This window comes from Microvirga sp. 3-52, from assembly GCF_018383585.1.
Lineage (GTDB): Bacteria > Pseudomonadota > Alphaproteobacteria > Rhizobiales > Beijerinckiaceae > Microvirga.
Genome location: NZ_JAHAMK010000008.1, coordinates 1 through 57671 on the forward strand (window position 1 = coordinate 1; position 57671 = coordinate 57671).

The following is a 57671-nucleotide window of genomic DNA, read 5'->3' on the forward strand; positions in this document are numbered from 1 at the left end:
AGGGCACCAGCTTGCCGCCTCCGGGCGGGCGGCCTTGGCGGGCCGGCGCCGGCGAACCCGTGTCCCGCGTTCGCCGCACCAGCTTGATGGCGAAGCTCTCGCTGACGTCAAAGTGCTGAGCGGCCGCCCGGCAGGAATGGCCCGCCTCGACAAAGTCGGCGACCCGCACCCGAAGATCGAGAGAATAGCAGTGACCCATGATCCACCTCCCGGTCCAGAGAGTGAATCACAGATCGCACCAAGCCAAAACCACGGGATTCGGATTTCCTGTCCGGTGCTCTAGGGAAGGCCCATAGACGGAGCAGGGATTCTCGCTAGAGTGAAGCAGAACCGTATTGCAAACGGTCGTAGCTTTGACCAGGGGAACACAATGTCCGTCAAATTGTCACGTCGCGAGTTGGCCAAGTTCGGCCTTGGACTTGGTGCTGCAGCCGCTTTAAGCCGCAGTGCCTTCGCTCAGGCTCCCGCCTTCTTCAGGATCGGCACCGGGGGCACGGCCGGAACCTATTATCCGGTGGGCGGCCTCATTGCGAATGCAGTCTCGAACCCACCGCAACTGGTTCTGACGGCTCAGGCCTCGAACGGCTCGGTCGCCAACGTCAATTCCATCGTCTCGGGCGCCCTCGAGTCGGGGTTCACCCAGGCCGACGTTGCCTACTGGGCCTATACGGGAACGGGACTCTTCGAGGGAAAAGGCAAGATCGAGGATCTGCGTCTTCTCGCCAACCTCTATCCGGAGAGCATTCATCTGGTGGCCGCGAAGTCCGCCAACATCAAGTCCGTCGCGGACCTCAAGGGCAAGCGCGTGTCCCTCGACGAGCCGGGCTCCGGTACCCTCGTGGATGCGCGGATCATCCTCTCGGGCTGGGGCCTGAAGGAATCGGACGTGAAAGCTGACTTCCTGAAGCCGAACCAGGCGGCCGAGCGCATGCGCGACGGCGGGTTGGACGCCTTCTTCTTCGTCGGCGGCTATCCGACCAGCGCCATCACGGAGCTTGCCGCGACGGGCGGAGGTGTCGATCTCGTGCCGCTCGCGGGCCCCGAGGCGGATGCGATCCGCAAGCAATACAGCTTCTTCTCGGCCGACGAAATCCCGGCCGGCACCTACAAGGATGTGGGCGCTGTGAAGACCCTGGCCGTGGGCGCCCAGTGGGTGACTTCCGCCAAGGTCCCGGAGGCGGTCGTCTATGAGGTCGTCAAAGGCCTGTGGAGCGACAAGACCCGTGCGGCCCTCGACGCCGGCCACGCCAAGGGCAAGCTCATCCGCAAGGAAAGCGCGTTGGCGGGGGCGGGCATTCCTGTGCATCCGGGCGCCGAGCGCTTCTATAAGGAAGCCGGTCTGTCCAAGGGCTGATCCAATCGACCATCCGGTTCGACCTCCCGCGGCAGAAGCCGCGGGAGGTCCTTTGCTTGTAACGAGAGCCCGCCATGTCTTCACCCGATGCCCATGTGATCATCGAGAATCGCAGTCTCGAGGAAAAATTCGATCCCGAGATGCGGTTCCGCCCGCTTCCTCCGACGACCGCCTGGCTCGTCGCGGGCCTGCTGCTGACACTCTCGTTCTTCCACTACTACACGGCCGGCTTCGGATTGCTGCGGGAGGCCACCCATCGCGGCATCCACATGGCCTTTGTGTTGGGCCTCATCTTCCTCGTCTTCTCGGCCTTCAAAAGCGGTCAGGAGCGGATCGCGCCATCGTCCTGGTGGCGGCCGGGCAGCATTTCCCTGATCGACTGGGTCCTGGCCGTCGCGGCCGCGGTCTCCAGCCTCTATGTGCCATGGATCTTCAGCGAGCTCGCCTTCCGGGTCGGCAACCCGTCGTCGACGGACGTGCTCATGGGAACGATCCTGATCGTGGTGCTGCTCGAGGCAACGCGTCGCTCCGTGGGCTGGCCGCTTCCGGTCATCGCCATCGGGGTGATGCTCTATGCCTATTTCGGCCCTTCCATGCCGGGCATTCTCCAGCATCCCGGCGCTTCCTGGTCGAACATCGTCAATCATCTCTATCTCACGAGCCAGGGCATCTATGGCATCGCTCTGGGAGTTGTTGCCACTTACGTCTTCCACTACGTGCTCTTCGGCGTGCTCGCGACCCGGGTCGGTCTCGGCAAGCTGTTCATCGATCTCGCCACCTGCGTGGCGGGTCGCTATGCGGGCGGGCCGGCAAAGGTCTCGATCTTCGGCTCGGCCCTGTTCGGCATGATCTCGGGTTCCTCCATCGCCAACACGGTCACGGTCGGCTCCCTCACGATCCCGGCGATGATCCGCGTCGGCTATCAGCGCCATTTCGCGGCGGCCGTGGAATCGGCCGCGTCGACCGGCGGACAGATCACCCCGCCGATCATGGGCGCTGCCGCCTTCCTCATGGTCGAGTTCCTCAACGTCTCCTATCAGACGGTGATCCTGGCCGCGATCGTGCCGGCGTGCATGCACTTCTTCGGCGTATTCATGCAGGTCCATCTGGAGGCCAAGCGCGCCGGGTTGAAGGGCTTGCCTGCCGAGGAGCTGCCCAACGCCCGCAAGGTCATTCGCGAGGGATGGCAGACGATCATGCCGCTCGCTGTGCTGCTGATCGTGCTGTTCTCCGGCTTCACGCCTTACCTCGCGGCCTTCTGGGGCATCACGGCCTGCTTGGTGGTGGGGGCCTCACGCGCGCCGGCGATCACCCTCGGTTTCCTGGCTGCCGTCGTGGCGGCCGTGGCCACGGGCATGCTCACGCAACTGGTCTTCGTCGCGCCGCTCCTCGGGCTGGTGCTGGCGCTTCTGATCACCACGTTCCTCAGGAGCGACGCGGGCAAGGCGCTCGTGCTCGACCTCGTCGATGCCTTCGTGGTCGGTGCCAAATACGCTATCGGGGTGGGTGCGGCCGCTGCAACGGTCGGCATCATCGTGGGCATCGTCACGCTCACCGGCGTCGGCTTCAAGATCTCCTTCATCGTCACGTCGTTTGCCGCTCAACTGGCGCAAGGGTTCATGGATTTCGTGCCGGCAGGCCTCTCCGACATGAAGGCCATGACGCTGTTCTTCACCCTGCTGATGACGGCCGTCGTCTGCATCCTGCTGGGATGCGGCGTTCCGACGACGGCGAACTACATCATCATGGTGACCGTCGCGGCGCCGGCCTTGGGGCTTCTCGGGGTCCAGCCGCTCGTCGCGCATTTCTTCGTGTTCTATTACGGGGTGCTCGCCGACATCACGCCGCCCGTGGCGTTAGCCGCCTATGCGGGCGCCAGCATGGCGGGGGCCGATCCATTCAGGACCGGAAACACGGCCTTCCGGCTGGGCTTGGGCAAGGCGCTCGTGCCGTTCGTCTTCGTGTACGGCCCGGCCATGCTCATCGTCACGCCGGAATTCACCTTGCCGAGCTTCCTTTTCGTCACGGCGGGAGCCGTGATCGGCATCATGTTCCTGTCGGCGGCCTTTGCCGGGTACGGGCTGACGCCGATGCGGGCCTGGGAGCGCTGGCTCATCGGGCTCGCGTCCCTGCCGATCATCGCGCCCGATGCACAGACCACTCTGATCGGATTGGCGATGGCGAGCCCCGTAGTCGTGTCGCAGCTCTTCAAGGCCCGCACGGCCATGGTGCCGAAGCCCGCCTCGGGTGTCGGCATGACAACCTGAACCATTCTGCTGCCCTCCCGTTGTTCTTTGCTGGATTGACGTCAACGGGAGAGCCTTATGGTCGACTACAGGAAGCTTTTGGATGCATTCGTCGGAGCCATTGGCCGTCCTGATCAGCAGAACCCCGGTCAAGCCAGCCAGGGCGGCGTGAAGCAGCAGGTCGAGAAGAGCGTGACCCAGGTCACGGGCCAGTCTCCCGATCAACTTCTGCAGAAAGCCAAGGAATTTGCCCTTCGCAATCCCGGCCTCACCCAAACAGCTCTGGTCGGCCTGGCAGGCCTTCTGTTCAAGGGGCGCAAGAAGGGCAAGCTGACCGGCAATCTGGTCAAGCTCGGAGGCTTGGCGGTCATCGGCGGGCTGGCCTACAAGGCCTATCAGAACCAGCAGACAGCCAGGGGACCGCAGGCAGGCGGGGCCGATTCGTCCGGGGCTCCGGCCTCCGGTCCCGATGAGGCCGTCGCCCAATCTGCCCTGAGCCTGCCGGAAACGTCGCGCTTCCATCCGGTTTCGCAGACCGAGGACGATGCGCTCCTCTTTCTCCGCACCATGGTGGCGGCTGCTGCAGCCGACGGGCATATCGATGCGGCCGAGCGCTCGCGCATCGTCAACGGGCTGACCGAAGCAGGCATCGATCCTGAAGCGAGCCGCTGGCTGGAAACCGAAATGGCTTCGCCCGCCGATGTGGAGGAGCTGGCCGCCAACGTCAACGATCCGGACAAGGCCGCGCAGGTCTATGCGGCTGCGCGCATCGCCATCGATCCCGACACGATCCAGGAACGCGAGTTCCTGCATCAGCTGGCCGAGGCGCTCGATCTCGATCCGGCGATGCGCGCGCAGATCGACGATACCGCCGGTGGCCTGAGCTGACGGGCTGGCTCACATGACCTCTGGGTCCGCTCCGGACGATGCGCTGCTCAAGGAATCGAGCATCGGATCCAAGAGCCGATTTGCTTCCGGGATCGCCTCTCTAAGACAACGCGGTTGGTCGAAGGACGATCTCGTTCACGTCCACTTCTGCGGGCTGGCTGATCGCGAAGGCTATCGCCTGCGCCACGGACAGAGACGGCATGGCGATCTGATGCTGTTCGCGGACCGCCGCCGCAGCATCCGGATCGGTGACGCTGGCGGGGCAGGTCGGTTTCCGTCGGACCGGGTGAGATGATCGTGCTGCGGATGTTGTAAGCCGTCGCCTCCTGCCGCAGTCCCTCCGAGATGGCTCGCACGGCAAATTTCGTGGCGGAGTAGACGGCCATGGTAGGCCTGACGCGCAAGCCTGCTGTCGAGGCTATGTTGATGATATGTCCTCCATTGTGGCGTCGCATGATCGGAAGAGCCGTGGCAATCCCGTAGAGTACGCCCTTGAGATTGATGTCGATCATCCGCTCCCAATCGTCGACCTTGGTCTGGTCGAGGCGGGACAGGGGCATGAGCCCTGCATTGTTGATCATGACGTCGAGACGCCCGAAGGCGGTCTCGGCTGTTCTTACCAGCGCCTCCACGTCTTGACGCTTCGTCGCATCGACGGCCGCAATTTCAGCCCTGCCTCGCTGGGCCCGGATCTCCGAAGCGATCGCCTCCAGGCGCTCCAAACGCCGTGCTCCCAAGACCACATGGGCTCCGAGGCTCGCCAGATGACGGGCCGTGATTTCGCCGATACCGCTACTGGCGCCCGTGATGACGACCACCTTTTCGGCGACGTTCTGGTTCATCGGCGCAACTCCTCAGAACATGGAAGCAGCCGGGGCCGCGAGAACGGTTCTCAGCGGAGTGGACAGCAACGTGCCGGCACTCTCCTGATGCTCTTCGGGCGCCACCGAGGCAGAATTCAACCGGCCCAAAACGGCGTTTGTTCCAAACCCGATTGCTGCGGCCCGCGCCAGGACTGTCCGGTCAAGGATCGGACCTCGACCGGAGGCTATTCGCTTCGAGGGCCAACCCCGAGGAACCATCTGCCATTATCAAAGAGGCGATAACCGCCCCAGCGGCTTGATGCTCTGGTACTTGATGGTGGTCTGCGTGCCGCCCTTCTCCTCGTAACGCTTCGCCAGAACGAATCCGAGCTCGGTCGAGTAGAGGTCCGTGTGTTCGGATGTGGCCCTGCCGTCCGTGTTGAGGAAGCGGTTGCGCACCACCAGGACGTTGTAGGAGCAGGAGCCGAGCTGGAGCTGCTCCTGGCCGATGACGGTCAGTTCCAGCGAGATCAGAGCTCCTACCTTGCCCGGCTGGGCCGGTGCATAGGTCAGGGCGCGGCGGGCCTTCGGTTCGAGCGGAAAGACGGTTCGCAGATCCGACACGGGAATGTTGATGCTCCGGGCCGTGTCGTCGAAACGGCTGATCGGGAAAAGTCCCCGGTAGTAGATCACATCCTGCCTTTTCCCGCCGGGATACGAGTTCACCACATGGACGAAGTGATCCGAAGCGGGGCGGACCTCCGCGATCGTTCCCTGACGCTCCAGAACGAAGCCTAGCTTCGCCGTCTGCGCTGTCGGGCAATCGTCGCCGATGGCCGGCGATGAAAGGAGAATCATCGCGGCGAAAGGAAGAGCGTATCGAAACATGGCAGGGCCGCCCGGCGTTACCCGATGGAGAAGAGGTGCGTCGCGAGAAATCCCGCTTGTGGAATTGTATAACAATTTATCCGCTGCAGTGGAAAGCGGATCTTCAATCGACGCCGAGTTGTGCCGCCGCCCACGCTTACCAAAAGGCAGCTTCTTTCGTCAGGGGAGGTTGATCTTACCCCCTGTCCTGGATCAAATACCGCCACTGCATTTACGGATGCCCGAAAGGATATGAAGAATGGCTGAGAGGCCTCACCGTCGCACTCCCGATCAGCTTCGCTCACGGCTCTGGTTCGACAATCCCGACAATCCGGGCATGACCGCGCTCTACCTGGAGCGCTACCTGAATTACGGCCTGACGGGCAAGGAACTGCAGGGCAAGAAGCCGATCATCGGCATCGCGCAGACGGGATCCGACCTGTCCCCCTGCAACCGGCATCACCTCGAGCTCGCCAAGCGCGTGCGTGACGGCATCACGGCCGCGGGCGGCGTGCCCTTCGAGTTCCCGTGCCATCCGATCCAGGAGACGGGCAAGCGCCCCACGGCCTGCCTTGACCGCAATCTCGCTTACCTCTCCCTCGTCGAGGTTCTCTACGGCTATCCGCTCGACGGCGTCGTGCTGCTGACCGGCTGCGACAAGACCATGCCGGCCTGCATCATGGCGGCGGCGACCGTGAACATCCCGGCGATCTCGCTCAATGTCGGGCCGATGCTCAACGGCTGGCACCATGGCGAGCGCACCGGCTCGGGCACCATCGTGTGGAAGGCGCGCGAGCGCCACGCGGCGGGCGACATCGATTACCAGCAATTCATCGACATCGTCGGATCGAGCGCGCCGTCCGTCGGCCACTGCAACACCATGGGTACGGCCTCGACGATGAACGCGCTGGCGGAAGCGCTCGGCATGTCCCTGCCGGGGTCCGCAGCAGTGCCCGCGCCTTACCGCGAGCGCGGACAGATGGCCTATGAGACCGGCCTGCGCATCGTCGACATGGTGTGGGAGGATCTGAAGCCCTCCGACATCATGACCCGTGAGGCGTTCGAGAACGTCATCGTGGCCAATGCGGCCATCGGCGGTTCCACCAACGCGCCGATCCACATCAATGCGATCGCCAAGCATATCGGCGTGCCGCTCGATTGCGACGACTGGGAGCGCATCGGCTTCGAGATCCCGCTTCTCGTGAATGTGCAGCCGGCGGGCGAGTATCTCGGCGAGGAGTATTTCCGTGCCGGCGGTCTGCCGGCCGTGCTCGCCGAGTTGATCGGCGCGGGAAAGATCCATGAGAATGCGCTGACCTGCACCGGCACCACCATCGGTGAGAACTGCAAGGGCAAGTTCACCTGGGATCGCGACGTGATCCGCTCCTACGACAATCCGCTGAAGGAGAAGGCCGGCTTCCTCAACCTGAAAGGAACGCTGTTCGATTCCGCGATCATGAAGACCAGCGTGATCAGCCCGGAATTCCAGGAGCGTTACCTCAACAATCCGGAGGACCCGAATGCGTTCGAGGGACCTGTCGTGGTGTTCGACGGACCGGAGGATTATCACCACCGCATCGACGATCCGTCGCTCAACATCGACGAGCACACGATCCTCATCATGCGCGGTGCGGGCCCGATCGGTTATCCCGGTGCCGCCGAGGTGGTGAACATGCAGCCGCCGGGGGCGCTCATCAAGCGCGGCGTTCTCTCGCTGCCGTGCATCGGCGACGGACGCCAGTCCGGCACGTCGGGCACGCCGTCGATCCTCAACGCTTCGCCGGAGGCGGCCGTGGGCGGCGGGCTGGCCCTGCTGCAGACGGGCGATCGCGTCCGCATCGATCTCAACAAGCGCAGCGCCGACATTCTTCTGCCGCCGGACGAACTGGAGAGGCGGCGCGCCGATCTCGAAGCCAAGGGCGGCTATGCCTATCCGGCGAGCCAGACGCCCTGGCAGGAGATCCAGCGCTCCATGGTGGATCAGCTCTCCGAGGGTATGACCCTGAAGCCGGCGGTGAAGTACCAGAAAGTCGCGCAGACTTTCGGCGTGCCGCGCGACAATCACTGATCTGCAGAATCGGAACGGGGGCTGGCATGAACAGACTTCAAGGAAAGACAGCCCTCGTCACGGCGGCAGGGCAGGGGATCGGACGCGCCATCGCGGAGGCTTTCCTTCGCGAAGGCGCGAAGGTCTGGGCGACGGATCTCGACGTTGCGAAGCTGGAGGGCCTCGAGGGCGCCGAGAAGCGCAGACTCGATGTGCTGTCGAGCGCCGACGTCGAGCAACTCGTCGCCGAGGCCGGATCCTTCGACGTTCTCGTCAATGCAGCGGGTTTCGTGCATCACGGCACGATTCTCGAATGCTCCGACAAGGACTGGGATTTCTCGTTCGACCTGAACGTGAGATCCATGCACCGGACGATTCGTGCCGTGCTGCCGGGCATGCTGGAGAAGGGCCGGGGCTCGATCGTTAACATCGCGTCCGGCGCCTCGTCCGTGCGCGGCATCCCGAACCGCTATGTCTACGGGACGACCAAGGCAGCGGTGATCGGCCTCACCAAGGCGGTCGCGGCCGATTTCATCAAGCGCGGCGTCCGCGCCAACGCCATCTGCCCCGGCACGATTCAATCGCCCTCGCTCGACGAGCGGATCGCGGCGCTTGCCGCGAGTTCCGGTCAGAGCCTGGAGACCGTGCGCCAAGCCTTCGTCGACCGCCAGCCGATGGGCCGGCTCGGCACGGCCGAGGAGGTGGCGGCGCTCGCCGTCTATCTCGCCTCCGACGAGTCCAGCTACACGACGGGCCATATCCACCTCGTCGATGGCGGGTTCGCCCTTTGATGGCGCTTTTCATGCGGTGAGGACCCGCAGGTATCATCCCGGCATACCGCGGGCAATCATTTGCGCCTTGGCGGAATGAATGGGCCGGCCTGAGCGTCAATCACCATCCTGGTATCCAGGACACATCGGATAAAGGAAGAAGGCAGGCTGTATAAGCCTGCCTTTTCAGTTTGCCGTGGCTTTTGATAAGCGGTTATTCTCTGTTCTTGATCGGCTCTACCCCCGCGCGGCTCTGTTGTTGGCGCGCTCTGCTTTGGCAATCCATGCCGCCGCCCCACGGTGCCTCCAATCCATCCGCAATACCAAACTGAAGTCCCGGATGGAGCCGTTATACCGGCTGAGGCTATACAATACGATTCCACGAACAAAATAGAAGTTCACCAAAAACGTCGTCAAAGAGGTTGCTCTTGGGTTGTAGCGAGAGACTACGTGGACATTTTCACCGAGCACTAAATCGATAAGACTTAGCATGACTGACTGTCTCATACTTGTGGTTGTAGTAGCCATTTGAAGCCTCAAGTGAAAGTAGCAACGCCGTCTTCAGGTAGAAAGTGTTTTTCTTCTGCTTTGACTTGTTGAAGTCGCCCTCAATTTCCCACAGGTATTCCCTTGCGGAAATCGGAGGAGCGCAAGCCTTGTCGGAAAAACGCAGGCATCGTACTTTTCGCGGGAAAATGGATACTTTGGACGACGCATGGACAGACTCAACCGGCCCTTGGGACGGCCGTCGAGACGGGCAGGATCATGACGCATGCCTATCCAGAGATGGAAAAGACGCCTCCCAAGGAGGGTGATGGACTCGGCGAAAGATCCGTCGCTCAGGCTGGAGCCATCGTCGATCTGGTGATCAGGTCGAGGCAGTTGGACGAGATGGAGGATATTACAAACTCCTTTATCTCATCTCACAGGTTGAAGCCTCTGACGAAGGACGGTGCGTTCGACAGCACTTTGCGTCTCCACGGCGTACCGGACTTTTGCGGCTTCACGATCTCCTACGGACGTTCAGTAGAAGGGCGTCTCGAAGATGTGTTACCCGATGAGCGGATGGCGTTTGTCATGCCGCCCAAGGGAAGAGGCCGGCTCACCTTGAACCGGCAAGAGTTCGATATGTCCGGCGAGCGCGGCGTAGTGTTTCCCACCGGCCCTCTCAAGACTCTGAACCACAGCGACGATTGCGAGATCTCCGTTCTCCTGATGAACCGGCACAAGGCAGCGGATCACTGCGCGAAGCTGCTGGCCTGCGACCTCGACCGGGATCTCCAATTCGACACGGCGTTCGATCTGAACAGCGCCAATGGGCAAAGCTGGATGAGGCTGTTTCAGTACGCCACCGCGGAACTCGCCAACCCGCATTCCCTGTTCAGAACCATGGCCGCCGCCCGCCAGCAGCTCGAGCAGACGGTGCTGACCGGCTTTCTGCTCAGTCAGACTCACACCTATTCGGACGCGTTGCTGCGGCCGCAATCCGCCGCCGTGCCCTTCTATGTCAGGCGGGCCGAGGCATTCATCGAGGCGCATTTTGCCGAGCCCCTGTCCTTGGCCGAGATCGCCGCGCAGGCCGGCGTGAGCGCCCGAAGTCTGCAGAACGGCTTCCAGAACTTCCGCAACACCACGCCCATGGGGTTTCTGCGATCGCTGCGCCTGAAGCGCGCCTATGAGACCCTGCTGCGGGCGGATCCAGCCTACGCAACCGTGACGGAGATAGCACTCAGCTGCGGCTTCGGACATATGGGCGAGTTTGCCAGTCTCTACAGGCGTACCTTCGGCGAGACGCCCAAGCAAACCTTGGCGAAAGCAGTTTATCGTTGAAGCCGCCATGTCCCAATTCGCTGATTCCAGCAGCCTACCGAGATGCCTTTGGAGAAATCGCAAACCATGCCTCTCTGATGAAGGTGAGAGCCTCATGACCCTGTCTGAAACGTCGGACGCATTCTCCTGGATAACGGCGTCTGCATGACGAGCAACATTTCCATCGGGCGCGAAAAAGGCGAAGAGCCCGATGTTGAAGGCCACCCTTCATTTCCAAACAGCGGCTCCGGCGCAAAGCCTGCCGGTCACGCTGGATCCGTGGTCGATCTTGTGATCAGGTCGACCGAGCTCGACGAGATGGAGGATCTCACAAGTTCGCTGATCTCTCCCAACCGACTGAGACCCCTAACGAAAGAGGTTACTTTCGACGGCGCTTTCCAGGTCCACGGCCTACAGGATTTTTTCACCTTCGCAACCGGCTATGGATGCTCGGTCGGGGTCAATATCCAGCACGAACCGAATGATGAGCGGATGGGCTTCGTCTGGGCTCGCAAAGGAAGCGGCCAGTTCATCATGGACGGTCGCAAGCATGAATTTTCCAGCCAGCGTGGCATCGTGATGTCCGCTGGCCCACCTAGAACTCTGAACTATCGTGATGATTGCGCGACCTCCGCTCTCGTGATGAACAAGAGCAAGATGGCAGAGCATTGCGCAAAGCTGCTGGCTCGCGATCTCGACCAAGATCTCCAGTTCAATACCGGCTTCGATCTGAGCAGCGCCAACGGACAAAGCTGGATGAGGCTGTTTCAGTATGCCACCGCAGAGCTCGCCAACCCGCATTCCCTGTTCCGAACCATGGCCGCCGCCCGCCAGCAGCTGGAGCAGACGGTGCTGACCGGCTTTCTGCTCAGTCAGACCCACACTTACTCGGACGCGCTGCTGCGGCCGCAATCCGCCGCCGTGCCCTTCTACGTCAAGCGTGCCGAGGCCTTCATCGAGGCGCATTTTGCCGAGCCCCTGTCCTTGGCCGAGATCGCAGCGCAGGCCGGCGTGAGCGCCCGAAGCCTGCAGAACGGCTTCCAGAACTTCCGCAACACCACGCCCATGGGATTTCTGCGCGCGCTGCGGCTGCAGCGGGTGCATCGCACGCTGCTGGCAGCCGACCCGGGCACCGCGAGAGTGACCGAGATCGCGCTGGTCTGCGGGTTCAACCATATGGGCGAGTTCGCGTCAGCCTACCGGCGCACCTTCGGCGAGACGCCCCGCGCGACTTTGGCGCGGGCATGATCCCGCTAGAACGTCACCGGGATTCCGAGGGGAGCAGGACTCCGGACATCGCGGCGTTCCCTTCCTCCGCGGCGAGGGAGTATCGGACATGGCATTGAGATCGCTGTGCCGTGATATGCAACACACGGTTGTCGAAGGGAATGGCTCCCGATCATCGTGCGTGCATAAGGGATGTCCAGCGGCAGCTTCTGTGCTCCACTTCGATCATGTCCTATCGCAGGAGCCGCCTCTATTCCCTATCGCGGCCTGGAGTTCCTGAGCGTGGTGAATTGCAACGCTCCAATCGGCACCTGCTCGTCCCGAGCATTTCTCCCGTCATATTGATTATAACGTCATTATATTGCATAAACCGGGAGCGTACGGAATGTCGAGATTCCGTGGGAATCGGTTCCAGAGCGTTGAGGTCCAGACGGCTTTTATATGGAGCGAGGCAAAACAGATCTGCGACTTGGAAGAGGAGCTTCAGCTCCGGTCGTCGACGCCTGCTGCACCGTCCGCAGCATCGTCGAACACGTCTCAAGGCCGACCATGGTCAAGGTGGTATAGCCATGGCAGGCGCATCGAAGCTCGATTCACGCGGAGATCTGCCACCCCCCGCGCAGGAACGGCCCCATGACGCGAATGAGCGAAGTGGGCCCGTCATCGAGCAATCCTATCGCTCTTCGAAGATCGATGAGATTGAGCATGTGGTCAGCTCGCAGATCACTCCCCACAAGCTCGTTCCTTTGAGCCGCGACAGATCTGTCGACAGCGCATTCCATTTGCACGGCGCGAAAAACCTCGCGGTCTTCGACATTCGCTATGGCCGTCGGATCGCCGTTGAGTTCGAGCATTACGAAGCCGGTGATCTTCTGGGCTTCGTCATGGCGAATGAAGGCGCAGGCCGAGTGCTGTTGGACCGCGAGGAGTTCGCAGTTTCGCAGAGTGAAGGCGTGATGATCACTTCAGGACCCCGCGAAACCCTCGAATATGCGGAGGACTGCGAAACGCGCGTCCTGCTGATGAACCACGGCAGAATTGCCGAGTATTGTGCGAAGCTGCTCGGACGGGAGATCGTGAAACCAGTCGATTTCCAGACGCATTTTTCCCTCGAGACCGCGTCCGGACAGAGCTGGCTGCGGCTGACGCAATACGTCGCCTCCGAGCTGCAGGAGCCGCATTCGATGCTGAAGCTTCTCCCGGCAGCCCAGCAACAGCTCGAGCAGACCCTGATCACCTCTCTTCTCCTCGCGCATCGGCACACCTATTCCGATGCATTGCTCAAGCCCCAGTCGCCTGCAGCGCCGTTCTACGTCAAGCGGGCGGAAGCCTTCATGGAGGCCCATTTCAGCGAGCCGCTGTCCCTCGCCGACATCGCCGCGCAGGCCGCGGTGAGCGCCAGAAGCCTGCAGAACGGCTTTCAGAGTTTCCGCGGGATGACGCCTATGGCGTTCCTCCGGTTGGTGCGATTGAGGCGGGCGCAAGAGGCTCTCCTCCGGGCGGATCCCGCCTGCACGACTGTGACGGAAATTGCGATCAGCTGCGGCTTCGGCCACATGGGCGAGTTCGCCAGCCTCTACAGACGCACCTTCGGCGAAACGCCCAAGCAGACCTTGGCAAAAACGGGTTACCGCTGAGGCTCTCCGCGATCCGGCTCGCGGAGAGAAAGCCACGGCAGCCAGGACGCGTGAGAATGTTCTGCCAGCGGAAGGCTGTGCGTGTCGACCGATCCCTCAAGCTTCAACAATGCTCCGTTCTCAGTCCCCCCGGCAATGTCGTCAAGGATCTCCGATCCCTAGCATGGCGCGCGGAGGAACGGCTCCAATGCGCAAGCAGCGTGCACGCACATTGCCGAGGACGCCATTCCGTCACGGCAAGAGAAAAAGCCTATGACTTGTCAAGTTTACTTGGAAAATCTACCGTTTTGAAGTTCTTCAGCAAAATGGCAAGAATAGGCAACAGAGTATCTGGGCATGGTCGACGAAAGTTCTGGGTCCAGGCCAGTCGTTCAAAGCAATGGTGCCGTCGGCTTCTCGTTGCAGTCGCCTCGTCTCGATGAGATCGAGGATCTCTGCAACAGATTCGTCACGCCTCACAGGCTGGCCCGTGCATCTCGGATCCAGGAAGCGGACAGTAAGCTCAGCGTTCATGGTATAAATGACCTGGGGGTCTTCACCATTGCCTATGGCGCCGAACTGACGGCGCAGGTTTATCCTACGGATACGGACGACCGATTGGCATTCGTCATCGCGGAGAGTGGCGCCGGGCATGCAAAGATGGAAGGGCGCGAATACGCGTTCACCGCTGAACAAGCGGTCATTCTCCCTTCCGGCCCGGAATTGTTGATGCACTACCAAGACAGTTGCGAAACGCTCTCGATCCTGCTCAGCCATGGCAGGCTCACGGAGCAATGCGCAAAGTTGCTCGGACACGAGATCGAGCGGCCCCTTGAGTTCAACATACAGACCTCCCTGGAAGGCGCCGCCGGGCAAAGCTGGCGACGCCTCGGTAGCTACGTCGCTGGTGAGTTGAGCGATCCCTTCTCCACGACCCGGCAGGTGCCGACTGTCGCACAGCAGCTCGAGCAGATGGTCAGCACAGCTTTCCTGCTCGGACACTCCCACACCTATTCGGACGCTTTGCTGCGGCCGCAATCCGCCGCCGTGCCCTTCTACGTCAAGCGTGCCGAAGCCTTCATCGAGGCGCACTTTTCCGAGCCCCTGTCCCTGGCCGACATCGCGGCTCATGCCGGCGTGAGCGCCCGGAGCCTGCAGAACGGCTTCCAGAACTTCCGCAACACCACGCCCATGGGGTTTCTGCGGTCGCTGCGCCTGAAGCGGGCGTATGAGACCCTGCTGCTGTCCGACCCAGGCACCGTCACGGTCACCGAGATCGCCTTGCGCTGCGGCTTCGGCCACCTGGGCGAGTTCGCCACCGCCTATAGGCATACCTTCGGCGAAGCGCCACGCCAGACCTTGGCACGGGCGCGAGCCGGATGAGGCTCACGCGGCGCATGTCTTCCGATGGGTTTCGAGCTCGGCTTATTTCGGGCGCCAGGGTGTCTCCGCAACCGGCGTCAAAGGACCCTTGCCGTCGAACCATGAGATCAGGTTGTCGGCCACCAGCTTGCCCATGGCGTTGCGGGTGTGAACCGACGCGGAGGCGATGTGGGGGAGGAGCACCACGTGCTCCAGATCGATCAGTTCCTGCGGGACGCGCGGCTCGTCCTCGTAGACGTCGAGGCCAGCGCTCAGGATCGTGCCCGATTTGAGCGCCTGGATGAGCGCCTGCTCGTCGACGACGGTGCCGCGGGCGACGTTGATCAGAACGCCGGTCGGTCCCAGGGCTTTCAGCACATCCGCATCGATGAGGTGTCTGGTCGAGGCGCCGCCGGGCGTGATGACGATCAGCACGTCGCAAGCCTCTGCGAGGCCGGTCACGGTCGGGTAATAGGCATAGGCCACATCGTCCTGCTGCGTACGCCCGTGATAGGCGATGCTCACATCGAAGCCGGAGAGCCGCCTCGCGATAGCCTTGCCGATGCGCCCCAGCCCGACGATGCCGATCTTTCTCTCGCGCAGGGTCGCCGAAAGGGGAAAGGAAGCCCTCAACCATTGTCCCTCACGCAGGTAGCGGTCGGCCTGCGGGATCTTTCTCAGGGTTGCGAGGAGCAGGCCGAGGGTGAGGTCGGCCACCTCGTCGTCGAGGACGCCGGGCGTGTTGGTGACGACGATGTTGCGCCTGGCGGCTTCCGCCGCATCCACATTGTCATAGCCGACACCGAAGCTCGAAACGATCTCCACATTGGGCAGCCGATCGAGGAGGCTGGCGTCCACGCGGCCGAAGAGCGTGCTGGTCGCCACGCCCCGGATCCGGGGACCGAATTCCTTCAGAAAGGTTTCCTTGTCCGTCTGCTCCCACAGGCGGTGGAGCGTGACGGCCTTGTCGAGCGCTTCGATCACGATCGGCATCATCGGCGCTGTCATCAGGATGTCGGTTCGGCTCATGGCGTTTCCTATTGTCGTTTCGGTTAAAGGGCACAGCGTGTGACGCCGCCTCGGCGAAAGGCTTCGTCGATGATCTTGGCCTGCTCCCGGAGCGTGGCCTTCACGTCCTGCGGCAGGTCGAGCCAATGGCACCCGCGCAAGGCGGCTTCCAGGGCATAGAGCGCGTTGAGGCTCACCTGCCGGGGCAGCATGAATTTCAGCCGCCGGTAGGCCTCGACCGATCCCATGGACCTGAGGTCGCCGATTGTGCGGATCCCCGCATCCTCCAGCCTGCTCTGCGTGACGGGGCCGATCCCGGGCAGGGTGTCGATGGCGGCATCACTCACGAGGACGGCTCCGGCTTTCGATGCTTCACACGCTCACGGTAGAGCAAATAGAGCCCCGATGCGATGACGATGCCAGCCCCGACGAAGGTCCAAGAATCCGGCCAGTCGCCGAAGAGAACGTAGCCCAACACCAGCATCCAGACGATCTGGCTGTAGATGAAGGGCGCCAGGATCGCCGCCGGGGCCCGGGCATGGGCGAGAACCAGAAGCCAGTGGCCGAAGGCTCCGTAGAAGCCCGTCGTCGCAAGGAGAAACCAGACGAGCGGCGAGGAGGGTGTGGTCCACACCCAGGGGAGGACGGGGGTGACGAAGACGATGCCGGCGACGCTCGAATAGAGGGTCGTGGTCGCAATGGAATCGCTCGAGGCCAGCATGCGCGTTACGATGTTGTAGAAGGCGTAGGAGACGGAGCCTGCCAGCGACAGCAGGGCGGCGGGATGCATGGTCCCTGAGCCCGGTCGCGTGATGACGAGTATGCCGATGAAGCCGACGGCGATGGCTGTCATGCGCTGCCAGCCGATGCGTTCTCCCAGAAGGGGGCCAGCAAGCAGTGCTACCAGCAGCGGTGTCGCGAAGATGATCGATTGGGTCTCGACCAGCTGCAGGTATTTCAGGGCGAAGAAATTGCACAGGGTCGAGGCGAAGAGCAGGAACGAGCGGAGGAGCTGCAGCGGAAGCCGGCGCGTCCTGAGCGCTCCCGGCTGGGTCCGGGGATTGATGACGAGGAAGGTCAGAAAAGCGGCCGAGATGTAGCGCGCCCAGACCGTGATCATGGGGTCGACGGAGCTGTTCACCCATTTGGCCGTGGCATCGAGGCACGAAAAGCAGAACAGGGCCGCGCACATGAGAGCGATGCCCACCATCCGGTTCTGGCGCTGCGCGGCGGTTTTGGGAGAGGATATGGGGATGGTGTCGGCCATGCGGGAATGCTAGCCGCTCCGCCGTCCCGATGCGAATGTCCGCCACGCACGAGGGTCGTGCGCGGCACACAGGGGTTGCGATCAGGCGATCGCGGCCAACTCCGGCTCGCTGGCGGCTTCCAGCCCGTCCACCTCGTCATCGGTCTCGAAGCCGGTCTGATCGGCTCCGGTAAGGCCGGCGAGGTTCTTGGCGGCTTTGCGCAGGAGCTTGCGCAGCCGCTTGCGGTCCTTGTTGTCGAAGCCCTGGAGTAGCTCGGCCTCGACCTCTTCCCACAGGGCGTCGATGGCGGCGGCCTTGCGCTTGCCCTCCTTGGTGAGCTTCACGCGCACGACCCGGGCATCCCCGGGCTCCGTGTGACGCTCCACCAGTTTGAGGCTGGAGAGACGTGAGACGGTCTTGGATGCGGTCGGCGGGCGCACGCGCAGGATGGCCGCCAACTCGCCCATGGTCATGGGGCCGGAATTGCTCAGGGCCTGGAGAACCTGCTCCTGGCCGGCGAAGAGGCCGAGTTCCGAGAGCTTGTCGCCCGTGCGGCTTCGATGCAGGCGGGAGGTTTGAACCAGAGCCCATCCGACGCTCTTGATGCCCGGATGCTTGTTGTCGGTATCCATGGTCCCTCGCTGTTCGAAGAGTTTCCACCATACCATGGACGGGACTCATGACGGTACGATGACAAGCCGGCACACTATTAACAGGTGAAACGAACGCGCTCAGGTCTCTCGATCGAGGGCGCTCTCGTGCCAGCGGCGAAGAAGGACGTGATTGAGCGCGGCCAGGACGAGAAAGAGGCCGATGCCGGTCAAGGCCAGAAGCACGAGAGCTGCAAAGAGGCGCGGAATGTTGAGCCGGTACTGGCTCTCGATGATGCGGTAGGCCAGCCCCGAGCCTGCGCCGGCGGATCCTGCCGCCATCTCGGCCACCACGGCACCGATGAGGGAGAGCCCGCCTGCAATCCGCAAGCCCGCCAGGAAGGCCGGGAGAGCTGCCGGACGACGCAGATACCAAAGAGCCTTCAGACGTGCCCGGAGACGCGCCAGCGGGCCTTGCGAGGCGGGGGCGCCGTAAAGCCGGAACAGCTCCATGAGATTCCGGTCCACGGATTGCAGGCCGAGCATCGTGTTCGAGAGAACCGGAAAGAAGGCGACGAGCCAGGCGCAGGCCAGAACCGCCACGTCCTGGGGCATGTAGATCAGGAGCAGGGGGGCGACGGCGATGACCGGCGTGACCTGCAGCACGACGGCGAATGGATAGAGCGAGAACTCGACGATCCTCGACAGGCTCAACAGAACCGCCAGCAGCACACCGCCGAAAACGGCAAGGGCGAGGCCGGAGAGCGTGGTCCGGAGCGTCGTCACAAGCGAGGCCGAGAGCAGCGGCCAGTCGGCCACGAGGGTCTGCGCGATCAGGCTCGGCGCGGGCAGGATGTAGGGCGGGACGCCCTCGATGCGCACGATGGCCTCCCATGCGGCGACGGCCGCCGCGAAGACGACAAGCGGCAGAACGATCTTCAAGGGATTGCCTTGCCGGCGTGCGGGCATGGGAGCGAAGGCCATCACAACCGCTCCTCTGCCGTCTGATTCAGCAGAACCTGCGAGATCTGTCCGCACAGCTCGGCATAGCGCGCGCTGGTGCGAAACTCCTTCGAGCGCGGTCCGGGCGCTTCGCCCCTGATGTCCGCGACGATGCGGCCCGGGCGCGACGACATGACCGCGATGCGGCTCGACAGATAGGCGCTCTCGTAGACCGAATGGGTCACGAACACGATCGTGCAGCGCAGGTCGCCCTGCAGGCGCAACAGGTCGTCGTTGAGACGGAAGCGGGCGATCTCGTCGAGGGCGGCGAAGGGCTCGTCCATGAGAAGCAGCCGGGGCTTGAGCGACAATGCCCGTGCAATCGACACGCGCATCCTCATGCCGCCGGAGAGCTCGCGCGGGTAGGCATTGGCGAAATCGCTCAAGCCGACCAGGGCAAGGCTTTCGGCGATGCGATCCCGCGCATCGGGCCTGGACACGCCGCGCAGGCGCAACGGGAGCCACACATTGTCCGCCACATCGGCCCAGGGCATCAATGTCGGATCCTGGAACACGAAGCCGATCTCGCCGCGATGATCGTGGTCGGTGGAGCCCGGCCAAGTGACGCTTCCTCCCGTCGGCTGCGCGAGGTCCGCGATGAGGCGCAGCACCGTCGACTTGCCGCATCCTGAAGGGCCGAGGAGCGACACGAACTCTCCTGCGAACACATCGAGATCGAAGCCGGCAAGCGCCGTTACGCCGTTGGAGAAGATCTTCGTGATCTCTCTCAAGGAAACGAGCGCGGGCGGAAGCTGCGTCATGGGTGCGGCGATACGAAGAACGCTTCGCTCTCCTCTTACTGCTTCAGGCTCAGCCCGACGCCCTTGTTCACGAACTGGAGCGTATAGGCTTTTCTGTAATCGAGATCCGCCTTGAAGAGGCCGGCTTTCACCATCTTGTCGAAGAAGTCCTTCATGCGCTTGTCGGTCATGGCACCGATGCCAAGACCCGAGGTGTCGCCGGAATCGACGATGCCGTATTCCTTCATCTTGGCATGGGAATAGGCGAGCAGTTCATCCGTCATCTCCGGGTTGTCGCGCTTGATCAGGTCCTTGGCTTTCGTGTTGTCGCCGTAAAGGTAATTGTACCAGCCGATGGTCGAGGCATCGACGAAACGCTGCACGAGATCCGGATTTTTCTCCACCATCTCGCGGCGCGTTTCCACGGTGGTGGAATAGGTGCTGAAACCGTGATCGGCGAGCAGGAACACGTTGGGCCTGAACCCTGCGGCTTTCTCGATGGTCAGCGGTTCGGAGGTGACATAGCCCTGCTGCACCGATGCCTTGTTGGCGATGAAGGGCGCCGGATTGAAGCCGAAGGGCTTCACCTGCTCGTCCTTGAAGCCGTACTCGGCCTTCATCCATTGGAAGAAGGTGGCGACGCCGTCCTTGGACAGAAGTATGTCGTTCGACTTCTTCAGGTCGGCGAAGGTGTCCAGCCCCTGTCCGGGATGGCTGAGGAGCACCTGCGGCTCCTTCTGGAAATGAGCCGCGACCACGATGGTGGGAATGTCCTTCTCCACCGCCGAGAACGCCTGGATCATGCTGCCGCCCATGTAGAAATCGAGCTTGCCGACGGTCATGAGCATGCGGTTGCTGGCCCGCGGGCCTCCCGGCACGATCGTCACCTTGAGGCCGTATTTCTCGTAGGTGCCGTCGGCGACGGCTTGGTAATAGCCGCCATGCTCGCCTTGCGCGATCCAGTTGGTGCCGAAGGTCACCTCCGTCAGCGGCTGCTGCGCCAGGGCGCTTCCGCCCAGACAGGCTGCAAACGCTCCCGCGATCCAGGCGTTCAGCTTCATCGGTACTCACCTTCGGCCAGGCAGGACAAACGGCCTGCGATCCGAGGCACAGCTTCTGCGCGGTTCAGTCGCGCTTGGCAAGATCTTCGTGCCATCCTTGTAAGCGAGGAGGGTCCCATGATCTGCCCTCTCCACGTTGTCGCCGACCTTGGACCAGTGATCCCTGGAACCCCCTTCGAGACGCCGCGTGCAGCGGCTCCTCAGGAGGAGAACGGGATCATAGGGCAGCCTCTCGGGAGGAGGGCCATGGGCTGACGTGGATCGCTGGAGCCTGTTCGGCCCTTCCTCCTCCCCCGTCATCACCGGCCTTGTGCCGGTGATCCCGATTGTGTGGAGCGCCGCGCCTCACCGGATCGTCATGGCCGGGTCAAGCCCGGCCATGACGCGGGGGGTGTGACGAAGGCGGGTGCGGAACAGGGTGAGGAGGGGCGCACCGCTTACCGCTTTCGGCATCGTCGGCCGTTATGGGTTTCCCCACGCCTGCGGCGCGGCCCTTCGGCTCGGGCTCCNCCGCTTACCGCTTTCGGCATCGTCGGCCGTTATGGGTTTCCCCACGCCTGCGGCGCGGCCCTTCGGCTCGGGCTCCGCTACGCGGCCCCGGAATGACGGGTGGAGGGTGTCACGCCCGGCCGGAGAAGGAGAAAGCCCGCAGGGGAAGGGAATCCATGGCGCCGGGGCTGCCGGTGGATCCCCATCGCAGCCTGCAGACGACCGCCAGGGATGACAAGACGCCGGCTGCGGATCATTCCACGAACCATGGATAGGTCCAGGTCTCCGTCAGTGCCTTGTTGCCGGCGCGCAGGAAGGCGCGAAGGTCCGTGGATTGGCCCGGCTCCAGCTTGACGTCGATGGCGGCCCGAAAGCCGTTCGTGTGGTTGTTGGGCATGATGAAGGTATTGGTGATCTGCCCGGCGGAGGTGGAGGGGACGAGTTGCACCTGCTCCGGAGCGCCGAGATAGTAAGGCAGGGTGCCGCCCGCGAAGTCGACGATGAAGCGGCGGTGCCGGGGATCGCTCGGCGCGTTCGATCCGCTGGCGCGGGGAGGCGCCTGGAAGGTGTTGATCACTCTGCCGCCCGGATGCATGGCGCCGATCGCCGATGCGGCCCGCAGACGATAGGACAGGACGACCTCCTGCCCAGGCTCGAAGGCGCGGTTCGGCTGCCAATAGGCCACGACATTGTCATGGGTCTCATCCGGCGTCGGAAGCTCGACCAGTTCGACCCAGCCCTCGCCCCATTGCCCGATGGGCTCGACCCAATAGCCGGGCCGCTGATGATAATGGGCTTCGAGATCCTGATAGTTCTCGAACACCCGATCGCGCTGCATCAGGCCGAAGCCGCGCGGGTTGTTGTCGCTGAAGGACGAGATCGTCTTGGCATTCGGATTGCGCAAGGGACGCCAGATCCACTCGCCCGCTCCCGACTGCATGAGAAGTCCGTCGGAATCGTGGATTTCGAGGCGGTAATCGTCCGTCGGCTTGCGGTCGTTCTCGCCCTCGAAGAACATCGAGGTGAGGGGGGCCACGCCCACATTGGTGATGGTCTGGCGCGGGAACAGCGTCGCCGTGACGTCGAGGGTCGTTTCCTTGGCCGGGTAGATCTCGAACCGATAGGCGCCGGCGACGGACGGACTGTCGAGGAGAGCGTAGATGATGGCCCGCTCTTCGTTGGGCTTGGGCATCTCGACCCAGAATTCACGGAAATGCGGAAACTCCTCCGCTTCGCCGCCTTCCACGTTGATCGCGAGGCCCCGTGCCGAGAGGCCGTATTTCTGCTCCGATCCGAGGAAGCGGAAATAGCTCGCGCCGAGGAAGGCGATAACCTCGTCCAGCACCTTCGGATTGTTCAGAGGATAGTGGAGGCGAAAGCCCGCAAAGCCGAGATTGACGGGCAGCGGCCGCTCGATCTTGTTGCGGCCGTAGTCGAACAGCTCCCGCTGATACGGCACAGGCGTGGGCACCCCGTCGCGGATGATGTTCACCGTCACCGGGCGCTGGTAGAGGAAGCCGAGGTGGAAGAGCTGCATCCGGAACTGCCCGTTGCCGGAGCCGAGCAGGGCCTTGTCGGGGCGGAAGCGGATGTCCCGATAATCGTCGAAGCTGAGCCGGTTGAGAGGCTCGGGCAGCTGTCCCGAAGGGGCCTCGTACGGCACGGTCGCGAGTTCCCGGGCCCGGCGCACCACATCCTCGTAACGGAACGGATTGGGCGTCGGAACGCCGGTCTGCTGCTGAGCCCAGCTCTGCTGGTTGAAGGCGGGCAGCACGGTGGCTGCGAGCAGGCTTTGCAGGAGAATACGGCGGGACAGGTTCGTCATGGCTGCGGAGCGTTCTCGTCAGAAGAGGGAAAATGGCCGGAATACAACGATCTGAATATGGGCCTGCATCCTCTTCCGTGTACCGGTCCCGCTTAATGGAAGCTGAATGGTGATGCCGGCAAGACACAGGTCCCGGCAGGGTTAAAAAAATCTCAGGCAGGGGCTGAAAAACTCTTGTGATGGGGAGCGAATGCGCTTATCTCAGCCTTGCCCAATTTCGCACGTGCCTGTGGTCGTGTGTCGGTTGGTGGGCATCCGGACAAGAGGCCGGACAGCCGCCCGAGAGCGAGCTAGCTCTCGATACCCCTAACCGGCAGCCGGAGGCGAAAACCGGCGCACCTCGTTCTCAACGGGGGACGCGACTTAAAGCAACGACGAACGGGCTTTTTTGGTCTCGTTGGCCCTCCAAAGGTCAACACCGAAGAGGCTTGTTTATCATTGCCAGGCGTGCGGATGGAGTATCCCCATCCAATCCAAGGCAGCATCGTCGGGTGAAGAGCCCATCGCGCCATTCGTGTCTCCATCGCACGAAGCGGGATGTCATCTTCCCTCGCTGACGCCGGACGGCAGGAAGTCCTGATCGTCTGAATTTCAATCCGGAGGCTCCACAAGACCTCCATTGAACCTTTGGTGGGGAGAGCGCCATGACTCAGCGCATCCGTGAATTCCTGCGCAACCGACGTGAGGACGGCCCTTGCGTTGTCGTCGACCTCGAGGTCGTGCGCGACAACTACTCCAAGTTTGCCCGTGCGCTCCCCGACACGCGCGTGTTCTACGCCGTGAAGGCGAACCCGGAACCGCAGGTGCTCAAGCTCCTGGCCGAGCTCGGCTCGTGCTTCGACACGGCATCCGTGGTCGAGATCCAGCTCGCGCTGGATGCCGGCGCGACGCCTGACCGCATCTCCTTCGGCAACACGATCAAGAAGGAGCGCGACATCGTTCGCGCTCTCGAGCTCGGCGTACGCCTTTATGCGGTCGATTGCGAGGCCGAAGTCGAGAAGATCGCCCGCGCAGCCGCGACGGTAGGCATCGACGCGTCCGACGTGAAGGTGTTCTGCCGCATCCTGTGCGACGGCGCCGGCGCTGAGTGGCCGCTCTCCCGCAAGTTCGGCTGCGTGCCCGAGATGGCCGTGGACGTGCTGGAGCATGCCTATCGCCAAGGCCTGGAGGCTTACGGCGTGTCCTTCCACGTGGGCTCGCAGCAGCGCAACACGGAAGCCTGGGATCAGGCTCTCGGTTCCGCTTCGGCGATCTTCCGTGAATGCGCGCATCGCGGCATCCACCTGTCGATGGTCAATCTCGGCGGCGGTTTCCCGACGAAGTACCTGAAGACGGTTCCCATGGTCGAAGCCTACGGCGAGTCGATCTTCCGGGCGCTGTCGAAGCACTTCGGCAACCGCATTCCGGAGACGATCATCGAGCCGGGCCGCGGCATGGTCGGCAACGCCGGCGTCATCGAGACCGAAGTCGTCCTGATCTCGAAGAAGAGCCAGGACGAGGACGAGGTGCGCTGGGTCTATCTCGACATCGGCAAGTTCGGCGGTCTCGCCGAGACGATGGACGAGTCGATCCGCTATCCGATCCGCAGCGAGCGCGACCACGACCGCAAGGTGCCGTGCGTGCTCGCGGGTCCGACCTGCGACTCGGCCGACGTTCTCTACGAGAAGGAGCCTTATCCGCTCCCCGTCTCGCTGGAGATCGGCGACAAGGTGCTGATCGAGGGCACGGGCGCCTACACGACCACCTACTCGGCGGTCGCATTCAACGGCTTCCCGCCGCTCAAGTCCTACGTGATCTGATTCACGTCCCGCCTGCCTCGGGAAACGAGGCAGGCATCAACCCCAACAGAGTTGTCCCGGACGGCCTGTGAGCGATGGTGCTCACAGGTGCGAGGGCTGTCGCTCACCCCACGTGTTTTGGGAGGCCACGGCCATGATCACGATCCGCGAAGAAACCTTCCGCGATGTCGAGGCGCGCGAGGCGCTGCTCGATGCCTGCTTCGGGCCCGCCCGGTTCCAGAAGACCTGCGAACGCCTGCGCGAGGGCAGGATGCCGGCCGACGATTTGTCCCTGGTCATCGACCGGGACGGCGAAATCATCGGAACGGTGCGCCTGTGGCATGTCTCGGCCGGTCCGAACCGTCCTGCTCTGATGCTCGGGCCCATCGCCATCGCCCCGGCCGTGCAGAGCCTCGGCCTCGGCGGCAAGCTCGTGCGCGAGGCGCTGAAGCGCGCGGGCGATCTCGGCCACAAGGCGGTGCTGCTGGTAGGCGATGCGCCCTATTACGAGCGCTTCGGCTTCTCCACGACCAAGACCGATTCTCTCTGGCTTCCGGGTCCCTACGAGCGCAACCGCTTCCTGGCTCTCGAGCTCGAGGCGGGCGCGCTCGACAATGCGCGCGGCCTTGTCTCCGCGACGGGTTCCTTCGAGCAAAAGCCCGATCTCGGCGCTCTCGTTGCGGCTGCCGCGCAGGGTGCGCTGGCGGGCCTTCGCCCGGCGCTCTGACGCCGCCTATCCCTCCGAGGGCCGAAAACGCGCGGCCCTCGGATTGGGCAGCACGAAGGTGACGGCGGCGGCTGCGATCATGTAGGCCACGAAGCCTAAGCAGATCGCTGCAAGACTCACCCCGGCGTCGAACAGAAGCCCGATGGCGCCCGGCGTCGCGGCCGAGGCCACCACCATGATCGCGCCGGCGAGCGCGCGAATCTTGCCCAGATGAGCGGTGCCGAACAACTCGGCCAGGACGGCTGCGATCACCACGTTGGTGCAACCGGACGTGAGGCCGATCAGGCCGAAGAACACGAGTGGCAGAAGCGGTCCGTCGAAGGCCGCAAGGGCAATGGATGCCGCCGTCATGCCGGCCAGATAGAAGTGGCTGAGGCGCACGGCGCCGAAGCGGTCCACGAAACTGCCCGCGCTCATGGCGACCACCACGGACACCAGCGCGAAGAGCGTGATGCTGCTGGCCAGAAGCTCCAGGGACCAGCCCTTCAGGTCGGCGATGAAACGCTGGTGGAAGAAGTATGCCGTCATGATTGCCGGATAGCCGATCATGGTGGGGATGAGCGCGAGGAAGCGCCAGTCGCGCAGGATGTCGTTCCAGCGTGGGCCCGTGCCGTTCACGGCCTTTTTGCGGGTCGAGCCGTCGAGCTCCGGATCCTTCGTCGTGAGAAGGAAGCCGAGCAGCCATCCGATGGCCAGCGCCGCGATGATGACGAGCGCCGCAATGCGCCAGGCGCCGGTCCATTCGAACGCCGCGATCAGCGTGATGGCAAGGGCCGGAAGGGTCGCTTCGCCGGCCGGAAAGCCGAGCGCCGCCACGCCCAGCGCACGGCCGCGCACGCCTTCGTGCAAACGGGCCGTGCTCATCACGCCCGCATGGCTGAGCATCCCCTGGCCGAAAAGGCGCAGGGCGAACAGGCTCAGTCCCAGCACGATGATGTTGGGCGCGAAGGACAAGCCGACGGCGGCGGCCGCCAGGCCGAGCATGGCCGTGGTGGCATAGAGCCGGATATCGACCCGGTCGATGACGCTGCCGACCCAGATCATCAGCAGGCCCGAGGACAGGGTCGCGAGGGAGTAGATCGCCCCGAAGGCGCCGTGCGTGAGGCCGAAGGCCTCGCGGATGTTCGGGCCCGACAGGGAGATGAAGAAGGTCTGGCCGAAGGAGGACAGGAAGGTCAGGGCGAAGCCGAGGCCGATGACGCGCCAATAATGCCTGACAAGTTCGTGAAATTTCATCGGTCGCGGTCGGTTGAGAGACGAAGGAGCCTGCGATCATGCAGCCTTGTTTCACAATGTCGAGGGTGAAACGAGCATGGCAGGTCTGTCGTTGTCATCTTGCCTTCGACATCCGCAGGAAAATCGCCCTCCGGCCCTTGCGAGGAGCCACAGCCATTGACCCCGAGGGCTCCTCAATCCTAGATGCGCCCGGAACCGTTCAAACCGGAGACATCTCGTCCTATTCCAGGATTCCGCAAAGGAGAATTATCGATGACCTCTTGGCCCGTTCATGGTCGCATCACCGGCCCGATCGTGATGATCGGCTTCGGCTCGATCGGCAAAGGCATGCTGCCTCTGATCGAGCGGCATTTCGAGTTCGACAAGAACCGGTTCACGGTCATCGATCCCGTTGATACGGACCGCAGCATGCTCGACGTGCGCGGCGTGACGCTCATCGACAAGGCCCTGACGCCTGACAATTATCGCGAGATCCTCACGCCGCTCCTGACAGAAGGCGGCGGCCAGGGCTTCTGCGTGAACGTGTCGGTGGACACCTCCTCCCGCGCCATCATGGAACTGTGCCGCGAGCTTGGCGCGCTCTACGTCGACACCGTGGCCGAACCTTGGGCCGGGTTCTATTTCGACAAAAGCGCCGGCCCGGCCGAGCGCACCAACTACATGCTGCGCGAGAACATCCTCGACGCCCGCCGCCAGTCGCCCGGCGGCCCCACGGCGGTCAATTGCTGCGGCGCCAATCCAGGCATGGTGTCCTGGTTCGTGAAGCAGGCGCTCCTCAACATCGCCAAGGATACGGGCATCGATCACGAAGAGCCGAAGAGCCGCGAGGATTGGGCACGCCTGATGCAGCGCGTGGGCGTGAAGGGCATCCATATCGCCGAGCGCGACACGCAGCGGGCGGAACACCCGAAGCCCATGGGCGTGTTCGTGAACACCTGGTCCGTGGAAGGCTTCGTGTCGGAAGGCGTGCAGCCGGCCGAGCTCGGCTGGGGCACGCACGAGACCTGGATGCCGGAGAACGGCCGCACTCATGACAAGGGCTGCGGCGCCGCGATCTATCTGCTCCAGCCCGGCGCCAACACCCGCGTCCGTTCCTGGTGCCCGACGCCCGGCCCGCAATACGGCTTCCTCGTCACGCACAACGAGGCGATCTCGATCGCGGACTACTTCACCGTGCGCGAGGGCGACAAGGTCTCCTACCGGCCGACCTGCCATTATGCCTACCATCCGGCGAACGACGCCGTGCTCTCCCTGCACGAGATGTTCGGCAATGCGGGCAAGGTGCAGGAGAAGCACCACATCCTCACCGAAGACGAGATCGTCGACGGCAAGGACGAACTCGGCGTGCTGCTCTACGGCCATGGCAAGAACGCCTATTGGTACGGCTCGCAGCTCTCTATCGAGGAGACCCGCAAGCTTGCCCCCTACCAGAATGCCACCGGCCTGCAAGTCACCTCGGCCGTACTGGCCGGCATGGTCTGGGCGCTGGAGAACCCGGATGCGGGCATCGTGGAAGCCGACGACATCGACTTCCGCCGCTGCCTCGAAGTGCAGACGCCCTATCTCGGCCCGGTTGTCGGCGTCTATACCGACTGGACGCCGCTCGATGACCGCCCCGGCTTCTTCCCGGAGGATATCGATTCCTCCGATCCGTGGCAGTTCCGGAACATTCTGGTGCGGTAACCCCGTTCATGGTCATCCCCGGCCGCTCAGCCGCCGGGGATGACATCCGAGGATGAAGAATGCCCCATTTCGAGGAATTCTACGCCGACAAGCTCCGCGGCGGCCTGGGCGTCGTCGATGCCGAGAGCGTGCTCGACTTGCGCGGCGTGTCCCGCGAGCAAGCTGCGGCGTCGCTCCAGGACATGCTGGAGCGCAGCCGCTTCGCGCGAGGAAAGTCGGTCGCCATCCGCCTCGATCCCCCGCCGGAAGGCGGCGGCGAGACGCTCTTCCAGCCGGTCGGCAAAGCTCTGTTAGAGGCCAAGAAACGCGGCTGGATCGACCGGCTGCAAACCCTGCCGGCCCCCGACGGCCTGGGATTTTACATCGTGCTGGCCGGAAAGCCGGAGCGCGAAGCCTGACGTTTCAGGCCTGCATCGTCCTGCGTTGTGAACGCGGCCGCCGCCACAGCCTGCGGACAAAACCGCTCAGCAGAAGAAGGCCGCCCCAGACCGCCACGAAGCCGATCGCCGTCGAGAGGATTCCCTCCTCGGTGACCGGCAAGGCCGGCTCGAAATCCCGATAGACCGCTTCCATCACATCCTGGTCTCCGTCGCGCGCCATCAGGGCGACCCTGGCGAAGGGGCCCGCCTGCATCATGGTCTCTCGGTGGATCTCAAGGTTTCTCAGACGCTCCACATTCGCCTGCATGGCAGCGCCCTGGCGGCTGACGAAATCGTCGGTGTTGGAGCGCAGGCGGGCGATGGCGCTTTCCTGGGTCTCGCCGCTGGCCTGGGCATCCGCCTCGAAACGGGTGATCACCTGCCGCAACTCGTCGATCGCACCGCCAAGGCGCTGACGGTACTGCTGAGCGAATTCGGGTCCTTGCGAGGCGACGACGCCGCCGCAAAGGCCCAATCCTAAAGCGATGATTCGAACGATCCGGGACAAGCTTGACCTCCTCAACGATCAAGTGCGGCCAGGATATCTTGTTCCATCACCTCGTCGAGGACCTTGGCGACCTTCAGGGCCCTGGTCTTCTTGCCCGGCTCCATCACGAGGATCACGGTTTCGATCCCAGGGCAGCCGGGATCGTTGCAGGCGATTTCGTTGACGGCAAAGGCGGTGTCCGGCGGGGTCTGAAGGACCGCGCGGGCGAGATCCTTGACTCGGTCGACGGCCTGCTTGTCGGGCTTCGGCAGGCCAAAAGACCCTCTTAAAAAGGCGCCGAACAGGGCCACGGGCGATCTCACGTGGGCAGGGTCAGGATACCGGCCTGACCGTCTTCGCAGCCGAAAGCGAGGCGCCGGCCGCCCTTATCCCAGGCCATGGCCGTGATGCCGCTGTCCTTGACGGCCGGACGCACCAGGAGTTCGGAGGCGTCGTTGAGGCGGATGAGCAGGATGCAGCCGTCCTCGTATCCGACCGCCAGCACATAGGTGTTGGGATGGAAGGCGACGCGGCTGACCTTGGCCGGACGCACGCCGCATTCCCGCGGCGCCTTGCCCATGGGGCCTTCCTTCGATTCGAAGGGCCAGATGATAGCCGCTTCAGCACCGGAGGTGGCGAACCACTTGCCGTCGCCGGACCAGGAGAAGGAGCGCGTCTTCGACGGGTAACCGCTCATGCGCATGTGGCCCTTGTCGGGGATGAGCCGCCAGCCGTGAAGCGCGTTCTCCTGCATGGAGGTCACCACGAAGCGGGCATCGGGCGACCAAGTGACGTCGAGATGCGAGCCCTTCCATTCGAGCACCTCGGGCTTGGCCTCCACATTGGGAAACCAGAGCGTCGCACCGTTGTAATGGGAAATCGCCAGCCGGTAGCCCTTGGGCGCGAAGGCGAGGCCGCGGGCCGCGGAGGGAACCTCGAGGGTCTTCTCCCGACCCTTGTCGTCGCGGGCGACGACCCGCTTGCCGGCGCCATAGGCGAAGGCGCCACCGGCATTGACGGCGAGCGAGTCGATCCAGGCGCCCTTGGTCTCGGCCAGGGTTTTCGTGGAGCCGTCGGCGCCCGTGACGGCAATGCGGCCGTCATCGCCGCCCGTGAGGAAGCGCTCGCCGTCGCTCGCGGCTATCAGCACCCCGGCGTCCGGATGCGCCTCGACCCGATGGCTCTCGCCTTCCTTGCTGAGCAGAACCCCACCGTCGCCGAGGCCGAAGGCGGCCGTCCCTTTCAGCCAGCCGATGGCCGTGACATGCGCGCCAGCCGTCACGGGCGCCACGTTCTGTGTCAAGGATGGAGCGGTTCCAATACTCATCAAAGCAATCCCTTCATACGCGCTGCCATATAGCATCGGACCCGGGAGTGGACACCACCTTCGGGTCGCATCCAATGCTCATTTCTGGACCAGCGCAGTGGGAGGCGGAAAACCGGGTGATTCAACAATGATCCTGGGATCAGGCCTTGTGTGCCTTAGCCCATTCCAAGCCTTGGATCGGACTGCGCGTTCCAAGAAGGCGTGATTGAATGCGAGCCGTGCCTTTGGCGGCCTTTGCCGTGAAACTATCTCCCCAGCTGTCCGCCCAGGAATCGAGCGCGGAACCGTCGGCGAGAGAGGCGCAGAAGGCGGCCTGCCGGCGGGAGACCAATCAGATCATCGCCGCCCGCAGGGCTCACGTGCGGAACTGCCTGGCGAAGGGCGGCGGCCCGGGCTGAACCGGGGTCGGCCTCTCCGGTGATCAGGCCGCGCAGGCCAGGAACCCTTCCTTGATTGCCTTCTCGTTCAGGTCGCGGCCGATGAAGACCACCTTCGAGGTGTGCTTCTCGCCCGGCTTCCACTCGCCCTGGACGTCGCCGTCAAGGATCATGTGGACGCCCTGGAAGACGAAGCGCTTCGGCTCATTCGGGAAAGCCACGATGCCCTTGCAGCGCAGGATGTTGGGGCCGTCGACCTGGGTCAGGTTCGAGATCCACGGCATGAACTTTTCCGGATCGACTTCGCCATCCAGATGCACAGCGACGGACTGCATCTCCTCGTCATGGTGATGGTGATGGCCTTCTTCCAGAAAGTCCGGCTCAAGCTCGATGATCCGGTCGAGATCGAAGGCCTTGCGGTCGAGCACTTCCGAGATCGGGATGGCGCAGTTCTGGGTGCGGTGGACCTTGGCGTAGGGATTGATGGCGCGGATGCGCGCCTCGACCTCTTCCAGCTCCTGCGCAGAAACGAGATCGATCTTGTTGAGGATGATCACGTCTGCGAAGGCGATCTGGTTCTTGGCCTCGGGCGCATCCTTCAGCCGGTCGGAGAGCCACTTGGCATCGGCCACCGTCACCACCGCGTCGAGGCGGGCGGCGTCGGACACGTCCTGATCCATGAAGAAGGTCTGGGCCACGGGAGCAGGGTCGGCGAGGCCGGTGGTCTCGACGATGATGGCGTCGAACTTGCCCTTGCGCTTCATCAGGCCGTCGAGAATGCGGATCAGGTCGCCGCGCACGGTGCAGCAGATGCACCCGTTGTTCATCTCGAATACTTCCTCGTCGGCGCCGACGACGAGTTCGTTATCGATGCCGATCTCGCCGAACTCGTTGACGATCACGGCATATTTCTTGCCGTGCTGCTCGGTGAGGATGCGGTTGAGAAGGGTGGTCTTGCCGGCGCCGAGATAGCCTGTGAGGACGGTGACGGGAATCTTGTCGGTCATCGGAACTTCCAGAATTTATGGGTGTCATCCCCGGCGGCCTGCTGCGCAGACCGGGAAGGGGATCCAGGCGTAAGGGGTTCAACCTGACCTGGATTCCCTTCCCTCGCTGCGCTCGCCGGGAATGACACCAAGCGCCGCAGCGATCAGGGGCTTTCAGCTCGATAAGGCCGCGCTGAAAGCCCTTATATTGTGTCTCATCATGTCAATGTAAGTGCCGGCTGGGCCGTTCGGCTCCGAGAGCGCATCGGAATAGACCTTCTCGCCGACCTTAGCACCGGTTTCCTTGGCGATGCGCTCCATCAGGCGGGCATCGGAAACGTTCTCCACAAAGACGGCGGCGATTGTCTCGCGCCTGATCTGCTGGATGATCCGGGCGACGTCCTTGGCGGAGGCTTCCGACTCGGTCGAGACGCCTTGAGGCGAGACGAAGTCGATGCCGTAGGCCTCCTCGAAATAGCGGAAGGCGTCGTGGGAGGTGATGATCCTGCGGCGTTCAGGCGGAATCCTGGCGACAAGACCTTTCACCTCCGCTTCCACTTCATCGAGCCGCTCGAGGTAGGATGCGGCATTGGCTTCGTAAACTGCCTTGCCCGCTTCATCCGCGGCGATCAGGGCATCCCGGATATTGGCGACGTAGATCTTCGCATTGCCGATGCTCTGCCATGCATGCGGATCGGAGCCGCCATGGCCGTGATCGTGTCCATGGCCTTCATCGTTGCTCTTGAGAGGCTTCACCCCCTTGGCGGCTTCGATCTTCTCGGCCCTGGTGCCGGACGACTTCACGAGACGATCGATCCAGCCTTCGAATTTCAGGCCGTTGGTGAACACGATCTTCGCTTCGGTCAGGCGCCGTCCATCGGCGGGCGTCGGGGAATAGACATGCGCATCGCCGTTGGGCCCGACGAGGGTTGCCACCGCGACGCGCTCGCCGCCGACGTTGCGCACCATGTCGCCGAGGATCGAGAAGGTCGCCACGACCTTCAGCTTGTCGACGTTCTGCGCGGCCACCGGCAGCGACGATACGGCAAGGGTGAGGCATCCTGCCAGAAGGGATACGGCAGCTCTTCGCGTCAGCATGGGTCTTGATCCTTTGCGAGGGGTCAGGCTTCCAGGTGCCGGCCGGGCCATGCCAGCCACAGCAGGCCGCCCTCGCGCCCGAGCACGAGGGAGATTACGTAGATGGCGCCGGCCGAGAGGATGATCGCCGGCCCCGCGGGCAATTCCGCGTGGAACGAGAGCAGCAGACCGCTCAAGCCGGACACGATGCCGATGCCGACGGATACCAGCATCATCATTGTGACGTCGCTGGTCCAGAAGCGGGATGCCGCGGCGGGCAGCATCATCATGCCCACCGCCAGCAGGGTTCCGAGTGCATGGAAGCCGCCGACCAGGTTCATGACCACGAGCCCGAGGAAGATCAGATGCGTCGGCGTGCCGGCATTGCTCACCGAGCGCAGGAAGATCGGATCCACGCATTCGAGCACGAGCGGGCGGTAGAGCACGGCCAGGGCCAGCACGGTGATGGTCGAGATGGAAGCGAGCAGCAGCAGCGTGTTGTCGTCGAGCGCCAGCACCGTGCCGAAGAGCACGTGCAGCAGGTCCACGTTCGAGCCGCGAAGCGACACGATGGTGACGCCAAGTGCGAGGGACAGCAGGTAGAAGGCCGCCAGAGAGGCATCTTCCTTCAGCGCGGTGAACCGGGAGACGAGGCCCGCCGCGACCGCCACGATGACGCCCGCGAACAATCCCCCGATGGTCATCGCCGGCAGCGAGAGGCCGGCCACGAGATAGCCCACGGCGGCTCCGGGCAGGATCGCATGCGCCATTGCATCGCCGGTCAGGCTCATGCGGCGCAGCATCAGGAAGACGCCGACAGGACCGCCGCCCAGAGCGATGGCGATCACGCCCACGAGGGCGCGCCGCATGAACTCGAATTCGGAGAAGGGCGTATGGAACAGGTCGAGCATGAATGGGCGCTCTTACGCGACGCTGCGGTGGCAGATATCCGCATGCGGATCGTACGCCTCGACCATGCGCCGGGCCTTCAGGAGGTTCTCCGGGCTCAGCACCTCGCCCGTCTCGCCCCAGGCCACCGGCTCGCGGGCGATCAGCAGGGTCTGCGGGAACGTGCGTTTGACCATGTCGAGATCGTGCAGGACCGCGACCACCGTGCGGGCTTCGTCGTGCCACCGGCGGACGAGGTCCAGCAGATCGGCCGTCGTCTTGGCGTCGATGGCCGTAAACGGCTCGTCGAGCAGGATCACGGGAGCGTCCTGCAGGAGCAGGCGCGCGAAGAGCGCCCGCTGCATCTGGCCGCCCGACAGGGTCGAGATCGGCCGCCGCTCGAAGCCGGTGAGGCCCACGGCGGCCAGCGCCTGCTCGATCTTCGTACGGTCGTGACGGGAAATGCCGCCGAAGAGGCCGGAGCGGGACCAGAGGCCCATGGCGACGAGATCGTAGACCGAGAGCGGGAAGGACCGGTCGATCTCGGCGGCCTGCGGCAGATAGGCGACGCCCGGGGAGGCATTGCAGCGGATGTGGCCTTCGAGGGGCTTGAGCGTGCCGACGATGCCCTTGAGCAGGGTCGACTTGCCGGCTCCGTTGGGCCCGACCACGGCGATCAGGCTACCGGCCGGGATCGCGCCGTCGAGGTGATGCACGGCAGGTCTGCGACCGTAGCCGAGGGTCACCTCATCGAAACGGATGGCGGGCGATGCTGCGGACATGGGTTAACCCGTCACTCCGAAGACCAGCAGCCACAGACCGGCCAGCACGAGGGCCGTTCCGGCCAGACGGTGCCCGACCGAGAGGCGCAGGAGCGAGAAGGTCGGGGCGGCGGCGACCGCCCGATGCTCGTGGGTATGATGATGGTGGTGATGACCATGCGACATGGCACCTACATAGACCGGGTCGATCCGCATTTCTAGGGGCGTACAGTATTTTATACGCTCCCTCAAGCTTATGGTTTATTTGAGGATATCTCAGAACGTCGGGTGGTATTGGTAGAGCCAGGTTTCGCTCAGGACCTCATCCTCGTTGCGCAGGTAGCAGCGCATCTCCACCGGCTCGGTTCCGGTCGCGGTGAGGTCGAACTGTGTGCGCCAATGGCCTGGCACGTTGTTGGGCACGGCCTCGGTGAGGATGTTCGAGAACTCGCCCCGGGAGGCGGTGAGAACGGGCTTGGGAATCACGCCGCTCGGCAGCTTGGTCAGGGGCTGGCCGATGAACTCCACCATGAACTTGCGCACGCCCTTGGGCCGGATGGTGCCGGCCTGTCCGCCATTGCCGAGACGGGTGGCGACGACCCGGGCGAGCGGTGTCGGATACGGCTCCTCGGCGGCCCAATGCATGCGGTAGCGCAGCTCGAGGGCTTGGCCTGCGCGTGCCGGCTCCGCCGGTACCCACATGGCGACGACGTTGTCGTGGATCTCGTCGTCGGTCGGGATCTCGACGAGCTGAATGGAGCCTCGGCCCCAGGTGCCCTGCGGCTCGATCCAGAGAGACGGGCGGCGATCGTAATAGACGCCGTCGAGGTAGTGGTCGAAATTCCGGTCGCGCTGGAGCAGACCGAATCCCTTCGGGTTGTCATCCGTAAAGGCCGACGTAATGATGCGCGGCGGGTTGTTGAGCGGGCGCCAGATTCGCTCGCCGGTGCCGGTCCACATGGCAAGTCCATCCGAGTCATGGATCTCGGGGCGCCAGTCGATGGCGGTGGCCTTCGATTTTTCCGAATACCAGTACATGGACGTCAGGGGCGCGAGGCCGAGGCGGCTCACGTCCTGGCGCATGTAGACGGCGCTGTCGATGTCCATGATGACGGCGGCCGCTCGCTGCATGACGAAGCGATAGGCGCCGGCGACGCTCGGGCCGTCGAGCAGGGCATAGACCGTGACCGTGTCGGAGCCCGGCTGCGGCGTCTCGAAATAGACATGGGTGAAGTCGGGAAACTCCTCGTTCTTCCCAAAAACGGCCACGTCCACGGCGAGACCGCGGGCGGAGAGGCCGTACTGGAAGAGCTCGCCGATGGCGCGGAAATAGGACGCGCCCAGGAAGGCGACCCAATCGTTCTTGCGCCAGTCCAGCTTGCCCGTGCGGGCCTCCTGGAAGCGGAAGCCGGCAAAGCCCGAATTGTCCGGCAGCTTCCGGGCCGGGGAATCCGCCGGCATGTCGAAATAGTCGCTGTCGTAGATGATCTCCCGGGCCTGCCCGCCCTCGACCACGTGCATGCGCACCGGTTTCTGGAAGAAGCGGCCCATGTGGAAGAACGTGACGGGGAACTCGCTCGGGCCGTTGGCCCAGAGCGCCAGGTCGGTCTTGAAGCGGATCTTGCCATGGGCGTCATAGTCGATCTGGTACAGCACCTCGGGCGAGGGACTCTGCGGCGCCACATAGGGCGAGCGCGCCATGTCCTGCGCCCGCTTCTTCAGATCGACGAACGAGAACGGGGCGGGGGCTCCCATTTTCAGGCCTTGCTGCGCCAGGGCTTGTCCGGAAAAACCTTGCGCGGCAAGGGCGGCCGTGGCGGTTGCGGTTTGGAGGAAGCGGCGGCGATTGATCATGGATGAGCGCATGGGTCTGTGGAAAGGACGCACCCCTACCGACCAAGGTGGCAGGATTAAGTCCCTCTTAGCCTCTTGAGAAATCCTCGTCAGCCGTCAAAGTAGGCCCACACACAGGCAGGGCACCAGCCGTGCCAAAATTTAGGGAGTACGCCATGTATCGAAAAGTCATGCGCCGCGTCATGGGCGCCGCGGCCGCCATTGCCCTTGCGGGAGCAAGCGTTCCGGCCCAGGCTCAGGATTTCATCAACGTCCTGACCGGCGGCACCTCCGGCGTCTATTACCCGATGGGCGTCGCGCTCTCCAAGATCTTCTCGGACAAGGTGCAGGGATCCCGCCCTTCGGTCCAGGCCACGAAGGCCTCTGTGGAAAACCTCACCCTCCTGCAGCAGGGCAAGGGCGAGATCGGCTTCACCCTCGGCGACAGCCTCGCCATGGGCTGGGCGGGCGACGAGGAGGCCGGCTTCAGGAGCAAGCTCGACAAGCTGCGCGGCATGACCGCCATCTATCCCAACTACATCCAGATCGTGGCGACGCAGGAATCCGGCATCAAGTCGCTCGCGGATCTCAAGGGCAAGCGCCTCTCCGTCGGCGCACCGAAATCCGGCACTGAGCTCAACGCCCGGGCGATCCTCCAGGGCGCAGGCCTCTCTTACAAGGATCTCGGCAAGGTCGAATACCTGCCCTTCGGCGAGTCGGTCGAGCTCATGAAGAACCGCCAGCTCGACGCCACCCTGCAATCGGCGGGCCTCGGCGTCTCCTCGATCCGCGATCTCGCCACCTCGGTGCCGATCGTCGTGGTGGAAATCCCCGCCAGCGTCGTGGACAAGGTCGGAACGCCCTATGTGAAGGCCACGATCCCGGCCAACACCTATGGGGGCCAGACTGCCCCCGTGCAGACGGCCGCTGTCGTGAACTATCTCGTCACCCATTCCGGCGTGAAGGATGAGACCGTCTACCAGATGACCAAGGCAATTTACGAAAGCCTGCCGGATCTCGCCGCGGCCCATGCCGCCGCCAAGGACATTAAACTCGAGAGCGCGCTCTCCGGCATGCCTGTCCCGATGCATCCGGGCGCCCAGCGCTACTTCGACGAGAAGGGCGTGAAGAAGCAGGGCTCCTAAACCCTTCGGACCATTTACAATCAGGCCGGGGCAGGTGAACTGCTCCGGCTTTTTCATGAGAATGAAGCCCAATCATCGAGGAGACGCCGCGCCATGAGCCAGGGTGTGAACAATTCCGAACTCGCCCAGATGGAAGCGCCGTCCGAATCCGTGAACCCGGAACACGGCCTGCCGGAGAGCTTCGGCGAGGGTATCCTCGGCCGGCTCCTGTTCTGGATCGCCGTCTCGTTCTCCACGTTCCAGATCATCACGTCCTTCGGAATTCCCCTCGATCGGCCCTTCATCGCGGGCGTGAGCCTCACGCATCTTCTCGTCGTCGCCCTGGTCGCCTGGGCGGCCTGGCTGATCGGGCTCGCGGTGCGCGGCCGCGGCATCGTTGACGGCGTTCTCGCCTGGATCGCCATCGCCGGCGCGTTCGGGCTCGTCCTCTGGTTCGGCGGCAGCATGCCGAGTCAGGTCGTGCGCACCATCCATGTGGGCTTCCTGTGCCTCGTGGCCGCAGCCATGGTCGCCAACCACCGCTCCGGCTCGTCGTCCCTGCGCGCCGTCGGCTGGATCGTCGGCGTCGCAAGCTTTCTGGTGGGGCTGTACCATTGGGCGCTCTACGAGGAGCTGGTCGTTCGTGCCGGCGAGCTCACGACGCTCGATCTCGTCGTCGGCATCGCCGCACTCGCCATCCTGATCTATCTCGTCTGGCGCGTGATGGGACCGGCCCTTCCCATCGTGGCCGGCCTTTTCCTGGCCTATTGCCTGTTCGGCAATTACCTGCCGGCCCCTCTCGATCACCGCGGTTACTCGCTCGAACAGGTGATCGAGCACATGTCGTTCGGAACCGAAGGCATCTACGGCACGCCAACCCTGGTCTCGGCGACCTACATCTTCCTGTTCATCCTGTTCGGTGCCTTCATGGAGAAGGCCGGCGTCATCGACTTCTTCAACGACATCTCGATGGCGGTCTTCGGCGACAAGCAGGGCGGTCCCGGCAAGGTCTGCGTGGCCTCCTCCGCGCTCATGGGAACCGTTTCGGGCTCGGGGGTCGCCAATGTGGTGGCTTCAGGCCAGTTCACGATTCCGCTCATGAAGCGCTTCGGCTTCACCTCCGCCTTCGCCGGCGGCGTCGAGGCGACATCATCGATGGGCGGTCAGATCATGCCGCCGGTCATGGGGGCCGTGGCCTTCATCATGGCCGAGACCATCGACGTGCCGTATTCGAAAATCGTCGAGGCCGCGATCATTCCGGCCGTTCTATACTTCGCGGCCTGCTATCTGGCGGTGCATCTGGAAGCCGGCAAGCGCAACCTGCGCGGCCTGCCGAAGAACGAATTGCCGAATGCCTGGACCGAGATGAAGACGAAGTGGTTCCTCCTCGCGCCGCTCGGCGTGCTGGTCTACCTGCTCTTTGCTGGGTACACGCCGCTCTTTGCCGGCGCCGTGGGCCTGTCGCTCACCGTGGCCCTGATCCTCGGCACGGCGATTGCCGCGGGACTGACCGTTCCGGCTCTGCGCATCGCGTTCTGGGTCGGCCTGGCGCTGGTGGCTGCCTATTCGCTCGCCTCGACCGTGACGCTCGTCGTTCTCGTCGTCGCAGCTTTGTCCCTCTGGAACGCCTTCTCGGGTCGCGGACGCACGACGCTTCAGGCCTGCGTCGACGCCATGGCGGACGGCGCGCGACAGGCGCTACCCGTCGGCCTCGCCTGCGCGGTGGTCGGCATCGTGATCGGCACCATGACGCTGACGGGACTCGGCACCATCGTCGGCACCTGGATGATCTCCATCGGCAAGGAGAACATCTTCGCGGCCCTCGTGCTCACCATGATCTTCAGCCTGATCCTCGGCATGGGCATTCCGACCATCCCGAACTATATCATCACCTCGTCGCTGGCGGCACCGATCCTGCTGCAGCTCGACGTGCCGCTCATCGTCTCGCACATGTTCGTGTTCTATTTCGGCATCATGGCGGACCTGACGCCGCCGGTGGCGCTCGCAGCCTTTGCGGCCGCCCCCATGGCGAAGGAATCGGGCCTCAAGATCGGCATCCAGGCGGTCAGGATCGCGCTGCCGGGCTTCGTCATCCCCTACATGGCCGTCTATGACCCCACCCTGATGCTGCAGCCGGTGCCGGGGCTTGAGGGAGCGGGCTATTGGCTCGCCGTGGTCTACATCGTCATCAAGGCCTCGCTCGCCATGGTGCTCTGGGGCGTGGCCTCCGTCGGCTATTTCCTGAAACCCCTGACGTGGTGGGAACGGCTTTGGGCGGCTGTGGCGGCGGCCTTCCTGGTGGCGGCGGTGCCGCTCACGGACGAGATCGGCTTCGTGCTGTCGGCCGCTTTCGTGGGCTTCCATATCTGGCATTCCCGCCGGGTTCCCACGCCCGCCGTCAGTTGATGATCTGCCTTCTGGCCGGTTCGACGATTGCGCCCCTCATGGCGGGCGCCATCACCCTCGCCTGGACGCATTCCGTCGAAAAGATCGTCTGGGAGGAGGATTGGCGCTCAGGTCCGGCGGGGCTCGAGCTCGTCGAGGCGCGGGTGCGTGGGTCAGGGGCCGGCATGGACCCGCCGCCGGATGCCCGATTCGCCAGGGGTGCCTGGTCGTGGAAGCCGAACCTGCCGCCCCAAGCGGAGGTGATCATGCGGCGCTCGGGCGCGACGGCGGATTGGCGGATCTGCATCTCGGATCAATGCCGTCCGATGGAGGCCTATGTGCCGCCTGCGGCCGATCCGATCGTGATGAAGGCGTGCGAAGGCTCCTAGGCGCGCCCGGTCAGCGGCTCGACGGAGACGCAGCGGCGCCAGAGGTTCACGAGGATGTAGAGAGCGAACAGGCTGAACAGGCCCATGAGGGCGTATCCGAAGTAATCGCCGAGCTCGAGCAGGCCCGCGATGGCCCAGCCGGCGGCGATTGCGACGCCGAAGACTTCCGCACCGACCAGAACCATGATGCTCATGATGGTGATCACATTGCGCCAGTTGGTGCTTTTCGCCTGAGCCACTTTTGCCTAACTCCGTTTAAAGCATCGGTCCCGGAAGGGGATTTGCACTTTCGGTATCAATCCGATGCTCATTCTTGACCGGTGCATCATTCGGCGCGGAACCAGAGGTCCGTACGATGCGCTTGCAAAGGGGACTACCCTAAACGCCCCCTCCGGTGCAAGTTCTCCCCGAATCTCATTCTGTCGCGCCTCACATCCAAGAGACCATGTCCGAAACCCCTGTCTTCTCGACCGCCGCCGTTGCGGCTCCTCACAGGCTTGCCGCCGAGGCTGGCCAGACCATTCTTGCCGCAGGCGGGAACGCGGTCGAAGCAATGGTCGCCATGGCGGCGGCGATTGCCGTGGTCTACCCGCACATGAACGGGGTCGGGGGCGACGGCTTCTGGCTCGTGCGCGAGCAGAGAGGCCGCATCCATGCCCTCGACGCCTCGGGGCCGGCAGGCTCGCTTGCGACGATCGAGCGCTACCGGGACAAAGACTATGACGCCATCCCGCCGCGCGGGCCGGATGCGGCGCTTACCGTGGCCGGGGCTGTCGGCGGATGGGCCCTGGCGCTGGAGCTGGCCAGGGCGCTCGGCGGGCAGTTGCCTCTCGACCTTCTGCTGGGAGATGCGATCCGCTTTGCCCGCAACGGCTATGCCATCGGTGCGGCCGAGGGGCGGAACGCTCAGCTGGAGCAGGACGCCCTGTTCTCGGCGCCGGGATTCGCCGAAGCCTTCCTCGTCGACGGCAAGCTGCCGGAAGCGGGCACCACGCGGCGCAATCTCAAGCTCGCCGACACGCTCGAGCAGCTTGCCCACGCGGGACTGACCGATTTCTATCGCGGAGATGTCGGACGCGAGATCGCCGCCGATCTGGAGCGCATCGGCAGCCCGATCACGCGCAAGGATCTGGAGACCTACCGCGCCCGGGTCGTTCAGCCCCTGTCGGTCCGGCTGAAGCGCTCGACCGTCTACAACCTGCCGCCGCCGAGCCAGGGCCTGGCCTCGCTCCTGATCCTCGGGATGTTCGAGCGGCTGAATGTCAGGCACGGCGAGACGCCGGAGCACCACCATGGGCTGATCGAGGCCGCCAAGCGAGCCTTCGCCATCCGCGACCGGGTGGTGACCGATCCCCGAGAGCTCACCCGCAATCCGGACGATTGGCTCGAACCGGCCGTCCTGGAGCGGGAGGCCGGTCTCATCGAGGCCCGCCGCGCCGCACCGTTTCCGCCGCGCTCTTCCGAGGGCGATACGATCTGGATGGGGTGCATCGACAAGGGCGGGCTGGCGGTGTCCTACATCCAGTCCGTCTACTGGGCCTTCGGCTCCGGCTGCGTGCTGCCGGCGACCGGCATCCACTGGCACAACCGGGGCCTGGGCTTCTCCCTCGACCCGAAGAGCCGCAACCCGCTGGAGCCGGGCCGCAAGCCCTTCCACACCCTCAATCCGGGGCTCGCCGTGTTCAACGACGGGCGCGTGCTCTCCTATGGCACCATGGGCGGCGAGGGGCAGCCGCAGATCCTCGGCCAGATCTTCACCCGCTATGCCGATTTCGGCATGGGCCTCGCGGATGCCGTGGATGCCCCGCGCTGGCTGTTCGGCAAGAGCTGGGGGGCGCCCTCCGCAACCTTGAAGGTGGAGGATCGCTTCGATCCGGCCTTGCTCCGCACTCTGTCGGGCTTCGGCCATCCGATTCAGGAGCTGGGCAGGCCCTATGCCGATGCTCTCGGCCATGCCGGCATGCTGGTGAAGCACCCGCGCAACGGGCGCGTCGAGGCCGTGCACGATCCGCGCTCGGATGGCGGGTCGTCGGGACTCTAGGCGCGAAATCCGATACAAGGGCGGTGAAGGAATTTTTCTCATGCCCGAAACCGCAAGCCTCGTCGCCTTCGCCCTGGTCGCGCTCGGAATGGTGCTGACGCCCGGACCCAACATGATCTACCTGGTGTCCCGATCTATCTCTCAAGGGCGCGGGGCCGGTTTTATCTCGCTTGCCGGCGTGGCTCTCGGTTTCATCGTCTATATGCTCTGTGCGGCTTTCGGCATCACGGCGCTCGTGCTGGCCGTGCCCTATGCGTATGACGCGCTGCGCTTCGGCGGAGCGGCCTATCTTCTCTATCTGGCGTGGCAGGCGGTCAGGCCCGGCGGACGCTCACCCTTTCACGTCGAGGGCCTTCCGAAGGACAGCCCGCGCAAGCTGTTCGTGATGGGCCTGCTCACGAACCTGCTGAACCCGAAGATCGCCGTGATGTACCTGTCGCTCCTGCCTCAGTTCATCAGTCCGGAACAGGGCAGCGTGCTGATGCAGTCCATCGTTCTCGGCTTCACCCAGATCGCCATCAGCGTCAGCGTGAATTCCGTCATCACCGTCATGGCCGGATCGATTGCCGTGTTCCTGGCAACCCGCCCCCGCTGGATGGTGATGCAACGCTGGCTGATGGGCACTGTGTTGGGCGGCCTTGCCGTGAGAATGGCGTTCGAATCGCGGCGATAATCTCTGTTAGCCGCCCGCCCAGAGGCCGTAGAGGAGGCTTGCTCCCAGCACCAGGACGAAGGCAGCCGCCAGAAGTTCGAGGCCCGCAATGGCGATGGCCCCTGAGGTCCCGCGTCCGCCGGCGACCCTTAAAGCCATGGCCTTGAAGAAGACCGCGAGCGCCGCGATGGCGCCGGTGGTGAGTGCCGTGCCGAGCGCCATGGCGAAAGTCGCCGCGATGCCGGCCGCGAAGAGCCCCTGCGACAGGGCGAAGACCAGGACGATGAGGGCTCCCGCGCAGGGGCGGATTCCGGCCGCAATGGCCACACCCGTCATGTCGCGCCAGCGGGTCAGGCGGCTGAGCTCTTCGGGCGGGGGCATGTGGACGTGGTCGCAATTCTCCTCGACGGACGCGTAGGGATTGCGCGCCATCGCCATGACTCCGAGAACCTTGCCGGCCTTGCGCCAGGTGATAACGGCGCCGAGGAGGGCCACGGCGATGAAGCTCGCCAACTCCACGTTCAGGGCAAGCTTGTTCATGGTGGAGGCGGTGGCGCGCAGCATCAGGCTAACGATGGCGACGATCCCGATGGCGACCAGCGCCTGCACGAGGGCCGCCGCCAAGCTCAAGGCAAAGCCTTTGCGCAAAGCCTTCTCGTCGGCCACGAGATAGGCGGAGATCACACCCTTGCCGTGGCCGGGCCCTGCTGCATGAAAGACGCCATAGGCAAAGCCGACGAGCAGCAGGGAGAACAGGGCGGAGCCATCCTCCTTCATCTCGCGTACGCCGGCCTGCAGGCTCCCGTAGAAGCCAGACTGCACGGACAGGATCCAGGCCCCGAGGCTTCCCGAGGGCGTTGCCTCGCGCAGGCCCATACCGAACGGATTGCGCGGCGGCGGCTTGCTCAACGGTCCGAGCCAGAGCCCGATCAGTCCCATGGCCAGAGCAATGATCGCGATGGCGGCCAGCATGAGGCCGAGCCGCCGCCACAGCACCGGCCGGCCGGTGCCTGGAAGGGCAGTGGCGTCCGACGTCAGGGACATGCGATGATGGCCCTGTTAGCATATTCAATGCCGATATCCTGCGTCTGGATGGCACCTTCGTCCTGCAGGATCTGCTGCATGGTGGCGTCGAGGGGCTTGGCCTTCGCGATGCTTGTCACGCAGCCTTGGGGCGCATTGGCGAGGGACACGGCTGCCTGGCCCTCCGACAGGCTGAAATAGACGAAGAAGGTCGGGTCCTCGATCTCGATGGACACGGCCCCCGAGGGCACCGCCGGCACCTTGAGTGGCAGGAAGAATGACATGGAAACCTGAGTCTTCTCCATGCTCATCCGGGCCTCGCGCGGCGCGTCGAAGCTCTGTGGCTTGCCGCGGGCCTTCAGCACCGTGAAGTAATCGAACTCGTTGAGGGAGGCGGCATTCTCGGTGGCGAGATCCTGGAGCTCTTCAGGGGTCAGCTTGCCGTCACCGTTCTTGTCGAGGCCCTGGGTGACATAAGCCGTATAGGCCTCATCGAAGGTCCAGTGGTGCCGGACACCCGTCACTTTCCCATCGGGTGCGAAGACGACCTCGGCCTTGGCGGTGACCCAGACATGGGGATGCGCCAGGGCAGGCGAGGCCAAGCCTATGCCTAAGGCCGTCAAGGCAGATTTCAGACCGAGATGGCGTGTCATGCGTTGACCCTGGGAAAGCGAAGCTTCCGGCGTAAAGCCGTGCATTGAGAGCGATATGAGCGTTTCATGGTTAACAGAGGCGAAACGAAGGCGCTTGATCGATCAGCTTGATTGACGGGTTCCCCGAGTTATGTCAGCATTACTGACATATTTTACGACAATAAGACCGGAACACCGGCAGCGGGGCAGAGGCCCCAGGAGGAAATCGGATAATGGCCGACGGTCATGGTGCACTCCGTAACATAACGCTCGACGACAAATACGATCTCTCCAAGGATCACGTCTTCATCACCGGCACGCAGGCCGTCATCCGCATGCTGCTGATGCAGCGCGAGCGGGATCGGCTCGCCGGCCTCAGCACGGCCGGTTTCGTCTCCGGCTATCGCGGCTCTCCCATCGGCGGTCTCGACCAGAATCTCTGGCGCGCCCGGAAATGGCTGGAAGCCTCCAACATCGTGTTCCAGCCCGGCCTCAACGAGGAACTCGCCGCCACGGCGATCTGGGGCTCGCAGCAGGCTGAGGTTCGCGGCGACGGCAAGTATGACGGCGTGTTCGGCCTCTGGTACGGCAAGGGCCCCGGCGTCGACCGCTCGGGCGACGTGTTCCGCCACGCCAACATGGCAGGCTCCTCGAAGCACGGCGGCGTGCTGGCGCTGATGGGTGACGATCACACGGCGGAATCCTCCACCGTCGCCCACCAGTCTGAATTCCACTTCGTCGACGTGATGATGCCGATCCTGAACCCGGCGGGCGTTCAGGAGATCTTGGATTACGGTCTCTATGGCTATGCCATGAGCCGCTTCTGCGGCACCTGGGTCGCTTTCAAATGCGTGAAGGACAACATCGAGTCGACCGCTTCCGTCGACGCGTCGCTGGACCGCGTGAAGATCGTCTTGCCCGATGATTTCACGATGCCGCCGGGCGGCCTCAACATCCGCAACCGCGACGGCGTTCTCGATCAGGAGGCGCGGCTTCAGGATTTCAAGCGCGACGCCATGCTGGCCTTCGTGCGCGCCAACAATCTCAACCGCATCGTTCTCTCCGGCGGCCGCAATCCGAAGATCGGCATCATCACCGTCGGCAAGTCCTATCTGGACGTGCGTCAGGCCCTCGACGAGCTCGGCCTCGACGAGGTGAAGGCGAACGACATGGGTCTGCGGCTCTACAAGGTCGCGTGCCCCTGGCCGCTCTCACAACGTGAGTTGGTGGACTTCGCGCGAGGCTTGGACAAGGTCATCGTGGTCGAGGAGAAGCGCTCTCTCATCGAGGTGCAGCTGCGCGAAGAGCTCTACGGCACCGCCAACCAGCCGCTCTGCATCGGCAAGAAGGACGAGGAGGGCCGCTGGCTCTTCCCCGTGAAGGGCGCGCTCGATCCTAACGACATCGCCATCGCCATCGGCGAGCGGCTGCTCTCCTATCACAACAACGACGACCTGCGCGGCCGCGTGGCGCGGCTTCGCCATGCGCAGGAGGTGCTGGCCACGACGGGCGACGTGGCAACCCGCGTGCCGCATTTCTGCTCCGGCTGTCCGCACAATTCCTCGACGAAGGTGCCGGAAGGCATGCGCGCCTATGCGGGCATCGGCTGCCATTACATGGTGCAGTGGATGGACCGCTCCACCGAGGGTTTCACGCAGATGGGCGGCGAGGGGGCGAACTGGATCGGCGAGGCGCCGTTCTCCAGACGCGGCCACGTGTTCCAGAATCTCGGCGACGGCACCTACAACCATTCGGGTGTCCTGGCCCTGCGCTGGGCGATCCATACCAAGACCAATGTCACCTACAAGATCCTCTTCAACGACGCGGTCGCCATGACCGGCGGGCAGAAGCACGAGGGCGGGCTCACCGTCGACATGATCGCCCGTCAGGTGCGCGAAGAGGGCGTCGAGCGCATCGCGCTGGTCACCGACGAGCCGCACAAATACCCCAGGGAGATTCGCTGGCCGGCAGGCATGACGATCCACCACCGCAGCGAGCTCGATGCCGTGCAGCGCCAGCTGGCGGAAGTTCCCGGCGTGACGGTGATGATCTACGATCAGACCTGCGCGTCCGAGAAGCGCCGCCGCCGCAAGCGGGGCGAGTTCCCGGATCCGGACAAGCGCGTCATCATCAACGATCTCGTCTGCGAGGCCTGCGGCGATTGCTCGGTGCAATCGAACTGCGTGGCCGTGCAGCCGGTGGAGACCGAGTTCGGCCGCAAGCGCCAGATCGATCAGTCGAACTGCAACAAGGACTTCTCCTGTGTCCAGGGCTTCTGCCCGTCCTTCGTGACGGTGCACGGGGCCAAGATCAAGAAGGCCGTCCCTGAGACCATCTCGACGGAAGGCGTGAGTCTCAAGCCGTTGCCCGATCCGGCAATTCCCGCCATCGACCGCACCTTCAACGTGATCGTGACAGGTATCGGCGGCACGGGCGTCGTGACCATCGGGGCGATCCTCGGCATGGCGGCCCATCTCGAAGGCAAGGGCCTGGGCATGATCGACATGGCCGGCCTCGCCCAGAAGGGCGGCGCGGTCTACAGCCATGTACGGCTTGCCAACAGCCAGGACGATATCCATGCCATCCGCGTGAGCGCGGAATCGGCCCATCTCGTGCTCGGCTGCGATCTCGTGGTGACGGGTACGAAGAAGGTGCTGGCCTCCGTGAAGGAGGGGCAGACGGCGCTCGTGGTCAACACGGCGGAGGTGATGCCGGGCGAGTTCACCCGCAATGCCGATTTCTCCCTGCCGACCGAACGTCTCAAGCGCGCGATCAAGTCGGCTGCGGGTGCAGACGGCGTGTCCTTCGTCGATGCGACGGCGATTGCCACCGCACTTCTCGGCAATGCGATTGCGGCCAACATGTTCATGCTGGGCTATGCCTACCAGACCGGCCGCGTGCCGCTCTCGGGTGCTGCCATCGAGAAGGCGATCCAGCTCAACGGCGAGGCGGTGAAGATGAACCTCTCAGCCTTCGCCTGGGGCCGCCGGGCGGCCGCAGAGCCGGAGCTGATCGCCGCCATGATGAGCGAGCTCAAGGCGCCGACGGAATCGCGCAAGCTGTCGGAGACGCTCGATGAGGTGGTCGAGCGGCGCATGGCGTTCCTGTCCGAGTACCAGAGCAGGCGCTATGCCCGGCGCTACGGCAGCCTCGTCGAGCGCGTGCGCGCGGCAGAGGACAAGGCCGCTTCCGGCTCGACCGCGCTCACTGATGCGGTGGCGCGCTCGCTCTTCAAGCTCATGGCCTACAAGGACGAGTACGAGGTCGCGCGCCTCTACACGAACGGTCATTTCGAACGCCAAGTCGCCTCCGCCTTCGAGGGTGAGAACCTGACTTACGAGTTCCACATGGCGCCGCCGATCCTGGCGAAGAAAGATCCGGTCACGGGCCTTCCGCGCAAGACGAGCTTCGGGCCCTGGATGCTCAAAGTCATGGGCGTTCTGGCGAAGTTCAAGGCGCTGCGCGGCACGCCGCTCGATGTCTTCGGCTACACTCACGAGCGCCGCACCGAACGCCAGCTCGTCCGCGAGTTCGAAGGGGTGATCGAGGAGATCGTGGCGAGGCTCAATGCGGACAACCATGCGATGGCCGTCGGTCTTGCCGGCATCCCGCAGAAGATCCGCGGCTTCGGCCACGTGAAGGAGCGGAATCTGAAGGCGGCAAAAGCGGAGGAGGCCGATCTCCTGGCCAAGTTCCGCGCCAAGCCCCGGCCGCTGCCGATCGCAGCGGAGTGACGGCTGAAACGCTTCTCGTCATGGCCGGGCTCGTCCCGGCCATCCCGATGCTGTGAGGTGCTGCGCTTTTCTTATCGGGATCACCGGCACAAGGCCGGTGATGACGTGGAGTCGAGAGGCTCGTCAGCCCCGTGCCTGTGTCGCCTCGACAAAGCTCTTCGCGACCTTCGGCACGTTCGCCTCGTTGAGCCCCGCTACGCACATGCGGCCTGATCCCACGAGGTAGACGCCATCGCGCTCGCGCATGACGTCGACCTGCTGCGCGCTCAGCCCCGTGTAGCTGAACATGCCGCGCTGATTGAGCAGGAATCCCACATCGACCTCGTTCGACAGGGCGCGGATCTGCTCGGCGAGCAGCTTGCGCATGGAATCCATGCGTGTGCGCATGGTCTCGACCTCGCCGACCCATTGCGCGCGCAGATCGTCGTTTCCGAGCACGGTGGCCACGAGAAGTCCACCGGTCATCGGAGGACTCGAATAGCTGCGGCGCACGGCCAGCTTCAATTGCCCGAGCACGCGCTCGGCCTCGTCCGCATCGCGGCAGACGACGCTCAGGCCGCCGCAGCGCTCGCCGTAGAGCGAGAAATTCTTCGAGAACGAATTGACCACGAGGCAGCTGGCACGTTCCGCATAGCGGCGTACGAAGGCGGCATCCTCGTCGAGGCTGGTGCCGAAGCCCTGATAGGCCATGTCGAACACGACGATGTGGCGCTTGGCAATAAGCATGTCGGTGACGGCGGCCTGCTGGCGCTCGTCGAGATCGATGCCGGTCGGGTTGTGGCAGACGGGCTGGAGCACGACGATGGAGCCGTTCTCCGCCGCCTCGAGCGCCTTGACCATGCCGTCGAAATCCACCGACCGGTTGGTGCGATTCCAATAGGGATAGGTCGTGGTCTCGAAGCCCGCCCGCTGGAACAGCCCGTGATGGTTCTCCCAGGTCGGATCGCTGACGAGAACGGTCCGGCCGGGGCAGTGCTTGGCCAGGAAGTCGGCCGCGATGCCCACTGCACCCGTGCCGCCGAGGGTCTGGATCGTGGCAACGCGCTTTTCGGCCAACGCCGGATGCTTGTCGCCGAAGACGAGCTTCTGCACGCCTTCGCGGTAGAGCGCGTGGCCTTCCATGGGCAGATAGGGCCGTTCCGCGAAACCGCTCCGCTCGTAGGCGGCCATCACCGCGCCGAGCACCGGGATGCGGCCCTTCTCGTCCGTATAGACGCCGATGCTGAGATTGACCTTCTCGGACCTGGGATCGGCCTTGAAGCTGTCGTTGAGGGAGAGGATAGGGTCGCCGGCGAACGCCTCGACCTGTCCGAACAGGGGTTCCGTCATGCTGATCTCCAAGACCGTCGCGGCAGCCGGTTCGCAGCTGCATCGTTCATGCCGCGAGACCTAGCCCCTCCGATGCCCTCTCGGCAAGGTTCTTCATGGAAACTCAGGGTTCCAATCGCCAGTCCACCGGCTCCAGCCCCTTTTCGGCCAGCCAAGCATTGGCGCGGCTGAAGGGGCGGGTTCCCCTAAAGTCGTTGAGCCGGTTGAGCGGGGAGGGATGGCCCGCCTCGATCACGAGGTGCTTCGTCCGGTCCACCAGCGCCGCCCGCTTGCGGGCCGGACCGCCCCAGAGCAGAAAAACCACGGCGGGCTGCTGCGCCGAGATGGCCGCAATGGCCTGATCGACCAGGGCCGACCAGCCGAACTTCATATGCGCTCCCGATTGTCCGGCTTCGACCGTGAGCGAGGTGTTGATGAGCAGCACGCCCTGTTTCGCCCATTTCGACAGATCGCCCGATTTCGGCATCGGCACGCTCAGATCCTCCGCCATCTCGGCCAGGATCGTGCGCAGCGAGGCCGGCAGCCGCCGGGCGCCGCGATAGGAGAAGGCAAGACCATGGGAATCGCCCGGGGTCGGATAGGGATCCTGGCCGAGGACCACCACCTTGACCGTGTCGAGAGGCGTCAGGGAAATGCTGGTGAACACGGCCTCGGGCGGAGGGAGGACTTGCGCCCCCGAGGCAACGACCGCATCGACCTTGGCGGCCACGGCCTCGGCGCTTCCATCCTGGAAAAAAGGCAGCCTCAGCCACCCGGCGGCCTGAGGCTTGGCACGGAATTCGGCGAGGGCTTGGCTGATGGGTCCGGTCATTGGAAAGACGCGTCTTTCTGTTGGCACAGGCTCTGTTGCTGCGCCGGCAAGAGGGGGCGGCGGTCACTGATGAAAAGGACATCAGAACTGCTGCGGATCTGGGCTCAGTGGCCGTCGACAGGATGTTACTTCTGTGACACGTTGCCGGTCTAGGTTCCATGGACTCTACCCATGGTTCCAACCTGCTACGAGGACTTTCATGATGTTTCAGAGCCGCCCTTCCGCTGCGTTTCGCGCCGGGTTTCTCGGATTGTCCATGCTTCTGTCGGGCACCGCCCTGGCGCAGGAGGCCGTGACCATCCGCTTCGTCCAAACCAACGACATCGACCGCATGAGCGCCGAAAAGGGTCGCGGCGGCTTCGCCAGGCTGGCCACCGTCATCAAGGAGGAGAAGGCGAAGGGCAATGCCTTCTTTATCCATGCCGGCGACACCATCTCGCCCTCCCTCCTGTCGGGCTTCGACAAGGGTGCCCACATCATCGACATCCTGAACCGCATGGGCGTCGATGCCATGGCGCCCGGCAACCACGAATTCGATCTCGGCGACGCCGCCTTCCGCGCCCGCATGGCCGAGGCCAAGTTCGACGTGCTCGCCACCAATATCGTCGACGGGAACGGCCTGCCGGCCAACACGAAGCCCGACAAGATGGTCGAGGTACAGGGCGTGAAGATCGGCTTCTTCGGCCTCACGACCGAGGACACCCCGATCGCATCAAGCCCCGGAACCATCAAGTTCTCCTCCACCATCGACACGGCGCGTGCCAAGGCCAAGGAGCTGCGCGAGAAGGGCGCCGACATCGTCGTCGCCGTCGCCCATACGCCGCTCGAAGTCGACATGATCATCGCCCGCTCGGCCGGTGTGGACCTGATCATCGGCGGCCATGACGAGCATCTGCTGGCCTTCTACGACGGCAAGGTCGCCCTGACGGAATCGGAGTCCCAGGGCAACTACGTTGTCGTGACGGAACTCGCCGTGACGAAGGCGACGAAGGACGGCAAGACCACCGTCGCATGGACACCGAGCTTCCGCCTCGTCGACAGCGCCACCGTCAAGCCCGATCCGGAGATCGAGGCCGTGGTGAAGGGCTACGAGGACAAGCTCTCCAAGGAGCTGGACGTGGAAATCGGCGTGACGGAGACGCCCCTCGACAGCCGCCGCGCCACCGTGCGCGGAGGCGAGGCCGCCATGGGCAACCTCGTGGCCGATGCGCTGAGAGCCTCGGTCGGCGCCGACGTAGCCATCACCAATGGCGGCGGTCTGCGTGCCGACAAGCAGTACGAGGCCGGTCAGAAGCTGACCCGCCGCAACATCCTGGCCGAAATGCCCTTCGGCAACACCACCGTGCTGCTCGAGGTCACCGGCGCCCAGATCAAGGCTGCGCTCGAGAACGGCGTCAGTCAGGTTCGCGAGCTCGGCGGCCGCTTCCCGCAGGTCTCCGGCATCGTGGCGGAGATCGATGTGAAGGAGCCGGTCGGCAGCCGCGTGAAGTCGGTCAAGATCAACGGCCAGCCGCTCGATCCGGCCAAGACCTACAAGCTTGCCACCAACGACTTCATGGCCCGCGGCGGCGACGGGTACCGCGTCTTCACCGAGGCCAAGTCGCTCGTCGACGTATCCGCCAGTCAGCTCATGGCGACCCAGGTCATCGACTACATCGCCAAGGCCGGCAAGGTGGCGCCGAAGGTCGAGGGCCGCGTCGTCCTGCGCTGACCCGACCGACACCTTCTCTTCTTTCTCTCTTCTTTGCGCCGGGGCTCTCACGAGCTCCGGCGTTTTTCATAGAGCGATGTTGCGGACGTGACGTTCGGGCGCACTTTTTTACCCATCCGCAACGCGATAGTTCGCCTGCCTCTGGTGAATAGGGCATCGAGGCGTAAATTCCCTCTCCATCAAAGGCGCTTGCTGTGCCATTCTGACCGCGCAACGGCGAATCTCCCACTCAAAAGCGATCTCCCTTGCAGTATTATACGCGACCTGAATCGATCAGCCTGTCACAGAAGCGGCGTCGCCGTTCCCTCGCGCGCGGCCGGCTGACCCTGTTCATGGGCCTGTTCGGCGTGGCGTTCATTCTTCTGACCTTCGGCTACATTGCCTGGGAGCAGCGCAACCGCCTGATCCAGCGCAATGAGGATGACCTGAGAAATGCGGCCTTCTTCCTGGCCGATCATACGGCCAGGCTTCTGGAGGTCACCGACCTGACCTTGAAACAGGCCGCTGCCCTGATGCAGGGGCAGAGCTGGGACCAGATCGAAGCCTCCAAGCCCCTCTGGCAGCAGCTTCATGCCACCCAGGAGGCGCTGCCTTTCATCGAGGATGTCTGGCTCAACGATCAGAGCGGACGTCTGCGCCTCACATCGGAACGGTTCCCAACACCGTCATCGAACGTTTCCGGGCGTGATGCCTTCAGCGCTCACGTGACGGGAGACCACGGACTGTTTGTCGGCGAGCCGATCCTCGGGCAGGTGACAAAGACCCCGACCTTCATGATCAGCCGTCGCCTCAAGGATGGAGGCGCGGAATTCGGCGGCATCGCAGCGGTCACCGTCTCCCTGTCCTATTTCTACGATTACTGGTCGAAGATTCGACTGCCGAAAGGCAGCCGGGTCGCTCTCATGCGCGCGCCCGATGCAACGGTCATCGCGCAATATCCCCCACCGCCCGATCACCTCTCCTTCGCACCCATCGACAAGTCGGCTTTCGACACGGCGCTCGGCTCAGCCTCGCGGTCCGGCCTCTACTCCTTCATCAGCACGGGTCAGGAGCGGGTCGGAGCCTATCGTCAGGTCGGCGCGATGCCGCTCTATATCAGCGTCAGCATGCCGGAAGATGCCTATTGGACGCCCTGGTACGTCCAGACGCGGCTCTATGGCGCCTTCGCCCTGATAGCTCTCCTGGCCCTGCTCGCGCTGACGGCGCTGGCCTCCGATCAGTTCCACGAACAGGCTGCCAATGCGGCCCTGCTTGAGCGGCAGGTGGCGCTGCGGACGAGCGAGCTGCGCACGGAGACCGCAGCGCTGGAAATTCTCAACCGCACGGGCAGCGTCCTTGCGGCCGAGCTCGACCTCGACCGCATCATCGAGAGCGTTGTCGACGCCGGGATCGAGCTGACGGAAGCGCAGTTCGGAGCCTTCTTCTGCGGCGCATCCCAGGGCGGGAAAGAGCATTACGGGAAATTCGAGCCCGCAACTCTCGGCGACAGTTTCGCCGCCCTGGATGTCCGGGACATCTGCGCCCCGGCTTTTCAGGAAGGCAAGACGGTCCGCCTGGACAATATTGCCGTCGAGCAGGGACACGACGGGACGCCCTTTACGCTGGATTCCACGTCGGACACGCCCGTGATCCGCAGCATCCTGGCCGTTCCCGTGCTCCTGCGGACCGGAGAGACACACGGCATCCTCGTTTTCGGGCACGAAAGGGCGGGAATGTTCAACCGACGCTCCGAGCGCCTGCTGGCGGGCCTGACGGCCCAGGCGGCCATCACGCTCGAGAACAGCCGCCTCTACAGCAATGCACAGAGCGAGATCGAGGAGCGCAAGCAGGCCCAGACCCGCCAATCCCTGCTGATCCGCGAATTGCACCACCGGGTGAAGAATACGCTGGCCACCGTCCAGGCGGTGGTGGGCGCGACGGCGCGCTCTGCGCTCAGCATCGACGATTTCTATCAGGCGTTCGTCGGGCGCATCATCTCGCTCGCCAACACGCATTCCCTGCTGACCGAGGCCGTGTGGCAGACCGCATCCCTGCGCGAGATCCTGGAAAAGGAACTGCGGCCCTACAATGATGCCAGGGGGGAGAGGATCATTCTCAACGGTCCAGCCGTGGACCTGCCCTCCGAAGCGGCCGTGCCCATCGGCATGGCGATCCACGAATTGACGACCAATGCCGCCAAATACGGTGCCCTCTCAATCCCTGGCGGCAAGGTCGCCATATCCTGGGAGGCCGAGCCGGCAGATGACGGAACGCGGTTGAAGCTGACCTGGGAGGAGCGGGCAGGGCCCGCCGTCTCTGCTCCCACACGCCAGGGTTTCGGCTCGCGCCTGCTCCACCGGGTGCTGGCCACCCAGCTCAACGCCAAAGTCGACACCGACTTCCATCCGACGGGATTGCGCGTTGCCATCGATGCCGTGCTCAAGCAGGCGCGCTTCCCGGAGATGGGCGTCTGACCCGCTTTCGCGCAAGACCGGTCATAGGCAGTCCCGACGATGCGGTGAGGCGTCCTGTTGGCGGAACCGCCTGAAAATCCTATCTAGGGCGGCATGAAGAGCGGGATTCGGTCCCCGAATCCTGCGGCCAAGGGGCTTTTGATGAATGAGAGTGTGAGTCTGACCGATCTTCGCCAGGGCGTGCGCCCGGTGGACCATCCGGCTGTTCGAACCGGGCGGATCGGTGTGCTTCTTCTGAACCTGGGGACGCCCGAGGGCACCAGCTACTGGCCCATGCGCGCCTATCTGAAGGAGTTCCTCTCCGACCGGCGCGTGATCGAGACGCCGCGCCTCCTCTGGTGGCCGATCCTCAACCTGATCATTCTGACCAAGCGCCCCGGCCCCAAGGGCCGCGACTATGCCTCGATCTGGAACAACGAACGCAACGAGGGTCCGCTCAAGACCATCACCCGCAACCAGGCCGAGAAGGTGACCGAGCACCTGAAGGCCATTGCCGGTGACAGGATCACGGTCGATTGGGCCATGCGTTACGGCAAGCCGGAGGTGCGCGAGCGCATCCAGGCACTCCTTGATCAGGGCTGCGACCGCATTCTGCTGGTGCCGCTCTATCCGCAATATGCGGCCGCGACCTCGGCGACCGCCTGCGATCAGGCCTTCCGGGCGCTGATGGACATGCGCTGGCAGCCTACGGTTCGGGTCTCGCCGCCCTATCACGATGATCCCGTCTACATCGACTCCGTTGTCTCCTTGATGAAGAAGGAACTGGCGAAGCTCACCTTCGAGCCGGAGGTGATCCTCGTCTCCTTCCATGGCGTGCCGAAGGAGTATCTGCTGAAGGGCGATCCCTATCACTGCCAATGCGTGAAGACCTGGCGCCTGATGCGGGAAGCCTTCGGCTGGTCGCCGGACAGGTTCCGCATGAGCTTCCAATCCCGCTTCGGCACGGCGGAATGGCTTCAGCCCTATACGGACAAGACCGTCGAGGCTTTGGCCAGGAGCGGCGTGAAGCGCATGGCCATCGTCGCCCCCGGGTTCTCGGCCGACTGCCTGGAAACCCTGGAAGAGCTCAACGGCGAGAACCGCGAGATCTTCATGCACAATGGCGGCGAGGAATTCGCCTATCTGCCCTGCCTCAACGACAGCGATGACGGCATGCGGGTCATCAACCATGTCGTGGAGCGCGAGCTCCAGGGCTGGATCTGATCAGCTGAAGAGGCCCATGCCGTTGTCGCGGATTGGCTGGACGTTTGCCTCCCTCGCCTCACCGGCCTTGTGCCGGTGATCCCGATACGAAAGGCGTGGTGCCTCACAGGATCGGGATGGCCGGGACAGGCCCGGCCATGACGCCGGAAGGTGTGAGCCCTTGAAGGTACATTCAGTCAGGGCGTACGCCAGCGCTCTAGGACTCTAGCCCTGTTTGCGTTAGCGTGAGCCCTCTGCAACGAGGTTGCCTGGGGGGCTCATGCTGCTGAGTGGTTTCGATATCTTCGTCATCGTGCTGGTGCTCGTCGTGGTGGTGACGATCGCCATGGGCATCAGGACGGTTCCGCAAGGCTATGCCTATACGGTGGAGCGTTTCGGGCGCTATTCGCGCACGCTCACCCCGGGCCTGGGCCTGATCGTGCCCTATATCGATCAGGTGGGCAAAAAGGTGAATGTCATGGAGCAGGTGCTCGACATTCCGAGCCAGGAGGCCTTCACCCGTGACAACGCGGGCGTCACCATCGACGCGGCCGCCTTCTACCAGATTCTCGATCCAGCCCGTGCTTCCTATGAAGTCTCGGATATGAACCAAGCCCTGCTGGTTCTGACCATGACCAATATCCGAACGGTCGTGGGCTCCATGGATCTCGACCAACTCCTCTCCCACCGGGACGAGATCAACGAGCGGCTCCTGCGGGTCATGGACGCCGCCGCCTCGCCCTGGGGCGCCAAGGTCACGCGTGTCGAGATCAAGGATATTCTTCCGCCGCAGGATCTCGCCGGCGCGATGGCACGGCAGATGAAGGCCGAACGCGAGAAACGCGCCGCAGTGCTGGAGGCAGAAGGGCTGCGCCAGGCGGAGATCCTGCGCGCCGAGGGGCAGAAACAGTCGCAGATTCTCGCCGCCGAGGGTCGGAAGGAGGCGGCATTCCGCGACGCGGAAGCCCGTGAGCGTCAGGCGGAAGCCGAGGCGAAGGCCACGGGCATGGTCAGCGAGGCCATCACGAAGGGCGATCTCGCCGCGGCCAACTTCATCGTGGCGGAGAAATACATCGACGCCATCCGGGCGCTCGCGTCGGCGCCGAACCAGAAGGTGGTGATCGTGCCCATCGAGGTGGCAGGGCTTGCCGGAACGCTGGGCGGTATCGCCGAACTCACCAAATCCGTGTTCGGCGAGGGCGGGGCAGGTCTCAACAAGCCCGCCCGCAGCGTTCCTACGGTGCCCGGAGGAGTCGAGCGTTCATGATCGGCGATGCGTTCATCGGTCTTGGAGCCTGGGCCTGGATCATCCTCGGCGTCATCCTGATCGGCGTCGAGCTCGTCGCACCGGGCGCGTTCTTCGTGTGGCTCGGCTTGGCGGCGATCGCCACGGGATTGCTGGACGCGGCTCTAGGCCTGTCCTGGCAGGCGGCGGCACTCCTCTTTGCGCTTCTCTCCGTCGGGGCGGTCATCCTGGGACGCTTCATCACCCGGTCGAAAACGCAGCCCGATGCCGAGGCCACGCCGCTCAATCAGCGCGGCCAATCCCTTGTCGGGCGGGTCTTCACCCTCGAGGCGCCGATCAAAGACGGCGAGGGCCGCATCCGGGTCGACGACAGCTCCTGGCGGGTGACCGGCGCCGACCGGTTTGCCGGTGCCAAGGTGCGCGTGGTGC

At 64.0% G+C, this 57671-nt stretch carries 51 protein-coding genes and 1 pseudogene (1 of these 52 running past the window's edge); 26 read left to right on the plus strand and 26 right to left on the minus strand.

The genetic code is table 11. The annotated features are described in order from the left end of the window. A partial coding sequence (locus KHP60_RS08615) for an IS630 transposase-related protein (RefSeq protein ID WP_213563494.1) occupies positions 1–199 on the minus strand: 199 nt, incomplete at its 3' end. A gap of 171 nt (positions 200–370) precedes the next feature. On the opposite strand from KHP60_RS08615, the gene KHP60_RS08620 reads away from it, so the two are divergent. The 3 genes from KHP60_RS08620 (at position 371) to KHP60_RS08630 (ending at position 4488) form a co-directional block, all read left to right on the plus strand. Next, on the plus strand, positions 371–1354 hold the full coding sequence (locus tag KHP60_RS08620; protein WP_213563495.1) for a TAXI family TRAP transporter solute-binding subunit: 984 nt from the start codon (positions 371–373) through the stop codon (positions 1352–1354). A 74-nt stretch (positions 1355–1428) separates the two neighbouring features. After that, positions 1429–3621 carry a TRAP transporter permease gene (locus KHP60_RS08625; RefSeq protein WP_213563496.1) on the plus strand — a complete coding sequence of 731 codons (2193 nt, stop codon included), beginning with the start codon at positions 1429–1431 and terminating at the stop codon, positions 3619–3621. 57 nt (positions 3622–3678) lie between these two features. Further along, positions 3679–4488, plus strand: coding sequence for a tellurite resistance TerB family protein (locus tag KHP60_RS08630; RefSeq protein ID WP_213563497.1), 810 nt, complete (start codon positions 3679–3681; stop codon positions 4486–4488). Positions 4489–4588: 100 nt separating this feature from the next. Here the strand turns inward: KHP60_RS08630 and KHP60_RS08635 are convergent. Together KHP60_RS08635 and KHP60_RS08640 are read right to left on the minus strand one after the other, a co-directional pair. Then, positions 4589–5330 (minus strand): annotated as a pseudogene (locus KHP60_RS08635) (SDR family oxidoreductase). Positions 5331–5579: 249 nt separating this feature from the next. Then, positions 5580–6179: a hypothetical protein gene (locus KHP60_RS08640; RefSeq protein WP_213563498.1), complete on the minus strand. Its 600-nt coding sequence runs from the start codon at positions 6177–6179 to the stop codon at positions 5580–5582. Between the two features lie 238 nt (positions 6180–6417). Here KHP60_RS08640 and KHP60_RS08645 point away from each other — a divergent pair, with 238 nt between their 5' ends. The 6 genes from KHP60_RS08645 to KHP60_RS08670 all read left to right on the plus strand — a co-directional run bounded on the left by KHP60_RS08645 (position 6418) and on the right by KHP60_RS08670 (position 15010). Beyond that, the gene (locus tag KHP60_RS08645) at positions 6418–8226 is read left to right on the plus strand and encodes an IlvD/Edd family dehydratase (protein ID WP_213563499.1); all 1809 of its coding nucleotides are present in this window, start codon (positions 6418–6420) and stop codon (positions 8224–8226) included. Between the two features lie 26 nt (positions 8227–8252). Then, the gene (locus tag KHP60_RS08650) at positions 8253–8996 is read left to right on the plus strand and encodes an SDR family oxidoreductase (RefSeq protein WP_213563500.1); all 744 of its coding nucleotides are present in this window, start codon (positions 8253–8255) and stop codon (positions 8994–8996) included. A gap of 870 nt (positions 8997–9866) precedes the next feature. Then, complete coding sequence (locus KHP60_RS08655; RefSeq protein WP_249688642.1) at positions 9867–10805, plus strand: AraC family transcriptional regulator; 939 nt, start codon at positions 9867–9869, stop codon at positions 10803–10805. A 144-nt stretch (positions 10806–10949) separates the two neighbouring features. Further along, positions 10950–12032, plus strand: coding sequence for an AraC family transcriptional regulator (locus tag KHP60_RS08660; protein ID WP_213563501.1), 1083 nt, complete (start codon positions 10950–10952; stop codon positions 12030–12032). A 548-nt stretch (positions 12033–12580) separates the two neighbouring features. Then, positions 12581–13648 (plus strand): AraC family transcriptional regulator, encoded by a 1068-nt coding sequence (locus tag KHP60_RS08665; RefSeq protein ID WP_213563502.1) that lies wholly within the window; start codon positions 12581–12583, stop codon positions 13646–13648. A gap of 336 nt (positions 13649–13984) precedes the next feature. After that, positions 13985–15010: an AraC family transcriptional regulator gene (locus tag KHP60_RS08670; RefSeq protein WP_213563503.1), complete on the plus strand. Its 1026-nt coding sequence runs from the start codon at positions 13985–13987 to the stop codon at positions 15008–15010. 42 nt (positions 15011–15052) lie between these two features. On the opposite strand, the gene KHP60_RS08675 is transcribed toward KHP60_RS08670, so the two are convergent. From KHP60_RS08675 to KHP60_RS08705, 7 genes are all read right to left on the minus strand, one after another. Further along, positions 15053–16018, minus strand: coding sequence for a 2-hydroxyacid dehydrogenase (locus tag KHP60_RS08675; RefSeq protein WP_213563504.1), 966 nt, complete (start codon positions 16016–16018; stop codon positions 15053–15055). Positions 16019–16041: 23 nt separating this feature from the next. After that, positions 16042–16344, minus strand: a complete 303-nt coding sequence (locus KHP60_RS08680) for a TfoX/Sxy family protein (protein ID WP_213563505.1) — start codon at positions 16342–16344, stop codon at positions 16042–16044. Next, positions 16341–17264, minus strand: coding sequence for a DMT family transporter (locus tag KHP60_RS08685; RefSeq protein ID WP_213563506.1), 924 nt, complete (start codon positions 17262–17264; stop codon positions 16341–16343). Before KHP60_RS08685 ends, KHP60_RS08680 begins: the two co-directional genes overlap by 4 nt. 81 nt (positions 17265–17345) lie before the next feature. Beyond that, the gene (locus KHP60_RS08690; protein WP_213563507.1) at positions 17346–17912 is read right to left on the minus strand and encodes a MarR family winged helix-turn-helix transcriptional regulator; all 567 of its coding nucleotides are present in this window, start codon (positions 17910–17912) and stop codon (positions 17346–17348) included. 63 nt (positions 17913–17975) lie between these two features. After that, on the minus strand, positions 17976–18818 hold the full coding sequence (locus KHP60_RS08695; protein ID WP_213563508.1) for an ABC transporter permease: 843 nt from the start codon (positions 18816–18818) through the stop codon (positions 17976–17978). Further along, positions 18818–19597 (minus strand): ABC transporter ATP-binding protein, encoded by a 780-nt coding sequence (locus KHP60_RS08700; RefSeq protein WP_213563509.1) that lies wholly within the window; start codon positions 19595–19597, stop codon positions 18818–18820. Before KHP60_RS08700 ends, KHP60_RS08695 begins: the two co-directional genes overlap by 1 nt. Before the next feature lie 35 nt (positions 19598–19632). Then, on the minus strand, positions 19633–20637 hold the full coding sequence (locus tag KHP60_RS08705) for an ABC transporter substrate-binding protein (protein ID WP_213563510.1): 1005 nt from the start codon (positions 20635–20637) through the stop codon (positions 19633–19635). 256 nt (positions 20638–20893) lie between these two features. Here KHP60_RS08705 and KHP60_RS08710 point away from each other — a divergent pair, with 256 nt between their 5' ends. Next, positions 20894–21034 (plus strand): hypothetical protein, encoded by a 141-nt coding sequence (locus KHP60_RS08710; RefSeq protein WP_213563511.1) that lies wholly within the window; start codon positions 20894–20896, stop codon positions 21032–21034. A 345-nt stretch (positions 21035–21379) separates the two neighbouring features. Here KHP60_RS08710 and KHP60_RS08715 read toward each other — a convergent pair whose 3' ends face one another. Beyond that, on the minus strand, positions 21380–22951 hold the full coding sequence (locus tag KHP60_RS08715; RefSeq protein ID WP_213563512.1) for a glucan biosynthesis protein: 1572 nt from the start codon (positions 22949–22951) through the stop codon (positions 21380–21382). A gap of 644 nt (positions 22952–23595) precedes the next feature. On the opposite strand from KHP60_RS08715, the gene KHP60_RS08720 reads away from it, so the two are divergent. Next, entirely contained in the window at positions 23596–24750 is a 1155-nt protein-coding gene (locus KHP60_RS08720; RefSeq protein ID WP_213563513.1) for a type III PLP-dependent enzyme, read from the plus strand. A gap of 133 nt (positions 24751–24883) precedes the next feature. Then, entirely contained in the window at positions 24884–25456 is a 573-nt protein-coding gene (locus tag KHP60_RS08725; protein ID WP_213563514.1) for a GNAT family N-acetyltransferase, read from the plus strand. Positions 25457–25462: 6 nt separating this feature from the next. Here the strand turns inward: KHP60_RS08725 and KHP60_RS08730 are convergent, their stop codons facing one another. Then, entirely contained in the window at positions 25463–26692 is a 1230-nt protein-coding gene (locus KHP60_RS08730) for a nitrate/nitrite transporter (RefSeq protein WP_213563515.1), read from the minus strand. A gap of 252 nt (positions 26693–26944) precedes the next feature. Here KHP60_RS08730 and KHP60_RS08735 point away from each other — a divergent pair, with 252 nt between their 5' ends. Continuing rightward, positions 26945–28375, plus strand: coding sequence for a homospermidine synthase (locus tag KHP60_RS08735; protein ID WP_213563516.1), 1431 nt, complete (start codon positions 26945–26947; stop codon positions 28373–28375). Between the two features lie 59 nt (positions 28376–28434). Continuing rightward, positions 28435–28773, plus strand: coding sequence for a hypothetical protein (locus tag KHP60_RS08740; RefSeq protein WP_213563517.1), 339 nt, complete (start codon positions 28435–28437; stop codon positions 28771–28773). Between the two features lie 4 nt (positions 28774–28777). Here the strand turns inward: KHP60_RS08740 and KHP60_RS08745 are convergent, their stop codons facing one another. Genes KHP60_RS08745 through KHP60_RS08755 form a run of 3 tightly spaced genes read right to left on the minus strand, consistent with a single transcriptional unit; the run spans position 28778 to position 30608 of the window. Further along, entirely contained in the window at positions 28778–29302 is a 525-nt protein-coding gene (locus KHP60_RS08745; protein WP_213563518.1) for a DUF2937 family protein, read from the minus strand. Between the two features lie 11 nt (positions 29303–29313). Further along, the gene (locus tag KHP60_RS08750) at positions 29314–29592 is read right to left on the minus strand and encodes a hypothetical protein (RefSeq protein ID WP_213563519.1); all 279 of its coding nucleotides are present in this window, start codon (positions 29590–29592) and stop codon (positions 29314–29316) included. An 8-nt stretch (positions 29593–29600) separates the two neighbouring features. Further along, positions 29601–30608: a WD40 repeat domain-containing protein gene (locus KHP60_RS08755; protein WP_213563520.1), complete on the minus strand. Its 1008-nt coding sequence runs from the start codon at positions 30606–30608 to the stop codon at positions 29601–29603. Positions 30609–30847: 239 nt separating this feature from the next. Here KHP60_RS08755 and KHP60_RS08760 point away from each other — a divergent pair, with 239 nt between their 5' ends. Further along, entirely contained in the window at positions 30848–31006 is a 159-nt protein-coding gene (locus KHP60_RS08760; RefSeq protein ID WP_213563521.1) for a hypothetical protein, read from the plus strand. A gap of 23 nt (positions 31007–31029) precedes the next feature. Here the strand turns inward: KHP60_RS08760 and KHP60_RS08765 are convergent, their stop codons facing one another. The 6 genes from KHP60_RS08765 to KHP60_RS08790 form a co-directional block, all read right to left on the minus strand. After that, the gene (locus KHP60_RS08765) at positions 31030–31992 is read right to left on the minus strand and encodes a GTP-binding protein (protein WP_213563522.1); all 963 of its coding nucleotides are present in this window, start codon (positions 31990–31992) and stop codon (positions 31030–31032) included. Between the two features lie 153 nt (positions 31993–32145). Further along, positions 32146–33069 carry a metal ABC transporter substrate-binding protein gene (locus KHP60_RS08770; RefSeq protein WP_213563523.1) on the minus strand — a complete coding sequence of 308 codons (924 nt, stop codon included), beginning with the start codon at positions 33067–33069 and terminating at the stop codon, positions 32146–32148. Between the two features lie 23 nt (positions 33070–33092). Further along, positions 33093–33959 (minus strand): metal ABC transporter permease, encoded by an 867-nt coding sequence (locus KHP60_RS08775; RefSeq protein WP_213563524.1) that lies wholly within the window; start codon positions 33957–33959, stop codon positions 33093–33095. Positions 33960–33971: 12 nt separating this feature from the next. Further along, positions 33972–34718: a zinc ABC transporter ATP-binding protein AztA gene (gene aztA, locus KHP60_RS08780; RefSeq protein WP_213563525.1), complete on the minus strand. Its 747-nt coding sequence runs from the start codon at positions 34716–34718 to the stop codon at positions 33972–33974. Positions 34719–34721: 3 nt separating this feature from the next. Beyond that, positions 34722–34883 carry a hypothetical protein gene (locus KHP60_RS08785; protein ID WP_249688638.1) on the minus strand — a complete coding sequence of 54 codons (162 nt, stop codon included), beginning with the start codon at positions 34881–34883 and terminating at the stop codon, positions 34722–34724. Positions 34884–34973: 90 nt separating this feature from the next. Further along, the gene (locus KHP60_RS08790) at positions 34974–36551 is read right to left on the minus strand and encodes a glucan biosynthesis protein (protein ID WP_213563527.1); all 1578 of its coding nucleotides are present in this window, start codon (positions 36549–36551) and stop codon (positions 34974–34976) included. Positions 36552–36721: 170 nt separating this feature from the next. Here KHP60_RS08790 and KHP60_RS08795 point away from each other — a divergent pair, with 170 nt between their 5' ends. From KHP60_RS08795 to KHP60_RS08805, 3 genes are all read left to right on the plus strand, one after another. Further along, complete coding sequence (locus KHP60_RS08795; RefSeq protein WP_409366268.1) at positions 36722–37675, plus strand: TAXI family TRAP transporter solute-binding subunit; 954 nt, start codon at positions 36722–36724, stop codon at positions 37673–37675. A gap of 93 nt (positions 37676–37768) precedes the next feature. Then, positions 37769–40060, plus strand: a complete 2292-nt coding sequence (locus KHP60_RS08800) for a TRAP transporter permease (protein ID WP_213563529.1) — start codon at positions 37769–37771, stop codon at positions 40058–40060. Then, positions 40060–40428: a DUF1850 domain-containing protein gene (locus KHP60_RS08805; protein ID WP_213563530.1), complete on the plus strand. Its 369-nt coding sequence runs from the start codon at positions 40060–40062 to the stop codon at positions 40426–40428. The genes KHP60_RS08800 and KHP60_RS08805 overlap by 1 nt, the downstream gene beginning before the upstream one ends. Here the strand turns inward: KHP60_RS08805 and KHP60_RS08810 are convergent. Beyond that, entirely contained in the window at positions 40425–40622 is a 198-nt protein-coding gene (locus KHP60_RS08810) for a hypothetical protein (RefSeq protein ID WP_213563614.1), read from the minus strand. The genes KHP60_RS08805 and KHP60_RS08810 overlap by 4 nt on opposite strands. 251 nt (positions 40623–40873) lie before the next feature. On the opposite strand from KHP60_RS08810, the gene KHP60_RS08815 reads away from it, so the two are divergent. Then, positions 40874–42469 carry a gamma-glutamyltransferase family protein gene (locus tag KHP60_RS08815; protein ID WP_213563531.1) on the plus strand — a complete coding sequence of 532 codons (1596 nt, stop codon included), beginning with the start codon at positions 40874–40876 and terminating at the stop codon, positions 42467–42469. Between the two features lie 40 nt (positions 42470–42509). After that, positions 42510–43142, plus strand: a complete 633-nt coding sequence (locus tag KHP60_RS08820) for a LysE family translocator (RefSeq protein ID WP_213563532.1) — start codon at positions 42510–42512, stop codon at positions 43140–43142. Positions 43143–43148: 6 nt separating this feature from the next. Here KHP60_RS08820 and KHP60_RS08825 read toward each other — a convergent pair whose 3' ends face one another. Both KHP60_RS08825 and KHP60_RS08830 read right to left on the minus strand, forming a co-directional pair. Continuing rightward, a complete protein-coding gene (locus KHP60_RS08825; protein ID WP_213563533.1) occupies positions 43149–44165 on the minus strand; it encodes a nickel/cobalt transporter in 1017 nt (338 codons plus the stop codon). Further along, entirely contained in the window at positions 44156–44797 is a 642-nt protein-coding gene (locus tag KHP60_RS08830) for a DUF1007 family protein (protein WP_213563534.1), read from the minus strand. The genes KHP60_RS08825 and KHP60_RS08830 overlap by 10 nt, the downstream gene beginning before the upstream one ends. Positions 44798–45009: 212 nt before the next feature. Here KHP60_RS08830 and KHP60_RS08835 point away from each other — a divergent pair, with 212 nt between their 5' ends. Next, on the plus strand, positions 45010–48510 hold the full coding sequence (locus KHP60_RS08835) for an indolepyruvate ferredoxin oxidoreductase family protein (protein ID WP_213563535.1): 3501 nt from the start codon (positions 45010–45012) through the stop codon (positions 48508–48510). A 123-nt stretch (positions 48511–48633) separates the two neighbouring features. Here the strand turns inward: KHP60_RS08835 and KHP60_RS08840 are convergent, their stop codons facing one another. Continuing rightward, complete coding sequence (locus KHP60_RS08840; RefSeq protein ID WP_249688639.1) at positions 48634–49839, minus strand: amino acid aminotransferase; 1206 nt, start codon at positions 49837–49839, stop codon at positions 48634–48636. A gap of 103 nt (positions 49840–49942) precedes the next feature. After that, on the minus strand, positions 49943–50650 hold the full coding sequence (gene ung / locus KHP60_RS08845) for a uracil-DNA glycosylase (protein ID WP_213563536.1): 708 nt from the start codon (positions 50648–50650) through the stop codon (positions 49943–49945). Between the two features lie 199 nt (positions 50651–50849). On the opposite strand from ung, the gene KHP60_RS08850 reads away from it, so the two are divergent. The 5 genes from KHP60_RS08850 to KHP60_RS08870 form a co-directional block, all read left to right on the plus strand. After that, the gene (locus tag KHP60_RS08850; RefSeq protein ID WP_249688640.1) at positions 50850–52361 is read left to right on the plus strand and encodes a bifunctional UDP-sugar hydrolase/5'-nucleotidase; all 1512 of its coding nucleotides are present in this window, start codon (positions 50850–50852) and stop codon (positions 52359–52361) included. Positions 52362–52606: 245 nt separating this feature from the next. After that, entirely contained in the window at positions 52607–54814 is a 2208-nt protein-coding gene (locus KHP60_RS08855) for a sensor histidine kinase (RefSeq protein WP_213563537.1), read from the plus strand. A 141-nt stretch (positions 54815–54955) separates the two neighbouring features. Next, entirely contained in the window at positions 54956–56017 is a 1062-nt protein-coding gene (hemH, locus tag KHP60_RS08860) for a ferrochelatase (RefSeq protein WP_213563538.1), read from the plus strand. 259 nt (positions 56018–56276) lie between these two features. After that, complete coding sequence (locus tag KHP60_RS08865; protein ID WP_213563539.1) at positions 56277–57263, plus strand: SPFH domain-containing protein; 987 nt, start codon at positions 56277–56279, stop codon at positions 57261–57263. After that, positions 57260–57671: the 5' portion of an NfeD family protein gene (locus tag KHP60_RS08870; RefSeq protein ID WP_213563540.1), read on the plus strand. Its footprint extends 38 nt past the window's final position; 412 of the gene's 450 nt are visible here — the first part of the coding sequence; its start codon is at positions 57260–57262; the stop codon falls past the right edge of the window. Before KHP60_RS08865 ends, KHP60_RS08870 begins: the two co-directional genes overlap by 4 nt.

Bases quoted from the DNA above. Each gene is read 5' to 3' on its own strand.
- KHP60_RS08765 (WP_213563522.1), bottom strand. From the start codon at position 31,992: ATGACCGACAAGATTCCCGTCACCGTCCTCACAGGCTATCTCGGCGCC.
- KHP60_RS08630 (WP_213563497.1), top strand. From the start codon at position 3,679: ATGGTCGACTACAGGAAGCTTTTGGATGCATTCGTCGGAGCCATTGGC.
- KHP60_RS08820 (WP_213563532.1), top strand. From the start codon at position 42,510: ATGCCCGAAACCGCAAGCCTCGTCGCCTTCGCCCTGGTCGCGCTCGGA.
- KHP60_RS08665 (WP_213563502.1), top strand. From the start codon at position 12,581: ATGGCAGGCGCATCGAAGCTCGATTCACGCGGAGATCTGCCACCCCCC.
- KHP60_RS08740 (WP_213563517.1), top strand. From the start codon at position 28,435: ATGCCCCATTTCGAGGAATTCTACGCCGACAAGCTCCGCGGCGGCCTG.
- KHP60_RS08825 (WP_213563533.1), bottom strand. From the start codon at position 44,165: ATGTCCCTGACGTCGGACGCCACTGCCCTTCCAGGCACCGGCCGGCCG.
- KHP60_RS08670 (WP_213563503.1), top strand. From the start codon at position 13,985: ATGGTCGACGAAAGTTCTGGGTCCAGGCCAGTCGTTCAAAGCAATGGT.
- KHP60_RS08775 (WP_213563524.1), bottom strand. From the start codon at position 33,959: ATGCTCGACCTGTTCCATACGCCCTTCTCCGAATTCGAGTTCATGCGG.
- KHP60_RS08695 (WP_213563508.1), bottom strand. From the start codon at position 18,818: ATGGCCTTCGCTCCCATGCCCGCACGCCGGCAAGGCAATCCCTTGAAG.
- KHP60_RS08770 (WP_213563523.1), bottom strand. From the start codon at position 33,069: ATGCTGACGCGAAGAGCTGCCGTATCCCTTCTGGCAGGATGCCTCACC.
- KHP60_RS08655 (WP_249688642.1), top strand. From the start codon at position 9,867: ATGGAGGATATTACAAACTCCTTTATCTCATCTCACAGGTTGAAGCCT.
- KHP60_RS08685 (WP_213563506.1), bottom strand. From the start codon at position 17,264: ATGGCCGACACCATCCCCATATCCTCTCCCAAAACCGCCGCGCAGCGC.
- KHP60_RS08620 (WP_213563495.1), top strand. From the start codon at position 371: ATGTCCGTCAAATTGTCACGTCGCGAGTTGGCCAAGTTCGGCCTTGGA.
- KHP60_RS08790 (WP_213563527.1), bottom strand. From the start codon at position 36,551: ATGATCAATCGCCGCCGCTTCCTCCAAACCGCAACCGCCACGGCCGCC.
- KHP60_RS08700 (WP_213563509.1), bottom strand. From the start codon at position 19,597: ATGACGCAGCTTCCGCCCGCGCTCGTTTCCTTGAGAGAGATCACGAAG.
- KHP60_RS08810 (WP_213563614.1), bottom strand. From the start codon at position 40,622: ATGAGCATCATGGTTCTGGTCGGTGCGGAAGTCTTCGGCGTCGCAATC.
- hemH (WP_213563538.1), top strand. From the start codon at position 54,956: ATGAATGAGAGTGTGAGTCTGACCGATCTTCGCCAGGGCGTGCGCCCG.
- KHP60_RS08785 (WP_249688638.1), bottom strand. From the start codon at position 34,883: ATGTCGCATGGTCATCACCACCATCATCATACCCACGAGCATCGGGCG.
- KHP60_RS08690 (WP_213563507.1), bottom strand. From the start codon at position 17,912: ATGGTATGGTGGAAACTCTTCGAACAGCGAGGGACCATGGATACCGAC.
- KHP60_RS08835 (WP_213563535.1), top strand. From the start codon at position 45,010: ATGGCCGACGGTCATGGTGCACTCCGTAACATAACGCTCGACGACAAA.
- KHP60_RS08800 (WP_213563529.1), top strand. From the start codon at position 37,769: ATGAGCCAGGGTGTGAACAATTCCGAACTCGCCCAGATGGAAGCGCCG.
- KHP60_RS08840 (WP_249688639.1), bottom strand. From the start codon at position 49,839: ATGACGGAACCCCTGTTCGGACAGGTCGAGGCGTTCGCCGGCGACCCT.
- KHP60_RS08850 (WP_249688640.1), top strand. From the start codon at position 50,850: ATGATGTTTCAGAGCCGCCCTTCCGCTGCGTTTCGCGCCGGGTTTCTC.
- KHP60_RS08675 (WP_213563504.1), bottom strand. From the start codon at position 16,018: ATGAGCCGAACCGACATCCTGATGACAGCGCCGATGATGCCGATCGTG.
- KHP60_RS08795 (WP_409366268.1), top strand. From the start codon at position 36,722: ATGCGCCGCGTCATGGGCGCCGCGGCCGCCATTGCCCTTGCGGGAGCA.
- KHP60_RS08725 (WP_213563514.1), top strand. From the start codon at position 24,884: ATGATCACGATCCGCGAAGAAACCTTCCGCGATGTCGAGGCGCGCGAG.
- KHP60_RS08815 (WP_213563531.1), top strand. From the start codon at position 40,874: ATGTCCGAAACCCCTGTCTTCTCGACCGCCGCCGTTGCGGCTCCTCAC.
- KHP60_RS08830 (WP_213563534.1), bottom strand. From the start codon at position 44,797: ATGACACGCCATCTCGGTCTGAAATCTGCCTTGACGGCCTTAGGCATA.
- KHP60_RS08730 (WP_213563515.1), bottom strand. From the start codon at position 26,692: ATGAAATTTCACGAACTTGTCAGGCATTATTGGCGCGTCATCGGCCTC.
- aztA (WP_213563525.1), bottom strand. From the start codon at position 34,718: ATGTCCGCAGCATCGCCCGCCATCCGTTTCGATGAGGTGACCCTCGGC.
- KHP60_RS08650 (WP_213563500.1), top strand. From the start codon at position 8,253: ATGAACAGACTTCAAGGAAAGACAGCCCTCGTCACGGCGGCAGGGCAG.
- KHP60_RS08865 (WP_213563539.1), top strand. From the start codon at position 56,277: ATGCTGCTGAGTGGTTTCGATATCTTCGTCATCGTGCTGGTGCTCGTC.
- KHP60_RS08805 (WP_213563530.1), top strand. From the start codon at position 40,060: ATGATCTGCCTTCTGGCCGGTTCGACGATTGCGCCCCTCATGGCGGGC.
- KHP60_RS08705 (WP_213563510.1), bottom strand. From the start codon at position 20,637: ATGAAGCTGAACGCCTGGATCGCGGGAGCGTTTGCAGCCTGTCTGGGC.
- KHP60_RS08660 (WP_213563501.1), top strand. From the start codon at position 10,950: ATGACGAGCAACATTTCCATCGGGCGCGAAAAAGGCGAAGAGCCCGAT.
- KHP60_RS08755 (WP_213563520.1), bottom strand. From the start codon at position 30,608: ATGAGTATTGGAACCGCTCCATCCTTGACACAGAACGTGGCGCCCGTG.
- KHP60_RS08720 (WP_213563513.1), top strand. From the start codon at position 23,596: ATGACTCAGCGCATCCGTGAATTCCTGCGCAACCGACGTGAGGACGGC.
- KHP60_RS08715 (WP_213563512.1), bottom strand. From the start codon at position 22,951: ATGACGAACCTGTCCCGCCGTATTCTCCTGCAAAGCCTGCTCGCAGCC.
- KHP60_RS08735 (WP_213563516.1), top strand. From the start codon at position 26,945: ATGACCTCTTGGCCCGTTCATGGTCGCATCACCGGCCCGATCGTGATG.
- KHP60_RS08625 (WP_213563496.1), top strand. From the start codon at position 1,429: ATGTCTTCACCCGATGCCCATGTGATCATCGAGAATCGCAGTCTCGAG.
- KHP60_RS08645 (WP_213563499.1), top strand. From the start codon at position 6,418: ATGGCTGAGAGGCCTCACCGTCGCACTCCCGATCAGCTTCGCTCACGG.
- KHP60_RS08640 (WP_213563498.1), bottom strand. From the start codon at position 6,179: ATGTTTCGATACGCTCTTCCTTTCGCCGCGATGATTCTCCTTTCATCG.
- ung (WP_213563536.1), bottom strand. From the start codon at position 50,650: ATGACCGGACCCATCAGCCAAGCCCTCGCCGAATTCCGTGCCAAGCCT.